This is a genomic window from Streptomyces sp. NPDC092296 (assembly GCF_044755465.1).
Lineage (GTDB): Bacteria > Actinomycetota > Actinomycetes > Streptomycetales > Streptomycetaceae > Peterkaempfera.
Genome location: NZ_JBIVRB010000004.1, coordinates 117551 through 172108, shown reverse-complemented (window position 1 = coordinate 172108; position 54558 = coordinate 117551). Strand labels below are relative to the sequence as shown.

The 54558-nt window shown below is 71.8% G+C and carries 61 protein-coding genes and 1 pseudogene (2 of these 62 only partly in view); 6 read left to right on the top strand and 56 right to left on the bottom strand.

All coding sequences use genetic code 11. The features are described from left to right. The 4 genes in view from ACIQGZ_RS13860 to tsaB are tightly spaced (at most 29 nt apart) and all read right to left on the bottom strand, a layout consistent with a single transcriptional unit that may run on beyond the window. Positions 1–186, bottom strand: partial view of a hypothetical protein gene (locus ACIQGZ_RS13860; protein ID WP_402601686.1) — the 5' portion only. Its footprint begins 114 nt before the window's first position; only the first 186 of its 300 coding nucleotides appear in the window; the start codon lies at positions 184–186; the stop codon falls past the left edge of the window. Beyond that, on the bottom strand, positions 183–1277 hold the full coding sequence (gene tsaD, locus ACIQGZ_RS13855) for a tRNA (adenosine(37)-N6)-threonylcarbamoyltransferase complex transferase subunit TsaD (protein WP_402601684.1): 1095 nt from the start codon (positions 1275–1277) through the stop codon (positions 183–185). The genes ACIQGZ_RS13860 and tsaD overlap by 4 nt, the downstream gene beginning before the upstream one ends. Next, complete coding sequence (gene rimI / locus ACIQGZ_RS13850; RefSeq protein ID WP_402601975.1) at positions 1270–1800, bottom strand: ribosomal protein S18-alanine N-acetyltransferase; 531 nt, start codon at positions 1798–1800, stop codon at positions 1270–1272. Before rimI ends, tsaD begins: the two co-directional genes overlap by 8 nt. 29 nt (positions 1801–1829) lie before the next feature. Next, positions 1830–2492, bottom strand: coding sequence for a tRNA (adenosine(37)-N6)-threonylcarbamoyltransferase complex dimerization subunit type 1 TsaB (gene tsaB / locus ACIQGZ_RS13845; protein WP_402601683.1), 663 nt, complete (start codon positions 2490–2492; stop codon positions 1830–1832). A 177-nt stretch (positions 2493–2669) separates the two neighbouring features. Here tsaB and ACIQGZ_RS13840 point away from each other — a divergent pair, with 177 nt between their 5' ends. Beyond that, complete coding sequence (locus ACIQGZ_RS13840; protein WP_402601682.1) at positions 2670–3239, top strand: hypothetical protein; 570 nt, start codon at positions 2670–2672, stop codon at positions 3237–3239. 604 nt (positions 3240–3843) lie between these two features. On the opposite strand, the gene tsaE is transcribed toward ACIQGZ_RS13840, so the two are convergent. The 7 genes from tsaE to glmS form a co-directional block, all read right to left on the bottom strand. Further along, entirely contained in the window at positions 3844–4347 is a 504-nt protein-coding gene (gene tsaE, locus ACIQGZ_RS13835; protein ID WP_402601681.1) for a tRNA (adenosine(37)-N6)-threonylcarbamoyltransferase complex ATPase subunit type 1 TsaE, read from the bottom strand. 54 nt (positions 4348–4401) lie between these two features. Beyond that, entirely contained in the window at positions 4402–5802 is a 1401-nt protein-coding gene (locus ACIQGZ_RS13830; protein WP_402601680.1) for an alpha/beta fold hydrolase, read from the bottom strand. A gap of 42 nt (positions 5803–5844) precedes the next feature. After that, positions 5845–7002, bottom strand: coding sequence for an alanine racemase (alr, locus tag ACIQGZ_RS13825; protein ID WP_402601679.1), 1158 nt, complete (start codon positions 7000–7002; stop codon positions 5845–5847). 136 nt (positions 7003–7138) lie between these two features. Then, a complete protein-coding gene (locus ACIQGZ_RS13820; RefSeq protein ID WP_402601677.1) occupies positions 7139–7858 on the bottom strand; it encodes a L,D-transpeptidase family protein in 720 nt (239 codons plus the stop codon). A gap of 308 nt (positions 7859–8166) precedes the next feature. Then, the gene (locus ACIQGZ_RS13815) at positions 8167–9792 is read right to left on the bottom strand and encodes an NAD(P)H-hydrate epimerase (protein ID WP_402601675.1); all 1626 of its coding nucleotides are present in this window, start codon (positions 9790–9792) and stop codon (positions 8167–8169) included. Between the two features lie 41 nt (positions 9793–9833). After that, a complete protein-coding gene (locus tag ACIQGZ_RS13810; RefSeq protein WP_402601674.1) occupies positions 9834–10202 on the bottom strand; it encodes a holo-ACP synthase in 369 nt (122 codons plus the stop codon). Positions 10203–10375: 173 nt separating this feature from the next. Next, the gene (glmS, locus tag ACIQGZ_RS13805) at positions 10376–12229 is read right to left on the bottom strand and encodes a glutamine--fructose-6-phosphate transaminase (isomerizing) (RefSeq protein ID WP_402601672.1); all 1854 of its coding nucleotides are present in this window, start codon (positions 12227–12229) and stop codon (positions 10376–10378) included. Between the two features lie 143 nt (positions 12230–12372). Between glmS and coaA the strand changes: the two genes are divergently transcribed. Continuing rightward, positions 12373–13356 (top strand): type I pantothenate kinase, encoded by a 984-nt coding sequence (gene coaA, locus ACIQGZ_RS13800; RefSeq protein WP_402601671.1) that lies wholly within the window; start codon positions 12373–12375, stop codon positions 13354–13356. Between the two features lie 55 nt (positions 13357–13411). Here the strand turns inward: coaA and glmM are convergent, their stop codons facing one another. From glmM to ACIQGZ_RS13780, 4 genes are all read right to left on the bottom strand, one after another. Then, complete coding sequence (glmM, locus tag ACIQGZ_RS13795; protein ID WP_402601669.1) at positions 13412–14773, bottom strand: phosphoglucosamine mutase; 1362 nt, start codon at positions 14771–14773, stop codon at positions 13412–13414. Positions 14774–15008: 235 nt separating this feature from the next. Beyond that, entirely contained in the window at positions 15009–15491 is a 483-nt protein-coding gene (gene rpsI / locus ACIQGZ_RS13790; RefSeq protein WP_402601667.1) for a 30S ribosomal protein S9, read from the bottom strand. Positions 15492–15537: 46 nt separating this feature from the next. Continuing rightward, the gene (gene rplM, locus ACIQGZ_RS13785) at positions 15538–15981 is read right to left on the bottom strand and encodes a 50S ribosomal protein L13 (RefSeq protein WP_402601666.1); all 444 of its coding nucleotides are present in this window, start codon (positions 15979–15981) and stop codon (positions 15538–15540) included. A 233-nt stretch (positions 15982–16214) separates the two neighbouring features. Further along, a complete protein-coding gene (locus ACIQGZ_RS13780; RefSeq protein WP_402601665.1) occupies positions 16215–17882 on the bottom strand; it encodes an ABC-F family ATP-binding cassette domain-containing protein in 1668 nt (555 codons plus the stop codon). Positions 17883–18007: 125 nt separating this feature from the next. On the opposite strand from ACIQGZ_RS13780, the gene ACIQGZ_RS13775 reads away from it, so the two are divergent. Beyond that, positions 18008–19267: a hypothetical protein gene (locus ACIQGZ_RS13775; RefSeq protein WP_402601663.1), complete on the top strand. Its 1260-nt coding sequence runs from the start codon at positions 18008–18010 to the stop codon at positions 19265–19267. Here the strand turns inward: ACIQGZ_RS13775 and truA are convergent. From truA to ACIQGZ_RS13585, 38 genes are all read right to left on the bottom strand, one after another. Further along, entirely contained in the window at positions 19252–20163 is a 912-nt protein-coding gene (gene truA, locus ACIQGZ_RS13770; RefSeq protein WP_402601974.1) for a tRNA pseudouridine(38-40) synthase TruA, read from the bottom strand. The two genes, ACIQGZ_RS13775 and truA, sit on opposite strands and share 16 nt — an antisense overlap. 108 nt (positions 20164–20271) lie before the next feature. Next, positions 20272–20781, bottom strand: coding sequence for a 50S ribosomal protein L17 (gene rplQ, locus ACIQGZ_RS13765; RefSeq protein WP_402601661.1), 510 nt, complete (start codon positions 20779–20781; stop codon positions 20272–20274). A 109-nt stretch (positions 20782–20890) separates the two neighbouring features. Then, positions 20891–21913, bottom strand: coding sequence for a DNA-directed RNA polymerase subunit alpha (locus ACIQGZ_RS13760; RefSeq protein WP_402601659.1), 1023 nt, complete (start codon positions 21911–21913; stop codon positions 20891–20893). Between the two features lie 133 nt (positions 21914–22046). Next, a complete protein-coding gene (rpsK, locus tag ACIQGZ_RS13755; RefSeq protein ID WP_402601657.1) occupies positions 22047–22454 on the bottom strand; it encodes a 30S ribosomal protein S11 in 408 nt (135 codons plus the stop codon). A gap of 73 nt (positions 22455–22527) precedes the next feature. Further along, complete coding sequence (gene rpsM / locus ACIQGZ_RS13750; RefSeq protein ID WP_402601655.1) at positions 22528–22908, bottom strand: 30S ribosomal protein S13; 381 nt, start codon at positions 22906–22908, stop codon at positions 22528–22530. Between the two features lie 174 nt (positions 22909–23082). Beyond that, the gene (rpmJ, locus tag ACIQGZ_RS13745) at positions 23083–23196 is read right to left on the bottom strand and encodes a 50S ribosomal protein L36 (protein WP_009740505.1); all 114 of its coding nucleotides are present in this window, start codon (positions 23194–23196) and stop codon (positions 23083–23085) included. Positions 23197–23276: 80 nt separating this feature from the next. After that, a complete protein-coding gene (infA, locus tag ACIQGZ_RS13740; protein WP_014144336.1) occupies positions 23277–23498 on the bottom strand; it encodes a translation initiation factor IF-1 in 222 nt (73 codons plus the stop codon). A 151-nt stretch (positions 23499–23649) separates the two neighbouring features. Continuing rightward, complete coding sequence (gene map, locus ACIQGZ_RS13735) at positions 23650–24489, bottom strand: type I methionyl aminopeptidase (protein WP_402601653.1); 840 nt, start codon at positions 24487–24489, stop codon at positions 23650–23652. A 179-nt stretch (positions 24490–24668) separates the two neighbouring features. Beyond that, entirely contained in the window at positions 24669–25340 is a 672-nt protein-coding gene (locus ACIQGZ_RS13730) for an adenylate kinase (protein WP_402601651.1), read from the bottom strand. Next, positions 25340–26653, bottom strand: coding sequence for a preprotein translocase subunit SecY (gene secY / locus ACIQGZ_RS13725; RefSeq protein WP_402601650.1), 1314 nt, complete (start codon positions 26651–26653; stop codon positions 25340–25342). Before secY ends, ACIQGZ_RS13730 begins: the two co-directional genes overlap by 1 nt. A 231-nt stretch (positions 26654–26884) precedes the next feature. Continuing rightward, positions 26885–27337, bottom strand: a complete 453-nt coding sequence (rplO, locus tag ACIQGZ_RS13720) for a 50S ribosomal protein L15 (protein ID WP_402601648.1) — start codon at positions 27335–27337, stop codon at positions 26885–26887. Between the two features lies 1 nt (position 27338). Continuing rightward, a complete protein-coding gene (rpmD, locus tag ACIQGZ_RS13715) occupies positions 27339–27521 on the bottom strand; it encodes a 50S ribosomal protein L30 (RefSeq protein WP_030300409.1) in 183 nt (60 codons plus the stop codon). Beyond that, a complete protein-coding gene (rpsE, locus tag ACIQGZ_RS13710) occupies positions 27521–28132 on the bottom strand; it encodes a 30S ribosomal protein S5 (protein WP_402601646.1) in 612 nt (203 codons plus the stop codon). Before rpsE ends, rpmD begins: the two co-directional genes overlap by 1 nt. Before the next feature lie 73 nt (positions 28133–28205). Further along, entirely contained in the window at positions 28206–28589 is a 384-nt protein-coding gene (rplR, locus tag ACIQGZ_RS13705; RefSeq protein ID WP_402601645.1) for a 50S ribosomal protein L18, read from the bottom strand. 3 nt (positions 28590–28592) lie between these two features. Continuing rightward, positions 28593–29132 (bottom strand): 50S ribosomal protein L6, encoded by a 540-nt coding sequence (gene rplF / locus ACIQGZ_RS13700; RefSeq protein ID WP_402601643.1) that lies wholly within the window; start codon positions 29130–29132, stop codon positions 28593–28595. 22 nt (positions 29133–29154) lie between these two features. Further along, a complete protein-coding gene (rpsH, locus tag ACIQGZ_RS13695; RefSeq protein WP_055585128.1) occupies positions 29155–29562 on the bottom strand; it encodes a 30S ribosomal protein S8 in 408 nt (135 codons plus the stop codon). Positions 29563–29795: 233 nt separating this feature from the next. Continuing rightward, the gene (locus ACIQGZ_RS13690; RefSeq protein WP_104816571.1) at positions 29796–29981 is read right to left on the bottom strand and encodes a type Z 30S ribosomal protein S14; all 186 of its coding nucleotides are present in this window, start codon (positions 29979–29981) and stop codon (positions 29796–29798) included. 2 nt (positions 29982–29983) lie between these two features. Further along, positions 29984–30553: a 50S ribosomal protein L5 gene (gene rplE, locus ACIQGZ_RS13685; RefSeq protein WP_402601641.1), complete on the bottom strand. Its 570-nt coding sequence runs from the start codon at positions 30551–30553 to the stop codon at positions 29984–29986. After that, positions 30553–30876 carry a 50S ribosomal protein L24 gene (gene rplX, locus ACIQGZ_RS13680; protein ID WP_402601972.1) on the bottom strand — a complete coding sequence of 108 codons (324 nt, stop codon included), beginning with the start codon at positions 30874–30876 and terminating at the stop codon, positions 30553–30555. The genes rplE and rplX overlap by 1 nt, the downstream gene beginning before the upstream one ends. 12 nt (positions 30877–30888) lie before the next feature. Beyond that, positions 30889–31257, bottom strand: a complete 369-nt coding sequence (rplN, locus tag ACIQGZ_RS13675) for a 50S ribosomal protein L14 (RefSeq protein WP_055585131.1) — start codon at positions 31255–31257, stop codon at positions 30889–30891. Between the two features lie 115 nt (positions 31258–31372). Then, complete coding sequence (gene rpsQ, locus ACIQGZ_RS13670; RefSeq protein ID WP_402601639.1) at positions 31373–31666, bottom strand: 30S ribosomal protein S17; 294 nt, start codon at positions 31664–31666, stop codon at positions 31373–31375. Beyond that, a complete protein-coding gene (rpmC, locus tag ACIQGZ_RS13665) occupies positions 31666–31890 on the bottom strand; it encodes a 50S ribosomal protein L29 (RefSeq protein ID WP_402601638.1) in 225 nt (74 codons plus the stop codon). The genes rpsQ and rpmC overlap by 1 nt, the downstream gene beginning before the upstream one ends. Next, complete coding sequence (gene rplP, locus ACIQGZ_RS13660) at positions 31890–32309, bottom strand: 50S ribosomal protein L16 (RefSeq protein ID WP_033824227.1); 420 nt, start codon at positions 32307–32309, stop codon at positions 31890–31892. Before rplP ends, rpmC begins: the two co-directional genes overlap by 1 nt. Before the next feature lie 4 nt (positions 32310–32313). Further along, positions 32314–33153, bottom strand: coding sequence for a 30S ribosomal protein S3 (gene rpsC, locus ACIQGZ_RS13655; protein ID WP_402601636.1), 840 nt, complete (start codon positions 33151–33153; stop codon positions 32314–32316). Continuing rightward, positions 33153–33500 carry a 50S ribosomal protein L22 gene (gene rplV / locus ACIQGZ_RS13650; protein WP_111489808.1) on the bottom strand — a complete coding sequence of 116 codons (348 nt, stop codon included), beginning with the start codon at positions 33498–33500 and terminating at the stop codon, positions 33153–33155. The genes rpsC and rplV overlap by 1 nt, the downstream gene beginning before the upstream one ends. Before the next feature lie 52 nt (positions 33501–33552). Then, on the bottom strand, positions 33553–33834 hold the full coding sequence (gene rpsS / locus ACIQGZ_RS13645; protein ID WP_402601635.1) for a 30S ribosomal protein S19: 282 nt from the start codon (positions 33832–33834) through the stop codon (positions 33553–33555). Positions 33835–33845: 11 nt separating this feature from the next. Further along, a complete protein-coding gene (gene rplB, locus ACIQGZ_RS13640) occupies positions 33846–34682 on the bottom strand; it encodes a 50S ribosomal protein L2 (protein WP_402601633.1) in 837 nt (278 codons plus the stop codon). 42 nt (positions 34683–34724) lie between these two features. After that, complete coding sequence (gene rplW, locus ACIQGZ_RS13635) at positions 34725–35045, bottom strand: 50S ribosomal protein L23 (RefSeq protein WP_402601632.1); 321 nt, start codon at positions 35043–35045, stop codon at positions 34725–34727. Further along, positions 35045–35722 (bottom strand): 50S ribosomal protein L4, encoded by a 678-nt coding sequence (gene rplD, locus ACIQGZ_RS13630; RefSeq protein WP_402601631.1) that lies wholly within the window; start codon positions 35720–35722, stop codon positions 35045–35047. The genes rplW and rplD overlap by 1 nt, the downstream gene beginning before the upstream one ends. Before the next feature lie 5 nt (positions 35723–35727). Continuing rightward, a complete protein-coding gene (gene rplC / locus ACIQGZ_RS13625; RefSeq protein ID WP_402601630.1) occupies positions 35728–36372 on the bottom strand; it encodes a 50S ribosomal protein L3 in 645 nt (214 codons plus the stop codon). A 14-nt stretch (positions 36373–36386) separates the two neighbouring features. Continuing rightward, positions 36387–36695, bottom strand: a complete 309-nt coding sequence (gene rpsJ / locus ACIQGZ_RS13620; RefSeq protein WP_020549238.1) for a 30S ribosomal protein S10 — start codon at positions 36693–36695, stop codon at positions 36387–36389. A gap of 476 nt (positions 36696–37171) precedes the next feature. Beyond that, positions 37172–39283, bottom strand: coding sequence for a hypothetical protein (locus ACIQGZ_RS13615; protein ID WP_402601629.1), 2112 nt, complete (start codon positions 39281–39283; stop codon positions 37172–37174). Between the two features lie 185 nt (positions 39284–39468). Beyond that, entirely contained in the window at positions 39469–41607 is a 2139-nt protein-coding gene (locus ACIQGZ_RS13610; protein WP_402601628.1) for a glycosyltransferase family 4 protein, read from the bottom strand. A gap of 202 nt (positions 41608–41809) precedes the next feature. Further along, on the bottom strand, positions 41810–43003 hold the full coding sequence (gene tuf, locus ACIQGZ_RS13605; protein ID WP_402601627.1) for an elongation factor Tu: 1194 nt from the start codon (positions 43001–43003) through the stop codon (positions 41810–41812). Positions 43004–43234: 231 nt separating this feature from the next. Continuing rightward, positions 43235–45340 carry an elongation factor G gene (gene fusA, locus ACIQGZ_RS13600; RefSeq protein WP_402601626.1) on the bottom strand — a complete coding sequence of 702 codons (2106 nt, stop codon included), beginning with the start codon at positions 45338–45340 and terminating at the stop codon, positions 43235–43237. 42 nt (positions 45341–45382) lie between these two features. Beyond that, positions 45383–45853 (bottom strand): 30S ribosomal protein S7, encoded by a 471-nt coding sequence (gene rpsG, locus ACIQGZ_RS13595; RefSeq protein WP_402601625.1) that lies wholly within the window; start codon positions 45851–45853, stop codon positions 45383–45385. A 2-nt stretch (positions 45854–45855) separates the two neighbouring features. Continuing rightward, complete coding sequence (gene rpsL / locus ACIQGZ_RS13590; RefSeq protein WP_014144289.1) at positions 45856–46227, bottom strand: 30S ribosomal protein S12; 372 nt, start codon at positions 46225–46227, stop codon at positions 45856–45858. A gap of 437 nt (positions 46228–46664) precedes the next feature. Continuing rightward, positions 46665–47201, bottom strand: coding sequence for a DUF1707 and DUF4190 domain-containing protein (locus ACIQGZ_RS13585; protein WP_402601624.1), 537 nt, complete (start codon positions 47199–47201; stop codon positions 46665–46667). A 273-nt stretch (positions 47202–47474) separates the two neighbouring features. Between ACIQGZ_RS13585 and ACIQGZ_RS13580 the strand changes: the two genes are divergently transcribed. Continuing rightward, positions 47475–48275 (top strand): ABC transporter ATP-binding protein, encoded by an 801-nt coding sequence (locus tag ACIQGZ_RS13580; protein WP_402601623.1) that lies wholly within the window; start codon positions 47475–47477, stop codon positions 48273–48275. Beyond that, positions 48272–49924, top strand: a complete 1653-nt coding sequence (locus ACIQGZ_RS13575) for a transporter (protein ID WP_402601622.1) — start codon at positions 48272–48274, stop codon at positions 49922–49924. Before ACIQGZ_RS13580 ends, ACIQGZ_RS13575 begins: the two co-directional genes overlap by 4 nt. 13 nt (positions 49925–49937) lie before the next feature. Here the strand turns inward: ACIQGZ_RS13575 and ACIQGZ_RS13570 are convergent, their stop codons facing one another. Continuing rightward, the gene (locus ACIQGZ_RS13570; protein WP_402601621.1) at positions 49938–50588 is read right to left on the bottom strand and encodes a LuxR C-terminal-related transcriptional regulator; all 651 of its coding nucleotides are present in this window, start codon (positions 50586–50588) and stop codon (positions 49938–49940) included. After that, on the bottom strand, positions 50540–51961 hold the full coding sequence (locus ACIQGZ_RS13565) for a sensor histidine kinase (RefSeq protein ID WP_402601620.1): 1422 nt from the start codon (positions 51959–51961) through the stop codon (positions 50540–50542). Before ACIQGZ_RS13565 ends, ACIQGZ_RS13570 begins: the two co-directional genes overlap by 49 nt. 170 nt (positions 51962–52131) lie before the next feature. Here ACIQGZ_RS13565 and ACIQGZ_RS13560 point away from each other — a divergent pair, with 170 nt between their 5' ends. Then, a complete protein-coding gene (locus tag ACIQGZ_RS13560; RefSeq protein ID WP_402601618.1) occupies positions 52132–54492 on the top strand; it encodes a helicase-associated domain-containing protein in 2361 nt (786 codons plus the stop codon). Here ACIQGZ_RS13560 and ACIQGZ_RS13555 read toward each other — a convergent pair. Next, positions 54489–54558 (bottom strand): annotated as a pseudogene (locus ACIQGZ_RS13555) (type II toxin-antitoxin system death-on-curing family toxin); it runs 253 nt beyond the window's last position. The gene ACIQGZ_RS13560 and the pseudogene ACIQGZ_RS13555 sit on opposite strands and share 4 nt — an antisense overlap.

Here is a 54558-nt window from a genome sequence, read left to right as displayed (position 1 = left end):
CTCCGGAGCCGCCGACCACCAGGTGATCACCAGCACCCGGTCCTCGGCGGCGGTGAACACCTCGGCCCGCTCCAGACCGGCCGCCGACGCGGTGAGCGCGGGCAGGCCCCGCTCCAGCGCCCAGGCCAGCAGCGCGCCGCCGCGCCCCTCGGCCGCCCGTGCCTCCCACATCAGGGTGACGGTCACACCCCACCTCCCAGCGCCTGGTGGGCGTGCGCGTGCACGGCCCCGTGCGGGTCCGGTACGGAGACCTCGGTGACCGGCAGCGAGGAGTCGGCGGACAGGTCGAACGCCGAGGCGTCCCGGCCGCGCCAGACCATCTCGGCGCCGAGCGCGGCCACCATCGCACCATTGTCGGTGCACAACCCCGGCCTCGGCACCCGCAGCCGGATGCCGGCCCGCTCGCAGCGCTCCTCGGCCATCGCCCGCAGCCGCGAGTTGGCCGCCACACCGCCGCCGATCATCAGATGGTCGACGCCGCTGTCCCGGCACGCCCTGACCGCCTTGCGGGTGAGCACATCGGTGACCGCCTCCTGGAAGGACGCGGCGACGTCCGCCACCGGTACGTCCTCCCCGGCCCGCCGCCGCTGCTCGACCCAGCGGGCGACGGCGGTCTTCAGCCCGGAGAAGGAGAAGTCGTACTCCGGGTCGCGGGGGCCGGTGAGCCCGCGCGGGAAGCGGATGGCCTCCGGGTCGCCCTCGCGGGCCAGCCGGTCCACCACCGGGCCGCCGGGGAAGCCCAGGCCGAGCACCCGGGCCACCTTGTCGAACGCCTCGCCCGCCGCGTCGTCGATGGTGGCGCCCAGCGGCCGTACGTCCCGGGTGATGTCCTCGGTGAGCAGCAGCGAGGAGTGCCCGCCGGAGACCAGCAGCGCCATCGTCGGCTCCGGCAGCCGGCCGTGCTCCAGCTGGGAGACGCAGATGTGCGAGGCCAGGTGGTTCACCCCGTACAGCGGCTTGCCCAGCGCGTACGCGTACGCCTTGGCCGCCGACACCCCGACCAGCAGCGCACCGGCCAGCCCGGGGCCCGCGGTGACCGCGATGCCGTCCAGGTCGCTCGCGACGATGCCCGCCGTGTCCAGGGCGCGCTGCACGGTGGGGACCATCGCCTCCAGGTGGGCGCGGCTGGCGACCTCCGGGACGACGCCGCCGAACCGGGCGTGCTCGTCGACGCTGGAGGCCACCGCGTCGGCGAGCAGGGTGGTGCCCCGGACGATGCCGACGCCGGTCTCGTCGCAGGAGGTCTCGATGCCCAGTACGAGGGGCTCGTCAGCCATGAGTGGTCTTTCCTTGATCGGCCGAAGGTACAACTGGATGTCCGGCGGGATGGTCCGCAGCGGCGGGCAGCGGGGCGTGCGCGGGGTCCGCCAGGCGCATCACCAGGGCGTCCACCCCGGCGGGCTGGTAGTAGCCGCGTCGGACGCCGACCGGCTCGAAACCGAAGCGCTCGTACAGCCGCTGGGCGCGCAGATTGTCGACCCGCACCTCCAGCAGCAGATCGGCGCAGCCGCGCCGCCCCGCCTCCCGGACCAGGTCGGCCAGCAGCCGGGAGCCGAGCCCGGTGCCCCAGTGCTCGTGGGCCACCGCGATGGTCTGCACATCGCCCTCGCCGGCCACCGCCATCAGCCCGGCGTAGCCCGCGATCCGGCCCCCGGCGTCCTCGGCCACCGTGTAGTGGCGGCTAGCGCCGGGGTGCCGGGTGGCGGACAGCTCGGACCAGAACATGCCCACCGACCAGGCGTCCTCGGGGAAGAGCCGGTTCTCCAGCTCCACCACCGGCGCGATGTCCCACCAGCGCATGGGCCGCAGGGCGGCGCCGGGCCCGCCGCTCACGCCGGGAGCACCGCCTTGTAACCGGCGGGCACCTGGGCGTCCGGCCGCCGCAGATAGAGCGGGACCGGCGGCAGCAGCTGCTCCCCGGCGGCCAGCCGCTCGGCGGCGTGGGCCGCGAGGTGGGCCGCCGAGAGGTGCTCGGGGCCGCGCGCGCCGGTGAAGGCGTCCGGGTAGAGCAGCGCGCCGGCGCCCACGGCGGGCAGTCCGGCCACCCGGTCGGCGATCTCGGCGGGCCGGTCGACGTCCGGGCCGGAGACCCGGGCGCCCGCCGCGTCGTAGGCGGCCCAGTAGACCTCCTTGCGGCGGGCGTCGGTGGCCACCGCGAACGGCTCGGCCAGACCGCCCGCCCTGGCGGCGTGCGCGATGCCGTCCAGGGTGCAGACGCCGTGTACGGGGATGCCCAGCGCATGGCCGAGGGCGGCGGCGGTGGCCAGGCCGACGCGCAGCCCGGTGTACGGGCCGGGGCCGACGCCCACCGCGATACCGGTCAGCTCGCCCTTGTCCGCTCCGGCCTCGGTCAGCACCCGGTCGATCACGGGGAGCAGCAGCTCGCCGTGGCGTCGGGCGTCGATCCGGGTGCACTCGGCCAGCACCGCTTCGCCATCGTGCAGGGCGGCCGTGACGGCGGGGGTGGCGGTGTCGAACGCTAGGAGGAGCACGGGAACCTACAACCGTGGTGGGGGCTGCTGTCTCGGGCACCATGCTACGTTCCGCGCACCCCCGTCCGGAGCGGGTCGAACGGTCGTCCGGGCGGCCGAGGGGCGGACCGGCGGCGGGCGGGGTGGCCGACTGCTGGCACGATGGGTGGTGACAGCAACCGGATGGCAGGAGTGCGCGTGGCGAAGATCGGTTCGGGTGTGGTCGTCACCGGCCTCACCCTGGGGGCCCTGGCCGTGATCACCGCGCTCGCCGTACAGGCGAACGGCACCGAGGACCGCGCCACCGCCGCCCCCGCACCCTCGACCTCGCCGGTGCAGGCCGCCCCGACCGCCACCGCCCCGGCCAAGCCGAAGGTCCCGGCGGTGCCGGCCCACTCCGGCAGCGGGCGGCGGGTGGTCTACTCGCTGGGCCAGGACCGGGTGTGGCTGGTGGACCCGACGCACAAGCCGCAGGTGGTGCGTACCTTCACCGTGCAGCCCAGCACCGTCGACCCGGACCCGGGGACGTACCCGGTGCACAGCTTCACCCCGACGGCCACCGGCTCGGACGGCACCCCGATCGAGCATGTGGTGCTCTTCGCGTACTCCTCCGACCTCTGGGTCGGCTTCAGCGCGGCGGTGGACGGCTCCACCCCGAAGCCCGACCCGGCCAAGAAGACCGGCGGTGTCCGCGAGACCCGCGCCGACGGCAAGGCCCTCTGGGACTTCACCCATGTCACCCAGAGCAAGATCATCGTCGTCGACTGACCCCACCCCTGCCCAGAGCGCACCCCGGCGCCCGAAACCCAGCCCCCACCCCCAGGGGCGGCGAGGAACCGCGCGAGAACTCCCCACCCACCCGGGCCACCCAGGGGCGCGAGGAACTGCGCGAACAACCCCAACGCACCCCGAGCCCGAAAACCAGCCCCACCCCCCACCTGCCCAGGGGCGCGAGGAACCGCGCGAACAACCCCAACGCACCCCGAGCCGGACAACAAGCGCAGGCCCCCACCCACCCAAGGCGGTCAGCCGCTAAGCAGCCGGGCGCAGCCGCCCCTCGCCCGGCTCGTCAACCGGCGGCGGCGTGGAGACGGCGGCCGCCGCAGCACACGCCGCCAGCACATCCCGTATGCCCACGGCCGGAAGCCCGGACCCCACCGGGCCCGCAGTAACGTCCGGCGCGGGCAGCCCGCGCCGGGACTCTGCCGCCCCGTCGCGCGGAGTGGTGCTCGACATGACGCCTCCCGGAGTTAGGCAAACCTAACCAGCACCACCATGTCACCATGCCCGACCCCCAGGATGCAACCGCTTGCCGACAACGTGTCGGCAACAGCCCCGGCCCGGCCCCGCCCCGGCGGCAGCCGCCCCGGCGTCACCGAGCGAGCACCCCCAGGTCCACCCCGTCCCAGCGCGGCCCCACCCCGCCCAGCACCACCCGGCGCGGATCGCCGTCCTCCTCGGCCGGCGCGTCCCCGCCGAGCCCGCGCCCGATCCGTACCTCCAACCGGTCCTCGGACAGCTCCTCGACCCGCCCCTCACCCCACTCCACGACCACCACCGACTCCGGCAGCGAGACGTCCAGGTCGAGATCCTCCATCTCGTCCAGCCCGCCGCCCAGCCGGTAGGCGTCCACGTGCACCAGCGCCGGCCCCCCGCTCAGCGACGGATGCACCCGGGCGATCACAAAGGTGGGCGAGGTGACCGCGCCGCGCACGCCGAGCCCCTCCCCCAGGCCCCGGGTGAGCGTGGTCTTGCCGGCGCCGAGTTCGCCGGAGAGCAGCACCAGGTCGCCGGGGAGCAGCAGCGCGGCGAGGTCGCGGCCCAGGCGGTGCATGTCCTCGGGCGTGGGCACGGTGAGCGTGGCGTACGAGCCCATGGGGGTGTCGCTGTCCTTCCGGTGGTACGGGCGGGGGGCGGAGTGCCCCGGTGGTCAGGGTCGCATGCCCGCGCCGCCCGGCGGGGCGGCGGTGGCGCGGTCCAGCAGGGCGGCGAGGCGGCTGTTCACCAGCTCCGGGTGCTCCAGCATCACCAGGTGTCCGGCGTCGGGGACGAGCAGCAGTTCGGCGCCGGGCAGCGCGGCGGCTATCGCCTCGCTGTGTCCGGGCGGGGTGAGCAGATCGCGGGAGCCGGCCAGCACCAGGGCGGGGATGCCGGAGAGCGCGGCCAGCGCGGCGGTCTTGTCGTGCAGGTCGAAGGCCGGGTAGAACTCGGCGACCACGTCGATCGGGGTGGCCTCCAGCATCTGCTCCGCGAACCGGGCCACGGCCGGGTCCACCTCGTGGCTGCCGAAGGAGAACCGGCGGTACAGCGCCGCCGTCAGCTCGCTGCCCGCCCGCCGGGTGGCCTCGACCAGCTCCACCTGGCGGCCCAGCGCCCGGATCACCCCCGGCGCGACCCGGTGCCACACCTTGGCGCCGTACGCGGGCAGGCCGAGCGTGACCTCGCGCCAGTTGCCCGCCGTGGTGCCGAGCAGCGCCACCCCCACCACCCGGTCGCGGAACAGCTCCGGGTCCTGGTCGGCGAGCGCCATCACGGTCATGCCGCCCATGGAGTGGCCCACCAGCACCAGCGGGCCTTCGGGGGCCACCGCGTCGATGACCGCGCGCAGGTCGGCGCCCAGCTGGTCGATGGTGGCGGGTTCGCCGGACTGGTAGGACCGGCCGCGCTCGGAGCGGCCGTGGCTGCGCTGGTCCCACAGGACCAGCCGGGCGCTGTCCCGCAGCGCGGCGCGCTGGAAGTGCCAGCTGTCCAGGTTGAGGCAGTAGCCGTGGCAATACACCACGGTCAGCGGGGCGGTCCCGGGCTCCTCGGCGGGCGCGGCGGGGGCGATGGGCAGCGGCTGGGGGCGCGGCGGGCGGCGGCGGGTGAACCAGCTCCGGCGTACGACGCCCTCGTCCACGTCCACCTCCACGTCCTCCGCCTCCCCGTCCTCCGCCTCCCCGTCCTCCGCATCCCCGTCCTCCCCTTCCGGCGCGGCAGGCGCTTCCGGCAGGCCGAGCCCGTCCAGCTCCACGTACAGCCGGGTGCCGTCGTCCGCCGTGACCTGGCGGGAGACACCGCGCAGCGAGCCGAACGGCGCGGCGGCGTCCAGTTCGGCGCGGGCCCGCAGCCGCATGGTGCGGCTGACGGTGAGCCGGTCCATGGCCATCCCGGCGGCCGCGCCCGCCGCCACCACGCCCACCGACATGCCGACCAGGGCCGCCCGCCGCCCGGCGCGCAGCAGCCGGCCGTCCACGGCGGCTCCGGCGACGCCGCCGACCGCCTGCACGGCGCGCAGCGCGGGGCCCGCGCCGGGGGCCGCGTCCGCCGGCCCGCGCGCGTCGCCGCTCATGCCCGGGACTCGCTGCTCATGTCCGGGACTCGCTGCTCATGTTCAGGGGGTGCCCTCCTGCCCTTCGGCCTGCCCGCCCACATATCTGCGGGGGACTCTTACCCCGATCCGGGTGACGATCTCGTACGACAGCGTCCCGCAGGCCCGCGCCCAGTCCTCGGCGGTGGGCTCGCCCCGGTCACCCGGGCCGAACAGCACCGCCTCGTCGCCAGGCTCGGCGCGGTCGCCGCCGAGGTCCACCACGAACTGGTCCATCGCGACCCGGCCCGCCACGGTACGCCACTTTCCGGCCACCTGGACCGGGCCGCCGCCGCTGGCATGCCGGGGGACGCCGTCGGCGTAGCCGAGCGGGACCAGGGCGAGGGTGGTCTCGCCGGGGGTGACGTAGTGGTGGCCGTAGCTCACGCCGTGGCCGCCGGGCACCCGCTTGACCGAGGCCAGCCGGCCCGCCAGCGTCAGCACCGGGTGCAGCCCGAAGTCGGCCGGGGAGCCGACCTCCGGGACCGGTGACAGCCCGTACATCGCCAGACCCGGCCGGACCAGGTCGTATTGCGCCTCGGGCAGCAGCAGGGTGGCGGCCGAGTTGGCCAGGTGCCGTACCTCGGGCCGGACGCCCTGGGCCTCGGCGTAGTCGACGGCATCGCGGAAGGCGGCCAGCTGGAGCCGGATCGAGGGGTGTCCGGGCTCGTCGGCGGCGGCCAGGTGGGACCAGAGTCCGGCGATGCGCAGCTGCCCGGCGGCCTCGGCGCGGCGGGCGGTGGCGACCAGTGCGGGCCAGTCGTGCGGCTGGCAGCCGTTGCGGCCCAGGCCGGTGTCGGCCTTGAGGTGGACGGTGGCCGGTACGCCCGTCCGGTCGACGGCGGCGAGCAGTTCCCGCAGTGCCCAGCCGGCGCTGATCGAGATGTCCACCCCGGCCAGGATCGCTTCGGCCCACGGGCCGCCGGGCGTCCAGAGCCAGCAGAGCACCCGGGCCCGGTCGGGGCCGATCCCGGCGGCCCGCAGGGCCAGCGCCTCCTCGGGGGTGGCGGTGCCGAGCCAGGTCGCGCCCGCGTGCAGGGCCTCGCGGGCGCAGGGCACCATGCCGTGGCCGTAGGCGTCCGCCTTCACCACGGCCATCACCTGGGACCGGGGCGCCCGGCCGCGCAGGGCTTCGACATTGGCCCGAAGCGCCGCCAGGTCCACCGTGGCTTCGGCACGCATCGCTGTTCTCATCGCATGCCAGTCTCCCAGAACCTCAGGTCGGAGCCCTGCACGCCGGGGGCGGGGGTGCGGCGGGCGGACGCGAGCGCCCGCCCCGCGGACAGCTGCGGGGCGGGCGCCGGGGTGGGGGCGGCGATCAGGTGCCGGGCCGCTTGCCCCAGATGTACACATAGTCGTTCTGCTTGAGGACGCCCCACAGCCGCTTGGCGTCGCTGTTGGTCATGTTGACGCAGCCGTGTGAACCGGGCGGGGTGGAGATCGGGATGGACACCCCGTGGAACGCCTCGCCGCCGTCGAAGAACTGGCTGTACGGCATCGCCACGTTGTAGAGGGTCGACCAGTGGTCCTTGTGCCGCCAGTAGATCCGCTTGAGGCCGGTGCGGGTGACATAGCCCTTGCGGCCGGAGCGGATCTTGACCGGGCTGTAGATCACCTTCTTGCCGTTCTGCACCCACATCAGCTGGCGCTTGAGGTCCACGCAGGCGATCCGGCCCTTGTTGGTGGGGCACTTGCCGGCCGCGTTGGGGTTGGCCGCCGCCTTGAGCTGCTGCACCTTGGCCCAGGTGACCGGGCCGGCGTAGCCGATGTGCGGGTTGATCTTGTACTTGACCTGGAACTTCTGGATCGCCCGGCAGTCGGCGGCCGACTGCTTGCCGTCCACCTTCAGCTTGAGGTAGGACTCCAGCTGCCGCTGGTAGGGGCCGGCGGTCTTGGTGCAGGACGTGGCCGCCTGCGCCTCACCGCCGAGTACGAAGAGCGACACCGGCGCCACCAGGCCCACGGTGGCCAGCGCCACGCCGGCCCGCCGCCCGGCCGTGGCCGCGCGTGAGCGCCCGGATATCTGCCCGTTCCGCAATGATCTCGCCTCCTCAGCGCGCGCCCGCCGCCCGGCGGCGCGCCTCTTCCCCTGCGGGTCATGAGGGCCCTGAGGGTCGTGGGGGCGCGCACCGTGAAAGCGCACGGCGCGTCCTCCCGCACTCCCATCAAGACCACCCGAACGGCCCAACGGTTGCAGCTGCCGAGAGCCACGTCCCAGCTGTTACGGAGTCGAGACGCACCCGGGCGCAAGGGGCAGCGGAGCGGCGGTCAGCCGGTGGCGCGGCGGACGCCGACGGCGGCGGGCACCGGACGCACCCGCCGCCGCAGCGGAACCGCCAGTGCCGGTCAGCCGGCCGCCCGGACGCTGCGCCAGGCGGCACGGAGGGCGGCGGCCACCTCCAGGGCCGACACCGGGGCGCCGACCACCGGAGCGGCCGGGGTGAGCGGTGCGGTGCCCGAGCGGCCGACGGCGGCGGTACGGGCGGCCAGGCCGTGCAGATAGGCGGCGACGGAGGCGGCGTCGGCCGGGTCGAGACCGGCCGCCAGCAGCGAACCGGCCAGCCCCGACAGCACATCGCCGCTGCCCGCCGTGGCCAGCCACGCGGTACCGGTGGGATTCACCCGGACCGGCCGCCCGCCCGCCACCGGGAAGCCGGGCCACTCCCGGCCCTCGGCGGAGTGCACCTCGGCCGACTCCGCCGGGGCCGGCACCACCACCGTGGTCGACCCCTTGAGCAGCACCGCCGCCCCGTACGCCTCGGCCAGCCGCACGGCGTGCCGCAGCCGCGCCGCAGCCACCGCGTCGGCCGGCTCGCCCCGGTGCACGGCGGCCAGCAGCCGCGTCGCCTCGCCGGCGTGCGGGGTGAGCAGCACCGGGGCGCGGCGGCCCTCCAGCAGCACCGGGCCGCGCTGCGCCAGCAGGGTGAGCCCGTCCGCGTCCACCAGCACCGGCACATCGGCGGCCAGCGCCTCCTCCAGCGCCCGGTGCGCCTCCGGCCCATCCCCCAGCCCCGGACCGACCACCCAGGCCTGCACCCGCCCGGCGTCGGCCGGCCCGCCGCCGGTCACCAGCGTCTCCGGGAAGCGCCGCACCACCTCCTCGGCCGCACTGCCCGCGTACCGCACCGCGCCCGCCCCACCGTGCAGCGCCCCCGCCACCGCGAGCACCGCCGCCCCCGGATAGCGAGCCGACCCGGCCGCGATCCCCACCACGCCCCGCCGGTACTTGTCGCTCTCCCCACCGGGCAGCGGCAGCAGCCCCGCCACATCGGCGTGCTGCAACGCCTCGGCAGCGGCCGGACCGCCCGGCCGCCCCTCCCCCAGCTCCGGCCCCAGCCCGATGTCCACCAGCCGCACCACCCCCGCGTACTCGGCCCCCGGGTCCACCAGCAGCCCCGGCTTGTGCGTCCCGAACGTGACCGTCACATCGGCCCGGACGGCGGCCCCGTGCACCTCCCCCGTGTCCGCGTCCACCCCGCTCGGCAGGTCGACGGCCACCACCAGCGCCCCGCGCCGCTCCCGGGCCCGCTGCGCCGCCGCCGCGAACGGCACCGCCGCCGGCCGCAGACCGCCCGTACCGCCGATCCCCACGATCCCGTCCAGCACCAGATCGGCGTGCTCGACCCGCTCCTCCCCCTCCCCCCGGCCACCCGCCACCGAGCCGCCGGCCACCCGCAGCGCCGCCAGCCCGCCCCGATGCGCCCGCTCCGGTGCCAGCAGCACCGCCGTCACCCCGGCCCCGCGCCGGGCGAGGCGCGCCCCGGCGTAGAGCGCGTCACCCCCGTTGTCCCCGCTGCCCGCCAGCACCACCACCCTGCTGCCGTACACACTGCCACGCAGGTCCGACAACGCCCCCGCACAGGTGGCCGCCAGCCCCGCCGCCGCCCGCTGCATCAGCGTGCCCTCCGGCAGCCGCGCCATCAGCGCCGCCTCCGCCGCCCGCACCCGCTCGACCGTGTGCGCGTACCGCATCCGAGCCTCCCTCAGCGTCCTGCGCCGTACGCCGAACGGGTTCACCCCTCGGCGATCACCACCGCCGACGCTACGCCCGCGTCATGGCTGAGCGACACGTGCCACGACGTCACCCCCAGCTCCGCGGCCCGCGCCGCCACCGTGCCGGTCACCCGGAGCACCGGCCGCCCGGACGGCTCGGTGTGCACCTCCACGTCCAGCCAGTTCAGCCCGGCGGGCGCCCCCAGCGCCTTGGCCAGCGCCTCCTTGGCCGCGAACCGGGCCGCCAGCGAGGCGGTGCCGCGCCGCTCCCCGGACGCCAGATGCAGCTCGCCGTCGGTGAACAGCCGTTCGGCCATTCGGGGGGTCCGCTCCAGCGATTCGCCGAAGCGGTCGATCGCCGCGACGTCGATGCCCACGCCTATGATCATCGGCCTGCTCCTCTCCGCGACGGACCGCCGCGTGCTGCCCCCAGCATTCCGCACCGCCGCCCGCCCGGCGCGGGCACAGCGAAGCCGGGCCGCCCCACGAGGGGGGCGACCCGGCCGGTGCCGCACGGCGGACGGAGGGCGGCGGGCGGTGCCCGCCGGACGGGTGACGCCCGCTACTCCACCGTCACCGACTTGGCGAGGTTGCGCGGCTGGTCCACCTCATGGCCCTTGGCGGTGGCCAGCTCGCAGGCGAAAACCTGCAACGGCACCGTGGAGACCAGCGGCTGGAGCAGCGTCGGCGTCACCGGGATGCGGACCAGGTGGTCGGCGTACGGGGCCACCGTCTCGTCGCCCTCCTCCGCGATCACGATGGTCCGCGCACCACGGGCCCGGATCTCCTGGATGTTGGAGACGATCTTGTCGTGCAGCACCGAGCGGCCGCGCGGCGACGGCACCACCACGACCACCGGCAGCCCCGGCTCGATCAGCGCGATCGGACCGTGCTTCAGCTCGCCCGCCGCGAAGCCCTCGGCGTGCATGTACGCCAGCTCCTTGAGCTTGAGCGCGCCCTCCATCGCCACCGGGTAGCCCACATGGCGGCCCAGGAACAGCACCGAGGACGCCGAGGCCAGCGACCGGGCCAGCTCCCGCACCGGCTCCATGGTGGCCAGCACCTCCTGGACCTGCCGGGGGGCGTCGGCCAGCTGCCGGATCACGTCGGAGATCTCGTCGCCCCACTTGGTGCCGCGCACCTGGCCCAGGTAGAGGGCGACCAGGTAGCAGGCGACCAGCTGGGTGAGGAACGCCTTGGTGGAGGCCACCGCGACCTCCGGACCGGCGTGCGTGTACAGCACGGCGTCCGACTCGCGGGGGATGGTGGAGCCGTTGGTGTTGCAGATGGCCAGCACCTTGGCGCCCTGCTCACGGGCGTGCCGCAGCGCCATCAGGGTGTCCATGGTCTCGCCGGACTGCGAGATGGCGATGACCAGGGTCTGCTCGTCCAGGATCGGGTCCCGGTAGCGGAACTCGCTGGCCAGCTCGACCTCGCAGGGCACCCGGGTCCAGTGCTCGATCGCGTACTTGGCGATCATGCCCGCGTGGAAGGCGGTGCCGCACGCCACGATCACGACCTTGTCGACCGCGCGCAGCACCCGGCTCTCGATCCGCACCTCGTCCAGGGTGAGCCGGCCGTCGGAGCCGATCCGGCCCAGCAGGGTGTCCGCGACCGCCTTGGGCTGCTCGGCGATCTCCTTGAGCATGAAGTAGTCGTAACCGCCCTTCTCGGCGGCCGACGCGTCCCAGTCCACGTGGTACTCGCGGACCTCGGCGGGCGCACCGTCGAAGTCGGTGACCGTCACCGAACCGGCGCGCAGCTCCACGACCTGGTCCTGGCCGAGCTCGATCGCCTCCCGGGTGTGGGCGATGAACGCGGCCACGTCCGAGGCGAGGAAGTTCTCGCCCTCGCCGCGCCCGACCACCAGCGGCGAGTTGCGGCGGGCGCCGACCACCACGCCCGGCGCGTCCGCGTGCACCGCGACCAGGGTGAACGCCCCGTCCAGCATCCGGCAGACCCGCCGCATCGCCTCGGCCAGGTCGCCGCCGGCCGGACCGTACTCCTCCGCGAGGAGGTGCGAGACCACCTCGGTGTCGGTCTCCGAGCGCAGCTGGTGCCCGCGCTCCGCCAGCTCCGCCCGCAGCGTCGCGAAGTTCTCGATGATCCCGTTGTGGACGACCGCGACCCTGCTCGCGTCATCCAGGTGGGGGTGGGCGTTGGCATCGGTGGGACCGCCGTGGGTGGCCCACCGGGTGTGCCCGATTCCGGTGCCGCCGGACGGCAGCGGGCTCTCCGCGAGCGCCTTCTCCAGGTTGGCGAGCTTGCCCGCCCGCTTGTCGACGGCCAGCTCGCCGTCCTCGGTCTGCACGGCGACGCCCGCCGAGTCGTAGCCGCGATACTCCAGTCTCTTCAGGCCGGCGATCACTACATCGAGCGCGGGCTGCCCGCCCACGTAACCAACAATTCCGCACATGAGCGTCAGCATAAGCGGCGTACGCCCAACCGGTACGATTTGTCCGACCGCAGCACCCGGCCAGGCGCCTCCCGGGCCGGCCGTGACGGAGCCCACACGCCCCGGCCGGACCGACCGACGCCGCCCGGCCCACAATGGACCACGTGCTGATGAGCGAAGCCCGCGTGCAGTCCGCGACGGCGCCCTCCCCGACCCCGTACGTGGACCTCGACCGGGCGGAGTGGAGCGCGCTGCGCGACCGCACCCCCCTCCCGCTGACCGCCGCCGAGGTGGAGCGGCTGCGCGGGCTCGGCGACGCCATGGACCTGGACGAGGTGGTCGACGTCTACCTGCCGCTCTCCAGGCTGCTGAACCTCTACATCCACGCCACCCATGAGCTGCGCGGCGCGGTCGGCACCTTCCTGGGCAGCCGGGACGCCGAGCGGGTCCGCACCCCCTTCGTCATCGGGGTGGCCGGCTCCGTCGCGGTCGGCAAGTCCACCACCGCCCGGCTGCTCCAGGCACTGCTGGCCCGCTGGCCCGAACACCCGCAGGTGCAGCTGGTCACCACCGACGGCTTCCTGCTGCCCAACGCCGAGCTGCGCCGCCGCGGCCTGATGGCCCGCAAGGGGTTCCCCGAGTCGTACGACCGCCGGGCGCTCACCCGCTTCGTCGCGGATGTGAAGGCCGGCAAGGACCAGGTGACCGCGCCGGTCTACTCCCACCTGGTGTACGACATCGTGCCCGGCGAGAAGCTGACGGTCCGGCGGCCCGACATCCTGATCGTGGAGGGGCTGAACGTGCTCCAGCCGGCCCTTCCCGGCAAGGACGGCCGCACCCGGCTGGCGGTCTCCGACCACTTCGACTTCTCGATCTACGTGGACGCGCGCACCGACGACATCGAGAACTGGTACCTCTCCCGCTTCCGCGAACTGCGGGAGACCGCCTTCCAGGACCCCTCGTCGTACTTCCGCCGCTTCACCGACGTACCGGAGGAGGAGGCGCTGGAGTACGGGCGCACCGTCTGGCGCACCATCAACCGGCCCAATCTGCTGGAGAATGTGCTCCCCACCCGGGGCCGGGCCACCCTGGTCCTCCAGAAGGGCCCCGACCACAAGGTCCGCCGCGCCCGCCTCCGCAAACTCTGACCCCTCGCCCGCCCCGCCCCCGGTCACCGCACCGCCCCCGCAGAGCGCGAAGCCCTCAGCCCAGGTGCGTCCGCACCGCGCCCGCCAGCCGCTCCGCGACCGACTGCGCCTGCACCGCCTCAGCCGCCTCCACCATGACCCGCACCAGCGGCTCCGTCCCCGACGGCCGCAGCAGCACCCGCCCGGTGAGCCCCAGCTCCGCCTCGGCCTCGGCCACCGCGAGGGCGAGGTCGTCGCAGCTGTGCACCCGCGTCCGGTCCACCCCGGTGACGTTGATCAGCACCTGCGGCAGCCGGGTCATCACCGCCGCCAGGTCCGCGAGCGGCTGCTTGGTCGCGGCGACCCGGGCCGCCAGCATCAGGCCGGTGAGGGTGCCGTCGCCGGTGGTGGCGTGGTCCAGCAGGATGACGTGCCCGGACTGCTCGCCGCCCAGCGAGTAGCCGTGCTCCTTCATCGACTCCAGCACATAGCGGTCGCCCACGGCGGTCTGTACCAGCCCGATGCCCTCCCGCTCCATGGCCAGCTTGAAGCCCAGGTTGGACATCACGGTGCCGACCACGGTGTTCTTCCGCAGCGTCCCGGCCTCGCGCATCCCCACGGCCAGGATGGCGAGGATCTGGTCGCCGTCGACCTCGTTGCCGTTGGCGTCGACCGCCAGGCAGCGGTCGGCGTCGCCGTCATGGGCCAGGCCCAGGTCGGCGCGGTGCTCGACCACGGCGGTGCGCAGCCGGTCGATGTGGGTGGAGCCGACGCCGTCGTTGATGTTGAGGCCGTCCGGCTCCGCGCCCAGGGTGTGGACGACCTCGGCGCCGGCCCGAGCGAACGCCTCCGGGGAGATCCGGGCGGCCGCGCCGTGGGCGCCGTCGATGACGACCTTCAGCCCGTCCAGCCGGTTGGGCAGCACCGCGACCAGGTGGGCGACGTACTGGTCGAAGCCCTCGTCATAGCTGCGGACCCGGCCGACCGCCGCGCCGGTGGGCCGCTGCCAGGAGGCGTCGGCGGCGTGCCGCCGGTACTGCTCCTCGATGGCGTCCTCGATCTCGTCGGCGAGCTTGTGCCCGCCCCGGGCGAGGAACTTGATGCCGTTGTCCGGCATCGGGTTGTGGCTGGCGGAGAGCATCACGCCGAGGTCGGCGCCGAGCACACCGGTCAGGTACGCGACCGCGGGCGTCGGCAGCACGCCGACCAGCAGTACGTCCACGCCCGAGCCGGCCAGGCCGGCGACCACGGCCGCCTCCAGGAACTCGCCCGAGGCGCGGGGGTCGCGGCCGACCACCGCGACCGGCCGGTGGCCCTCGAAGGCGCCGGCGTCACCGAGTACGTGCGCTGCCGCCGCCGACAGCCCCAGCGCCAGTTCGGCGGTGAGGTCCACATTGGCGACGCCACGTACGCCGTCTGTTCCGAAGAGTCGTCCCACTGATCCATCCTCCGTGGCTCGTCGCCGCGCGGGAGCGCTCTCCCGGACCAGCGGCACACACCTGCTGCTGAGCGTGCCCACACCCGGGTTGTGCATACCGTACGACTACTCCATTGGCGCCATGCGGCACCCATGATGCCGGGTGCCGGGGAGCACGACGCCCCGGGGGCGGAGTGCTCCCGGGGCGTCGACGCGCGGAGTGGGAGCCCGAAGGCTCCCGCCCAGCGCTCGCTGCTTAGCGCTTGCTGTACTGCGGCGCCTTGCGCGCCTTCTTCAGACCGGCCTTCTTACGCTCGACCGCGCGGTCGTCACGGGTCAGGAAGCCGGCCTTCTTCAGCGGGGCGCGGTTGTTGTCCACGTCCGCCTCGTTCAGCGCGCGGGCCACGCCGAGGCGCAGCGCGCCGGCCTGGCCGGAGACGCCACCGCCGCTGATGCGGGCCACGACGTCGTAGCGGCCGTCGATCTCAAGCACCTTGAAGGGCTCGTTGACGATCTGCTGGTGCACCTTGTTGGGGAAGTACTCCTCCAGGGTGCGACCGTTGATCTTCCACACACCGGTGCCGGGGACGATGCGCACGCGGGCGATCGCCTCCTTGCGGCGGCCGAGGCCGACGCCCGGCAGGGCCTCGCCGAAGCGGGAGGCCAGCGACTCGGTGGTGTAGTTCTCCTCGACGGTCTCCTCGACCTCAAGGGGGGTCTCGATGGCAGTCTCGGCCACGGTGATCCTCAGCTCCTGCTACTCAGTTGGGGGTTGGTGGCCGGAATTACTGCGCGACCTGGGTGATCTCGAACGACACCGGCTGCTGGGCAGCGTGCGGGTGCTGGTCGCCCGAGTACACCTTCAGCTTCGAGAGCATCTGACGGCCGAGCGAGTTCTTCGGCAGCATGCCCTTGATGGCCTTCTCGACGGCCTTCTCCGGAGTCTTGTCCAGGAGGTCGCCGTAGCGCACCGAGCGGAGACCGCCCGGGTAGCCGGAGTGGCGGTAGGCGAGCTTCTGCTCCCGCTTGTTGCCGGAGAGGTGCACCTTGTCGGCGTTGATGATGATGACGAAGTCACCAGTGTCAACGTGCGGCGCGTACACCGGCTTGTGCTTGCCCCGGAGAAGGGATGCGGCCTGGGTGGCCAGGCGGCCCAGCACGACGTCGGTCGCGTCGATGACGAGCCACTGACGCTGGACGTCGCCGGGCTTAGGGCTGTACGTACGCACGGTCGTAGCCTTCGCTTTTCAGTGAGTGTGTCCTGACAGGGCCACCCGGACGATCACGATCAGCCACGACATGCCGCCTTGGACGCAACAAGGGGGATTCCGCTGGTCATCGGCCCGGTGGACCGGCGTACCGACCTCTCACGTGAGATGGAGCGAGCCAATACGCACAACAAGCTCGCAGAATACCGGGCTCGCCCCGGACGGGTCAAAACGACCCGTCCGGCGGATGGGTGTCACCGCTCGCGGTCGACCCGCTTCTCGTCCCAGACCGGCTCCGGCGCCTCATAGACCCGGCCGTCCTGCCCGAAGACCAGGAAGCGGTCGAACGAGCGGGCGAACCACCGGTCGTGGGTGACGCAGAGCACCGTCCCGTCGAAGGTGTCCAGCCCCTCCTGGAGCGCCTCGGCGCTCTCCAGGTCCAGGTTGTCGGTCGGCTCGTCCAGCAGCAGCGCGGTCACGCCGGACAGCTCCAGCCGCAGGATCATCAGCCGCGCCTGCTGCCCGCCCGACAGGCTCTCGAAGCGCTGGTCCGCCTGGCCGTGCAGCTCATAGCGGCGCAGCGCGCTCATCGCCTGGCCCCGGTCCCTGGCGTGCTCGGTCTCCAGGATCTGCTGCGGGGTGCGGCCCAGCAGCTCGGGGTGTGCGTGCGTCTGGACGAAGTGGCCGGGCACCACCCGGGCCCCCAGCCGCCACTCGCCGCCGTGCCGCACCGAGCCGTCCCCGGCCAGCAGCCGCAGGAAGTGCGACTTGCCGGAGCCGTTGGAGCCCAGCACCGCGACCCGCTCGCCGTAGAAGACCTCCAGGTCGAAGGGGGCCATCAGACCGGTGAGTTCGAGCCCCCGGCAGGTGACGGCGCGCACCCCGGTACGGCCGCCCTTCAGCCGCATGGAGATCTGCTGCTCGCGCGGCGGCAGCTCCGGCGGCCCGGCCTCCTCGAACTTGCGCAGCCTGGTCTGCGCCGCCTGGTAGCGGGAGGCCAGGCCGTCGTTGAAGGCCGCCTTGTTCTTGAGCGTGTTGACCAGCTGCTTCAGCTTGGCGTGCTCCTCGTCCCAGCGGCGGCGCAGCTCCTCCAGCCGCGCGAAGCGCTCCTTGCGGGCCTGGTGGTACGAGGCGAAGCCGTCACCGTGCACCCACACCCGGCTGCCCGCCGGGCCCGGCTCGACACTGATGATCTTGTCGGCGGTACGGGCCAGCAACTCCCGGTCGTGCGAGATGAACAGCACGGTCTTGGGCGTGGCCCGCAACTGCTCCTCCAGCCAGCGCTTGCCCGGTACGTCCAGGTAGTTGTCCGGCTCGTCCAGCAGCAGCACCTCGTCCGGGCCGCGCAGCAGCGCCTCCAGCACCAGCCGCTTCTGCTCGCCGCCGGAGAGGGTGTTCAGCCCGCGCCACTGGGCCCGCTCGAACGGCACGCCGAGCGCGGCGGTGGTGCACACGTCCCAGACGGTCTCGTACTCGTAGCCGCCCGCGTCCGCCCAGTCGGCCAGCGCCTGCGCATAGCCCAGCTGGGCCGGCTCGTCGTCCTGCGCCATCATCGCCAGCTCGGCCGCGTCCACCGCCCGAGCGGCCGCCGCGATCAGCGGCGGCGCCACCGAGACCAGCAGGTCCCGTACGCAGGCGTCCTCCGGCAGGCCGCCGACGGCGCCGTCCGGGTCGGCGGACCGGGTCCGGCCGGTGGTGCCGACGAACTGCCGCATCACGCCCAGGCCCCCGCTGACCGTGACCGTCCCGCCGTGCGGCTGGGCGTCACCCGCCACCAGGCGCAGCAGGGTGGTCTTGCCCGCGCCGTTGGCGCCGACCAGGGCGACCGACGCGCCCTCCCCCACCCGGAAGGACGCATCGTCGAACAGCACCCGCCCATCCGGCAGGTAGTACTCCAGGTGCGAGATCTCGACGTGTCCCATGGCATGGGATTGTCCGCTGCCCGGGGGCGGCGCCCAACCGCTTTTCCGGCGGCGCCCCGCCCCGGCCCGGGTCCCCCGACCGGCCCATGGGAAGGCGGTGGGGCGATGCCCTAGGATTCTGGGCCATGAGTGATGGGTGGGGAGCTGCTCCCGGACCGGGTGGACAGCAGCCGCAGGACGGGCGGCCGGAGCAGCAGGGCGGGCAGCAGCAAGGCGGCCCGCAGTGGCCCGGAGCCCAGCCCGGCGGCCCCCAGTCCTCGACCCCGGCCGGGACGACGCCGCAGGGCCTGCCGCAGCGCGCGGCGCCGGGCCAGCAGCCGCCGTACCCGCAGCAGTACGGCTACCCGCCGCAGCAGTACCCCCAGCAGCCCCAGCAGCAGTCGCCGTTCCCGCCGCACGCCACCGGCCAGCCCGCCGGCGGCTACGGCTACCCCCAGGGCGGCTACCCCCCGCAGCAGGGCGGGTACGGGCCCCCCGAGCCGCTGCCCCGCAACCCCAACGAGCCGGACTGGGCCGCGCTGGCCGAGCGGAACGACGCGGCCGCCCGCAAGCGCAAGCGGCGGCTGATGGTCGGCGGCGGCGTGCTGGCCCTGCTGCTGGTCGGCGGCGGCACGGCGGCCGGGCTGGGCGCCTTCAGCGGCGGTGACGGCACCCCTGCGGCCGCCCCCACCCCGCCGGCCGGCTCCGCGCCGCCCGCGTCGCCCTCCCCGACGCCGCCGCCCAAGCCGACCACTCCCCCGCCGCCGCCCCCGGACCCGATGGACATCATCAGCAGCCGGCGCAGCGACACCGCACCGCTGGCGGGGGCCACCCTCTACCAGCCCAAGCTGTCGGTGAACGGCCGCGAGTACACCCGGGACGGCGCCCCGCAGGCCACCACCGACTGTGCCAAGACCGGCGCCAACGGCCTGGGCGAGCTGCTGACCCAGAACAAGTGCCTGGCCGTCTACCGCGCCACCTACGTCTCCAAGGACATCGCGGTGACCGTCGGCATCGTGGCGTTCGACAACGCCGAGCAGGCGCGTGCCACCAAGAAGCACGCGCTCGGCAACCTCAACCCGATCCACCAGAAGATCGGCGCGTTCTGCCAGAACGTCTACTGCCGGTCGACCACCAATGCGATCGGCCGCTACACGTACATCACCATCGGCGGCTTCACCAACGGCAAGCGGGTGCCCAAGGACGACAAGGCCGTCCGGCAGGCCACCCTGGACATGGACGGCATGGCCCGCAACACCCTGCTACAGCGCGGCCGGGTGGCCGCCGACCGGGCGGCCGCACCGCCCGCCCAGACCACCGAGGCCACCCAGGCCCCGCCGCCCGCCCAGACCACCGGGGCCACCCAGACCACCGGGGCCACCCAGGCCGGTCAGCCCGCCGGCTGACCGGTCACCCCCGGCAGGGTGCGCAGCCGGCGGGCGGTCCGGTTCCGCTCCAGCAGCAGCGCGTCGGCCGGATAGCCGACCTCCTCCAGGGTCAGGCCGTGCGGCCGCACCACATTGACCGCCGAGTTGCGCACCCGCCCGGCCAGCACCTCGCCGGGGAAGCCGACCGGCCGCCGCCCGTCGCCCACCAGCAGCATCGCGCCGACCAGGGCGCGGACCATGTTGTGGCAGAAGGCATCGGCCCGCACCGTGGCCACCACCAGCCCGGTGGCGTCACCGCCGGCCAGCGGGTCGGCGACGGTGCGCTCCCAGTGCACGTCGAGCAGGGTGCGTACGGTCGTGGCGCCCTCCCGCTTCTTGCAGTAGGCGGCGAAGTCGTGCTCGCCCAGCAGCAGCGCGGCCGCCGCGTTCATCGCGGGGACGTCCAGCGGGCGGTCGTGCCAGAGCACATGGCCGCGCCGCAGCGGGTCCACGCCACCCGGGTGGTCGCTGACCCGGTAGGCGTACCGCCGCCAGATCGCCGCGAAGCGCGCATCGAAGCCGTACGGCGCCTCGCGCACCGACCAGACCCGGATGTCGGCGGGCAGCCGCCCGGCCAGTCGGCGCGGCAGCGGGTCGGCGTGGGCGGCCCACAGCTCGGCCGGCAGGTCGACATGGGCGACCTGGCCCCGGGCGTGCACCCCGGAGTCGGTGCGGCCCGCCACCGTCAGCTCGACCGGCTGCTCGGTCCGCAGCACCGTCCGCAGCGCCTCCTCCAGCTCCCCCTGCACCGTCCGCCGACCGGGCTGCCGCGCCCAGCCGGAGAAGGCGGCGCCGTCGTACGCCAGGTCCAGCCGGACCCGCACCAGGCCCTCGGCCGGGCCGTCCGGCGCGGGCGTCTCGGCGCACTCGTTCACCACTGCTCGAATCTCCCCTGGTACGGCGGAACGGGCCTGATACGGCGGAACGGGCCCGCTCCCCCCTTGCGGGTGGGAACGGGCCCGTCCGATGCGAACCCTGCGGGCTCAGGCGTCCTTGGCCTCGTCGGCCGGGGCCTCGGCGGCCTCGGTCTCCACAGCCTCGGTCTCCACAGCCTCGGTCTTGGGGGCCTCGTCGGCCTCCTTGACGGCGCGCTTGGTGGCGGCCTCGGCCTCGCCGACGGCGTTCTGCGCGACGGTGAGGGCCTCCACCAGCTCGATCACGGCCATCGGGGCGTTGTCGCCACGACGGGGACCGATCTTGGTGATGCGGGTGTAGCCGCCGGGGCGGTTCTCGTAGCGCGGCGCGATCTCGGTGAAGAGGGTGTGCAGCACCGACACGTCGGTGATGGTCTGACGCACCAGGCGACGGTTGTGCAGGTCGCCCTTCTTCGCCTTGGTGATCAGCCTCTCCGCCACCGGGCGCACCCGGCGGGCCTTGGCCTCGGTGGTGGTGATGCGGCCGTGCAGGAACAGCTCGCGGGCCAGACCGGCCAGCAGCAGACGCTCGTGCGCGGGACCGCCGCCGAGGCGGGCACCCTTGGTGGGACGCGGCATGGGGATCTATCTCCTCATATCTCCTGCTCCGGCCGTATCAGGTACCGGAGAGGGCCTGCGGGCACGGCGCCCGCAGGACTTGGCTCTCTGGGGTACTACTCGGTACTGCTCAGTACTGCTCGGTCTCCGCGTAGCCGGAGTCGTCCAGGTCGTCCGCGCCGAACGCGTCGGCGGCGGCGGTCGGGTCGAACCCGGGCGGGCTGTCCTTGAGGGCCAGGCCCATGCCGGCCAGCTTCGCCTTGACCTCGTCGATCGACTTCGCACCGAAGTTGCGGATGTCGAGCAGGTCGGCCTCGGAGCGGGCGACGAGCTCACCCACGGTGTGGATGCCCTCGCGCTTGAGGCAGTTGTAGGAGCGGACGGTCAGCTCCAGCTCCTCGATCGGCAGCGCCAGGTCGGCGGCCAGGGCGGCGTCCGTGGGGGACGGGCCCATGTCGATGCCCTCGGCGTCGACGTTCAGCTCGCGGGCGAGACCGAACAGCTCCACCAGGGTCTTGCCGGCCGAGGCCATGGCGTCGCGCGGGCGCATGGCGGGCTTGGTCTCGACGTCGACGATCAGCTTGTCGAAGTCGGTGCGCTGCTCGACACGGGTCGCCTCGACCTTGTACGTGACCTTGAGCACCGGCGAGTAGATCGAGTCGACCGGGATGCGGCCGATCTCCTGGCCGGACTGCTTGTTCTGCACGGCGGAGACATAGCCGCGACCGCGCTCGACGGTCAGCTCCATCTCCAGCTTGCCCTTGCCGTTCAGCGTGGCGAGGATCAGCTCGGGGTTGTGCACCTCGACACCGGCCGGGGGCGCGATGTCGGCGGCGGTGACCACACCCGGGCCCTGCTTGCGCAGGTACATCACGACCGGCTCGTCGTGCTCCGAGGAGACGACCAGCTGCTTGATGTTGAGGATGAGGTCGGTGACGTCCTCCTTGACGCCCGGCACGGTGGTGAACTCGTGCAGGACCCCGTCCACCCGGATGCTGGTGACAGCGGCACCGGGGATCGAGGAGAGGAGCGTACGGCGGAGCGAGTTGCCGAGGGTGTAGCCGAAGCCCGGCTCCAGCGGCTCGATCACGAACCGGGAGCGGAACTCGTCGACGACCTCTTCGGTCAACGAAGGGCGCTGAGCGATCAGCATGAGAGGTTTTCCTCCAGTTGTCTTCGGCACCCGCTATTTGATGCCGACGGACTCAAGCGTACGGGCTCCCGGGTGAGGGGGAGCCCGTACGCAGGGTCAAGCAGTTACCCGTGAAACCCCGGGCGCGACGGCCTCAGACGCGGCGGCGCTTGGGGGGACGGCAGCCGTTGTGCGGGGTGGGGGTGACGTCCTGGATCGAGCCCACCTCCAGGCCGGTGGCCTGGAGCGAGCGGATCGCGGTCTCACGGCCGGAGCCGGGGCCCTTGACGAACACGTCGACCTTGCGCATGCCGTGCTCCTGGGCACGGCGGCCGGCGGCCTCCGCAGCCATCTGCGCGGCGAACGGGGTGGACTTGCGGGAGCCCTTGAAGCCGACGTGGCCGGCCGACGCCCACGAGATCACATTGCCGCTCGGGTCGGTGATCGAAACGATGGTGTTGTTGAACGTGCTCTTGATGTGGGCGTGCCCGTGAGCGACGTTCTTCTTCTCCTTGCGGCGCACCTTCTTGGCGCCCGCAGCCTGACGGCCCTTCGGAGGCATAAGTCTGAATCTCCTGATGAGGTGGTCGGTCCGCTACCCGCGGGCCGGAGGGAAGTCCGGTTTGGGGGGCGGACTACTTCTTGCCCGGCTTCTTCTTGCCGGCGATGGCGCGACGCGGACCCTTGCGGGTACGGGCGTTGGTGTGGGTGCGCTGGCCGTGGACCGGCAGACCGCGGCGGTGGCGCAGGCCCTCGTAGCAGCCGATCTCGACCTTGCGGCGGATGTCGGCCTGGACCTCGCGGCGGAGGTCACCCTCGATCTTGTAGTTGGCCTCGATCCAGTCGCGGAGCTTGACCAGGTCGTCCTCGGCCATGTCACGGACGCGCACGTCCGGGCTCACGCCGGTCTCGGTCAGCGTCTGCTGCGCGCGAGTACGACCGATGCCGTAGATGTAGGTGAGGGCGATCTCGATCCGCTTCTCGCGGGGGAGGTCGACGCCGACAAGGCGTGCCATTGATGTGGCTCCTGTGGTTCTTCGGAGGTTTGGCGCGATACCGGTCTCCCCCGCTTGCGCAGGGCAGGCCCCGGCCTCCGCCGGGGGTGGCGTCCCCAGGAGGGACGGGTATCACGTGGGAAAAATTCGCGTCGCGCGAAGAATTGCAACCCGTGCAGACGGGAAGTGATCGGGTCAGCCCTGGCGCTGCTTGTGGCGCAGGTTCTCGCAGATCACCATGACCCGGCCGTGGCGGCGGATCACCTTGCACTTGTCGCAGATCTTCTTGACGCTCGGCTTGACCTTCATGGGATTCAGGTTCTCCGGGTCGTGCACCACGAGAGGGCCGCACCACTCGGGATACGGCCGTCACAGCGCGAGATCTGGTGTTACTTGTAGCGGTAGACGATGCGCCCGCGAGTGAGGTCGTACGGGCTGAGCTCGACGACAACGCGGTCGTCCGGGAGGATTCGGATGTAGTGCATCCGCATCTTGCCGCTGATGTGCGCGAGGACCTTGTGCCCGTTCTGGAGCTCCACCTTGAACATCGCGTTCGGCAGAGACTCGATGACGGTGCCCTCGATCTCGATGGCCCCTTGCTTCTTGGGCATAAGGTTCGCTGATCGCCTTCCGGGCTCGACTACCTTGATCGCCCCAAACCGGTCCCCGGACACGCCGAAGCCAGGAATGAGCCGACGCGTCAGTCTACTTCAGCGGGCAATCAAACGCGAAACCGGGACCCGGCACCCTACCCCGACCGGCTCAGGCCAGCGGGTCCGGCGCCACGGTGATCCCCAGCTCCGCGAGCTTGGCCCGGCCGCCGTCGAAGGCGGTGAGGACCAGCGGCCCCTCCTCGGTCAGCGCCACCGAGTGCTCCCAGTGCGAGGCCCAGGTGCCGTCATTGGTCTTCACCGTCCACTCGTCCTCCAGCACATGGGTGTGCGGGGTGCCCAGGCTGACCATCGGCTCGATCGCCAGGCACATCCCGGTCACCAGCTTGGGGCCGGGCCGGCGGCCGCGCTCGACGTAGTTGAGGACGTGCGGCTCCATGTGCATGGCCGAGCCGATGCCATGGCCGCCGTAGCCCTCGATGATCCCGTACTTGCCCTTGGGCGGCAGCGGCTGCCGGCGGATGTACGACTCCACGCCCCGGCTGATGTCCTGGAGCCGGTTGCCGCGCTTCACCGCCGCGATGCCGGCCCACATCGAGCCCTCGGTGACCCGGCTCAGCTGGAGCAGTTCCGGGGCGACCTCGCCCACCGGCACCGTGATGGCCGCGTCGCCGTGCCAGCCGTCGACGATGGCGCCGCAGTCGATCGAGATGAAGTCGCCCTCGGCCAGCACCCGGCCGCCGGGGATGCCGTGCACCACCTCGTCGTTCACCGAGGCGCAGATCACGCCGGGGAACCAGAGGCCGCCGTGGTCGGCCCGGAAGTTGGAGGTGGCGCCGTGGTCGGCGATCACCTTGGCGGCGATCTCGTCCAGCTCACCGGTGGTCACCCCGGGGGCGACGGCCTCCCGGCACGCCTTGAGCGCCTCGGCGACGACCAACCCGGCCGCGCGCATCTTCGCGATCTGCTCGGGGGTCTTGATCTCTACCATGCGCCCTTGCCTTCCCAGCACCACTGCGTGATCTCCATACCTGGTCCCACTTGTCCGGTCCCACCGCTCCGTGTCGAAGCCGATCCCTCCACGGTACGGCCTGGCGGGCCCGGTACACACGAGGGCCGCGGCAGCCCCTCCCGGCGCTGCCGCGGCCCTGTGCGTAACTGCCTACTGCCTCACTCGCCCGACTTGCGAAGCGCCTCGATGGCGCGCTCCGTCACCTCGGACACCTTGCCCAGCGCCGGGATGGTCACCAGCAGACCCTGGTCCGCGTAGTAGCCGATGATGGGCTCGGTCTTGGTGTGGTACTCCTCCAGCCGGACCCGGACGGCCTCTTCGGTGTCGTCCGAACGCTGGTAGAGCTCGCCGCCGCACTCGTCGCACACGCCCTCGACGGCCGGCGGGTTGTAGTTCACGTGGAACACGTGGCTGCCGTCCTTGCGGCACAGCCGGCGACCGGCGATCCGCTTGACGACCTCGTCCTCGGGGACCTCCAGGTCCAGCACGCCGTCCAGTCCGCGCGAGCCGCCCTCGGGGGCGTCCTCGGCCAGGATCTCGTCCAGGGCCTTGGCCTGGCCGAGGTTGCGCGGAAAGCCGTCGAGCAGGAAGCCCTTGGCCGCATCGGGCTGGGCCATGCGGTCCCTGGCCATCCCGATGGTGATCTCGTCGGGTACCAGCTTGCCCGCGTCCATGTACGCCTTGGCCTCGAGCCCCAGCGGGGTGCTCTGGCTGATGTTGGCGCGGAACAGGTCGCCGGTGGAGATGTGCGGGATGGAGAGGGTCTTGGCCAGGAGGTGCGCCTGGGTCCCCTTTCCGGCCCCGGGCGGTCCGACGAGGACGATTCGCATCAGCGGAGGAACCCTTCGTAGTTACGCTGCTGGAGCTGGCTCTCGATCTGCTTGACAGTTTCGAGGCCGACACCCACGACGATGAGGATGCTGGTGCCGCCGAACGGGAAGTTCTGGTTGGCCCCGAACGCCACCAGAGCGATCATCGGGATCAGCGCGATGACGCCCAGATAGAGGGAACCGGGCCAGGTGATCCTGGTAAGGACGTAGTTCAGGTACTCCGCCGTGGGGCGGCCGGCCCGGATACCCGGGATGAAGCCACCATACTTCTTCATGTTGTCGGCGACTTCCTCGGGGTTGAAGGAGATCGCGACGTAGAAGAAGGCGAAGAAGACGATCAGCAGGAAGTAGATCGCCATGTAGATCGGGTGGTCGCCCTTGGTGAAGTTGTCCTTGATCCAGACCGCCCAGCCGGAGGTGCTGTTGGTCATCTGGACGATCAGCGACGGGATGTACAGCAGCGACGAGGCGAAGATAACCGGGATGACACCGGCCTGGTTCACCTTGAGCGGGATGTAGGTGGACGTGCCGCCGAAGGCCCGGCGGCCGATCATGCGCTTGGCGTACTGGACCGGAATCCGGCGCTGAGCCTGCTCCACAAAGATGACCAGCGCGATCACGACCATGCCGATGGCGATGACGCTGAAGAACTCGACCCAGCCGCCGCCGATCTTGCCCTGCATCTTGATCGCCCACAGCGAGGTCGGGAACTGCGCCGCGATCGAGGTGAAGATCAGGATCGACATGCCGTTGCCGATGCCCCGGTCGGTGATGAGCTCGCCCAGCCACATGACCACGGTGGTGCCCGCGGTCATGGTGATCACCATCGTGGCGATCCGGAAGACCGAGTCGTCCGGCACGATCTGGTTGCCGACCGAGCAGCCGCTGAAGAGCGCACCGCTGGACGCGGTCGCGACGATGCCGGTGCCCTGGAGCACGGCGAGCGCGATGGTCAGGTACCGGGTGTACTGCGTGATCTTCGCCGTACCGGCCTGGCCCTCCTTCTTCAGCGCCTCAAGCCGCGGGATGACCACGGTGAGCAGCTGGAGGATGATGCTGGCGGTGATGTACGGCATGATGCCGAGGGCGAAGATCGTCAGCTGGAGCAGCGCACCGCCACTGAACAGGTTCACCAGACCGAAGAGGCCCTGGCTGCCCTTGCTCTCGTCGATGCAGGTGTGGACGTTCTGGAAGCTGATCCCCGGGATGGGGATGTGTGCGCCGAGCCGGAACAGCACCATGATGCCCAGCGTGAACAGCAGCTTCTTGCGCAGGTCGGGCGTCTTGAACGCCCGCGCGAACGCACTGAGCACGGTGCCTCCTGCGCCTCCCGCACGTCGTCGGCGGAAGGGTCGGTGTGATGGGGACCGTCGGCCTTCAGGCAGAGTCTGCGGCCAACCTACAAGTGGACTCCAGGACTCTAACAGTGCGTGGCCACTCGAATGAAGCGCGTGGCGCCCTGGAACACTGATCACGAAGGTTAAAAAAGTGCGGGGCCGCCCCTCCGAAGAGGGACGGCCCCGCACTCACGCTGTCGACCGGACTCAGATGAGCTCGGTGACGGTGCCGCCGGCAGCGGCGATCTTCTCCTTGGCGGAGCCGGAGACGGCGTCCACCGTCACCTGCAGCGCCACCGAGATCTCGCCGGTGCCGAGCACCTTGACGAGCTGGTTCTTGCGAACCGCGCCCTTGGCCACCAGGTCGGCCACGGTGACCTCGCCACCCTCGGGGTAGAGAGCCGTGAGCTTGTCCAGGTTCACCACCTGGAACTCGACCTTGAAGGGGTTCTTGAAGCCCTTCAGCTTCGGCAGGCGCATGTGGAGGGGCATCTGGCCACCCTCGAAGCGCTGCGGAACCTGGTAGCGGGCCTTGGTGCCCTTGGTACCACGACCAGCGGTCTTGCCCTTGGAGCCCTCACCACGACCCACACGGATCTTGGCGGTCTTGGCGCCCGGGGCGGGCCGCAGGTTGTGGATCTTGATCGGGTTGTCGCCCATGTCAGTCCACCTCCTCGACCGTGACGAGGTGACGCACGGTCTGGGCCATCCCGCGGATCTCGGGACGGTCCTCCTTCACGACCACATCGTGCATGCGCTTCAGACCCAGCGAGCGCAGCGTCTCACGGTGGTTCTGCTTGCTGCCGATGTAGGACTTGGTCTGCGTGATCTTCAGGCGAGCCATCAGGCACTCGCCCCCGCAGCGCGCGCCCGCAGCAGTGCGGCGGGGGCCACGTCCTCGAGCGGCAGTCCACGGCGGGCAGCGATCTCCTCGGGGCGCACAAGGCCCTTCAGAGCCGCCACCGTGGCGTGCACGATGTTGATGGCGTTGTCGGAGCCGAGGGACTTCGACAGGATGTCGTGAACGCCGGCGCACTCCAGGACGGCGCGCACCGGGCCACCGGCGATGACGCCGGTACCGGGGGAGGCCGGCTTCAGCAGCACGACGCCCGCGGCCTTCTCACCCTGGATCGGGTGCGGGATGGTGCCCTGGATACGGGGGACCTTGAAGAAGTGCTTCTTGGCCTCCTCAACGCCCTTGGCGATGGCGGCCGGCACCTCCTTCGCCTTGCCGTAACCGACACCCACGGTGCCGTCACCGTCGCCCACCACGACCAGCGCGGTGAAGCTGAAGCGACGTCCACCCTTGACTACCTTGGCGACACGGTTGATGGCGACGACACGCTCGACGTAGGCGGTCTTCTCGACGGCCTGACCGCCGTCCCGACCGTCCCGCTTACGGTCACGCCGCTCGCCGCCACCGGCGCCGCCACCGCGGCGCTGGGGTCCAGCCATTGGAATTACCTCTCTCGTTTGCGTCCGCTGACGGTCCACCCCCGCCTGGGCGGGGATGGTGGCGACGAACGGGTCAGAAGTCGAGCCCGGCCTCGCGGGCCGCGTCGGCCAGGGCCGCGATGCGGCCGGCGTAGCGGTTGCCAGCGCGGTCGAAAACGACCTGCTCGATGCCGGCGGCCTTGGCGCGCTCGGCGACCAGGGCGCCGACCTTCTTGGCCTGCTCGGTCTTGTCGCCCTCGTTGCCGCGGATCGACACGTCGAGGGTCGACGCCGACACCAGGGTGTGCCCCTGGGCGTCGTCGATCACCTGGGCGACCATGTGGCGGTTCGAGCGGGTCACGACGAGGCGCGGACGCACCTCGCTGCCGACGACGCGCTTGCGCACGCGAATGGCACGGCGCTTGCGGGCGGCACCCTTGTAGGCGTTGCCCTTGCCGATCTTCACACCGACTGCCATGGCTTACTTACCAGCCTTTCCGACCTTGCGGCGGATGACCTCGCCCGCGTACTTAACGCCCTTGGCCTTGTACGGGTCGGGCTTACGCAGCTTGCGGATCTTCGCGGCGACCTCGCCGACCTTCTGCTTGTCGATGCCGTCCACGTGGAACTTGGTGGGCGACTCGACCTGGAAGGAGATGCCCTCAGGGGCCTCGACCAGGATCGGGTGGCTGTAGCCCAGAGAGAACTCCATGGCGGAGCCCTTCGCGGCCACGCGGTAACCGACACCGCTGATTTCGAGCGACTTGCGGTAGCCCGCGGTCACGCCGGTGATCATGTTCGCCACCAGCGTGCGAGTCAGGCCGTGCAGGGCCTTCGACTGACGCTCGTCGTTCGGACGCGAGACGAGCAGATTGCCGTCCTCGCCCTTGCCGATCTCGATCGGCGCAGCGACGGAGTGGGAGAGGGAACCCTTGGGGCCCTTCACCGAGACCGTCCGGCCATCGATGGTGACGTCCACGCCGGCGGGAACCGGGATGGGCAGCCGTCCAATACGCGACATGGCTATACCTCCGTTTCCCGAGTTACCAGACGTAGGCGAGGACTTCCCCGCCCACACCCTTCTTGGCGGCCTGCTGGCCGGTCAGGAGGCCCTGGGACGTCGAGATGATCGCGACACCCAGGCCACCGAGGACCTTCGGCAGGTTGGTGGACTTTGCGTAGACCCGCAGGCCCGGCTTGCTGATGCGCTTGATACCGGCGATCGAGCGCTCACGGTTGGGGCCGAACTTGAGCTCGATGGTCAGCTTCTTGCCGACCTCGCCCTCCTGCGGCTCCTCGACCTTCCACCCGGAGATGTAGCCCTCCTGCTGGAGGATCTCCGCGATGTGAGACTTGATCTTGCTCGCCGGCATCGCCACGGAGTCGTGGTATGCCGAGTTCGCGTTACGCAGACGCGTCAGCATGTCTGCGATCGGGTCGGTCATGGTCATGATGGCCTTAGGCCTCTCTCACCGCGGTTTCCGACAGCGCGCAGCCCGCTCGTGAACGAGCGCGATAGGCGCGGCAGGGACCTGCGGTGTAGTTCAATCAGCACAGAGCCGAACGAGAACTGCGTTCGCTCAACCCGCGCAGGACGAGACTCCGGGCAACAGGGGCCCGACCCCACTACCTTACGGGACTCGCATGCGAGTACCCAAAACGCGTGGGGTCGGGACCCTGACTGCTACCAGGAGCTCTTGGTCACGCCCGGCAGCTCGCCGCGGTGGGCCATCTCACGGAGGCACACACGGCAGAGGCCGAACTTGCGGTAGACGGAGTGCGGGCGTCCGCAGCGCTGGCAGCGGGTGTAACCGCGGACAGCGAACTTCGGCTTGCGCTCCGACTTCGCGATGAGGGACTTCTTCGCCACGGTCAGTTCTCCTTGAACGGGAAGCCGAGGGCGCGCAGCAGCGCCCGGCCCTCGTCGTCAGTCTGGGCGGTGGTAACCACGGTGATGTCCATGCCCCGCTGACGGTCGACCTTGTCCTGGTCGATCTCGTGGAACATGACCTGCTCGGTCAGACCGAACGTGTAGTTGCCCCGGCCGTCGAACTGCTTCGGCGACAGACCGCGGAAGTCGCGGATACGCGGCAGCGCCAGCGACACCAGACGGTCCACGAACTCCCACATGCGGTCACCGCGGAGGGTGACGTGGGTGCCGATCGGCTGGCCCTCACGCAGCTTGAACTGCGCGATGGACTTGCGGGCCTTCGTCACGGCCGGCTTCTGGCCGGTGATCGCGGTGAGGTCGCGGATGGCGCCCTCGATCAGCTTGCTGTCACGGGCGGCCTCGCCGACACCCATGTTGACCACGACCTTGACCAGGCCGGGGATCAGCATGACGTTGTCGTACGAGAACTGCTCCTGCAGCTGACCCTTGATCTCAGCGCGGTACCGCTCCTTGAGGCGCGGCTGCACCTTCTCGACAGTGGTCTCGCTCATCAGATGTCCTCACCGGTCCGCTTGGCAACGCGGATCTTGTTGCCCTCGTCGTCGAAGCGGTAGCCGACGCGGGTGACGACCTTCTTGCCGTCCTTCTCCACGACCAGCTGAACGTTGCTGACGTGGACAGGGGCCTCGGTGGTCACGATGCCGCCGGTCTGGGCACCACGGGCGGTCTGGCCGACCTTGGTGTGCTTCTTGACCCGGTTGACACCCTCGACCAGGACGCGCTGCTCGGCGGGGTAGGCCTGAATGACCTTGCCCTGCTTGCCCTTGTCCTTGCCGGTGATGACCTGGACCAGGTCACCCTTCTTGATCTTCATGCCTGCCATCGGTTAGAGCACCTCCGGCGCGAGCGAGATGATCTTCATGAACTTCTTCTCGCGCAGCTCACGGCCCACCGGGCCGAAGATGCGGGTGCCACGGGGGTCACCGTCGTTCTTGAGGATGACGGCGGCGTTCTCGTCGAAGCGGATGTAGGAACCGTCGGGACGACGGCGCTCCTTCACGGTCCGCACGACGACAGCCTTGATGACGTCGCCCTTCTTCACATTGCCACCGGGGATCGCGTCCTTGACGGTAGCCACGATGACGTCCCCGATGCCCGCGTAGCGCCGGCCGGAGCCACCGAGAACGCGGATGCAGAGAATCTCCTTGGCACCCGTGTTGTCGGCGACTCGCAGTCGCGACTCCTGCTGGATCACGTCTTTCTCCTGATCGTCAACGTCACGCTGACCGGGCCGGCCTGCTGCTCACACGGACTCGCCCACTCACGCGAGCGATCCCTGCACATACAGGCCGCGGCCCAATCTGCGGTCGTTACTTGGCCTTCTCGAGGATCTCGACGACGCGCCAGCGCTTCGTCGCGGACAGCGGCCGGGTCTCCATGAGGAGGACACGGTCACCGACGCCGCAAGCGTTCTGCTCGTCGTGCGCCTTCAGCTTGTTCGTACGGCGGATGACCTTGCCGTAGAGCGCGTGCTTGACACGGTCCTCGACGGCGACGACGACGGTCTTGTCCATCTTGTCGCTGACGACCAGACCCTCGCGGGTCTTGCGGAAGCCGCGTTCCGGCGCGCCGGTGTTCGCAGTCTCGTTCACAGTCTCACTCATCAGGCGCTCTCCACCGTCTCGATGCCCAGCTCGCGCTCGCGCATCAGGGTGTAGATCCGCGCGATGTCCTTCCGGACGAGCTTGAGCCGTCCGTGGTTGTCGAGCTGCCCGGTCGCCGCCTGGAAGCGGAGGTTGAACAGCTCCTCCTTGGCCTCGCGCAGCTTGCCGACGAGCTCGTCGTCGGCCAGACCGCGCAGCTCAGCAGCCTTGGTGCCGGCCGACATCAGCTCTCACCTGCCTCGCGCCGGACAATCCGGCACTTCATCGGAAGCTTGTGGGCGGCGCGGGTCAGCGCCTCCCGGGCAACCTTCTCGTTCGGGTAGGACAGCTCGAACATCACCCGTCCCGGGTGGACGTTCGCGATCCACCACTCCGGCGAACCCTTACCGGAACCCATGCGGGTCTCGGCCGGCTTCTTGGTGAGCGGACGGTCCGGGTAGATGTTGATCCAGACCTTGCCGCCACGGCGGATGTGGCGGGTGATGGCGATACGAGCGGACTCGATCTGCCGGTTGGTCACGTAGGCCGGGGTGACGGCCTGGATACCGTACTCGCCGAATGCGAGCTCGGTGCCACCCTTGGCAGCACCCCGACGCTTGGGGTGGTGCTGCTTGCGGTGCTTGACCCTGCGCGGGATCAGCATTGGGTCAGGCCTCCGTTCCAGCGCTGTTGGATGTGGGTGCCTCGGCAGCCGGAGCCTCGGTGGCCGGAGCCGCCTGGGCCTCGCCCTGCGGACGACGGCCGCCACGGCCGCCGCGCTCGCCACCGCGACCGCCGCCGCGAGCCGGGCGGTCACTGCCGCCGCCACGGGCCGGGCGGTTGCCGGCGCGGGCCGCGGCGTTCTCGGCACGGACCTCGGCGATGTTCTTGACGTCGCCCTTGTAGATCCAGACCTTCACGCCGATGCGGCCGAAGGTGGTCTTGGCCTCGAAGAAGCCGTACTCGACGTTCGCGCGAAGGGTGTGCAGCGGCACCCGGCCCTCGCGGTAGAACTCCGAGCGGGACATCTCGGCACCGCCGAGACGGCCCGAGCACTGGATCTTGATGCCCTTGGCACCCGACTTCATGGTGCCCTGCATCGCCTTGCGCATGGCACGGCGGAAGGACACCCGGGAGGAGAGCTGCTCGGCAACGCCCTGGGCGACCAGCTGCGCGTCGATCTCGGGGTTCTTGACCTCGAGGATGTTCAGCTGGACCTGCTTGCCGGTCAGCTTCTCCAGGTCGCCGCGGATGCGGTCGGCCTCCGCGCCGCGACGGCCGATGACGATGCCCGGCCGGGCGGTGTGGATGTCGACGCGGACGCGGTCGCGGGTGCGCTCGATCTCCACCTTGGAGATGCCGGCCCGCTCCATGCCCTGCGTCATCATCCGGCGGATGGCGACGTCTTCCTTGACGTAGTCCTTGTACAGCTTGTCGGCGTACCACCGGGACTTGAAGTCCGTGGTGATGCCGAGCCGGAACCCGTGCGGGTTAACCTTCTGGCCCATTACCGGGTCCCTTCCTTGCTGCTGACGACCACGGTGATGTGGCTGGTCCGCTTGCGGATCCGGTAGGCGCGGCCCTGGGCGCGCGGCCGGAACCGCTTCAGGGTCGGGCCCTCGTCGACGTAGGCCTCGGAGATGAAGAGGTCGTCCACGTTGTTGTGGTTGTAGTTGTGCACGGCGTTGGCGATGGCGCTGTCAAGCACCTTGCCGACCGGCACGGTCGCGGCCTGCGGAGCGAAACGCAGGACCGCCTGGGCCTCCGTGGCACTCATGCCACGGATGAGGTCCACCACGCGGCGGGCCTTCATGGGCGTGACGCGGATGTACCGCGCCTGGGCCCTGGCTTCCATGGTTGTCCCCTTGTTGATGGTGTCAGTCATCGGTCTTCGCTAGTTCCGCAGATCAGCGACGACGCGACTTGCGGTCGTCCTTCTCGTGGCCGCGGAAGGTGCGGGTCGGCGCGAACTCACCGAGCTTGTGGCCGACCATCGACTCGGTGACGAACACCGGGACGTGCTTGCGGCCGTCGTGCACCGCGATCGTGTGCCCGAGCATGGACGGCACGATCATCGAGCGACGGGACCAGGTCTTGATGACGTTCTGGGTGCCCGCTTCGTTCTGGGCGTCCACCTTCTTGGCGAGGTGGCCGTCGATGAAGGGGCCCTTCTTGAGGCTGCGCGGCATCGAACCTGCTCCTAGCGCTTCTTGTTGGTCTTGCGGCGGCGCACGATGAGCTTGTCCGACGCCTTGTTCGGGCGCCGGGTACGGCCCTCGGGCTTGCCCCACGGCGAGACCGGGTGGCGACCACCGGAGGTCTTACCCTCACCACCACCGTGCGGGTGGTCGATCGGGTTCATGGCCACACCACGCACGGTCGGGCGGACGCCCTTCCAGCGCATACGACCGGCCTTGCCCCAGTTGATGTTCGACTGCTCGGCGTTGCCGACCTCGCCGACGGTGGCGCGGCAGCGCACGTCGACCAGGCGGATCTCGCCGGAGGGCATACGGAGGTGCGCCATGCGCCCCTCCTTGGCCAGCAGCTGGATGCTCGCGCCGGCGGAGCGGGCCATCTTGGCCCCGCCGCCGGGACGCAGCTCGACTGCGTGGATGACGGTACCCACCGGGATGTTGCGAAGCGGCAGGTTGTTGCCCGGCTTGATGTCGGCGCCGGCGCCGTTCTCGACCCGGTCGCCCTGCGCCAGCTTGGCCGGGGCCAGGATGTAGCGCTTCTCGCCGTCCGCGTAGTGGAGCAGCGCGATGCGAGCGGTGCGGTTGGGGTCGTACTCGATGTGCGCGACCTTGGCCGGCACGCCGTCCTTGTCGTGCCGACGGAAGTCGATCACGCGGAAGGCGCGCTTGTGGCCGCCACCCTGGTGGCGAGCGGTGACACGACCGGCGTTGTTACGGCCGCCCTTGCTGTGCAGGGGGCGAACCAGCGACTTCTCCGGCGTGGACCGCGTGATCTCGACAAAGTCGGCGACGCTGGCGCCACGACGGCCCGGGGTCGTCGGCTTGTACTTGCGGATGCCCATGGCTTCTTTCGTCCTCGTCCGTATCGACGATCCGATGCTCCGTTAGGAGACCGGACCACCGAAGATGTCGATGCGGCTGCCCTCGGCCAGGGTCACGACGGCGCGCTTGGTGTCCTTGCGCTTGCCGAAACCGGTCTTGGTGCGCTTGCGCTTGCCCTGCCGGTTGATCGTGTTGACCGCGGTGACCTTGACCGAGAAGACAGCTTCGACCGCCTGCTTGATCTGGGTCTTGTTGGCGCCCGGCGACACGATGAACGTGTACTTGTTCTCGTCGAGAAGGCTGTAGCTCTTCTCCGAGATGACCGGCTTCACCAGCACGTCACGGGGGTCCGTGAACGTCTTCGACGTAACCTGCTCGCTCATCAGGCGGCGCTCCCTTCGAGCTCGCCCTCGGACGCGACGGCCTTGGCGGACGCGGCCGGACCGGCCACGAAGCGCTCGAAGGCGGCCTGGGTGAAGACCACATCGTCGGAGACGAGCACGTCGTACGTGTTCAGCTGACCGGCGTCCAGGATGTGAACGCTCGGCAGGTTGCGCGCCGACTTGATCGCCAGCTCGTCGTCGCGCTCGACGACCAGCAGGACGTTCTTGCGCTCGCTGATCTTGCCGAACAGCTGGCGGACGGCCTTGGTGGACGGCGCCTCGGCCGCGATCACGCCGGTGACGACGTGGATGCGGTTGTGGCGGGCCCGGTCGGTGAGGGCACCGCGCAGGGCGGCGGCCTTCATCTTCTTCGGGGTCCGCTGCGAGTAGTCACGCGGCACGGGACCGTGCACGACGCCACCACCGGCGAACTGCGGGGCGCGGGTCGAGCCCTGGCGGGCGCGGCCGGTGCCCTTCTGGCGGTACGGCTTCTTGCCGCCGCCGCGGACCTCGCCACGGGTCTTCACCTTGTGGGTGCCCTGACGGGCAGCGGCCAGCTGGGCGACGACCACCTGGTGGATCAGCGGAATGCTGACCTTGGCGTCGAAGATCTCGGCGGGCAGCTCGATGGAGCCGGCCTTCTCGCCCGCGGGCGAGAGGATGTCAATGGTGCTCATCTGCTTCAGGCCCCCTTGGCCGCGGTGCGGACCAGGACGAGGCCGCCGTTCGGACCAGGGATTGCGCCCTTGATGAGCAGCAGGCCCTTCTCCGCGTCAACGGCGTGAACGGTCAGGTTCTGGGTGGTCACACGCTCGTGGCCCATGCGGCCCGCCATGCGGAGGCCCTTGAACACGCGACCCGGGGTGGCGCAGCCACCGATCGAGCCGGGCGAGCGGTGCTTGCGCTGCGTGCCGTGTCCGGCGCCCAGGCCCTTGAAGCCGTGGCGCTTCATGACACCGGCGGTGCCCTTGCCCTTGCTGGTGCCGGTCACGTCGACCTTGACACCGGCGTCGAACACCTCAGCGGTGATCTCCTGGCCCAGGGTGTACTCGGACGCGTCCACGGTGCGCAGCTCGACCAGGTGGCGGCGGGGAGTGACGCCGGCCTTGGCGAAGTGGCCCTGAAGGGGCTTGTTCACCTTGCGCGGGTCGATCTCGCCGAAGCCGATCTGCACCGAGTCGTAGCCGGTGGTGTCAGCGGTGTGGACCTGGGTCACGACATTGGGCCCAGCCTTGACGACGGTCACCGGAACGATCCGGTTGTTCTCGTCCCAGACCTGGGTCATGCCGAGCTTCTCGCCCAGGATGCCCTTAATCTGCTTAGCCATCTTCGGTGCGCCTCTCAGAGCTTGATCTCGATGTCGACACCGGCCGGCAGGTCGAGACGCATCAGCGAGTCAACCGTCTTCGGGGTGGGGTCGAGGATGTCGATCAGGCGCTTGTGCGTGCGCATCTCGAAGTGCTCGCGCGAGTCCTTGTACTTGTGCGGCGAGCGGATGACGCAGTACACGTTCTTCTCAGTGGGCAGCGGCACCGGGCCCGCGACCTGCGCACCAGTCCGGGTGACCGTTTCGACGATCTTCTTCGCCGAGGAGTCGATCACCTCGTGGTCGTAGGCCTTGAGCCGGATGCGGATCTTCTGTCCCGCCATGGCTACTTCGTAGTCCTTGTCTGTCGTTTTGCCACTACGGCATCCCATTGGCCGTTCGTCCGACCCACGCGGTCGGGCGTGTCGCACTCCCGCTTGCAGTAAGCCCTTGGATCGAACTCCAGGAGGCTTCCGCTCCGGGCCGTGTGCGGCCACCAGGTGCCGGATCGAGGCCCCGCCCACGCTTCCCGGAAGATTCCCGTACGTCCGCCCTCGCAGCTACTGCAAAGCAGGCATCGCGGGGACGACGAGTACTGTGGGACTCGCTTCCGGTCCTCCCGGCGGGAGGCGCGCAGCATCGGCACTCAACCGAGCAACTTGGACAGTGTGCCATACCGGGCACACCGGAAGCCAATCGGAGCCGATGACACTACCCAGGCGGGGCCGGTTGTCAAACCTGGGCCGCGACGGCACGCCGGAGGGGAGGGCGGCCGGGCCGCCCTCCCCTCCGGTTCATGAGGTGCCGTCAGACAGCCGGCTCAGCGCTCGGCCAGCTCGGCGGTGACCGCCAGCGCGGCCTCCGTCTCGGCGGCCTCCGCCTCCTCCTCCGCGTCCAGCCCGGTCGCGGCGGTGGTGCGCTGGGCCGGCATCGGCACCGCCGACTGGCGGGCCGCCCAGCGGCTGCGCCGCGCCTCCGCCTCGCCGGCCAGCGCCAGGGCGGCGGCGTTGAAGCGGACGATGGACGGCGGGTCGGACGGGCCGAGCAACTGCTCCTTGAGCTCGGCGCGGGCCGCCACGAAGACGTCCTTCTCCGGGTGGCGCACGGCCTCCAGCAGACCGGGCACGCCCCTCGCGTCCGCGGTGAGGATGGTCGCGGCGCTGACCGTCGGGAAGTCCGTCCGGAAGGCGGCCTCGGTCAGCCCGCTGGTGTTCACCACCGCGTATGGCTTCTCGCTGGTCAGCCAGTCGGAGACCACGCTGGACACATCGCTGATCAGCAGGTCCGCCTGGTTGAAGCAGGTGAACAGGGCCGGCCGCGAGCCGGTGATGACCTGGTGCTCCCAGTCGGGGAGCGCGGCCCAGTAGGCCCGCTCCCAGGCCAGGGTGGCCGCCGCCAGGGTCGCGGCGCGGCCCGGCGCGGGGACGCCCTGGCGCAGATTGCGCTCCAGCTCGTCGGCGCTCTTGCGGAAGGTGGTGGAGGCCAGCCGGTCCAGGTCCTTGGCACGCCGGGCCAGCTCGGCCAGCGCCTCGGCGCTCGGGCGGGCGCCGGTCCGGCGGCGGCCGGCCTCGAAGATCATCGCCCGGATGCGGTCGTCGGCGGACTTCGCCCGGGGGTCCACCGAGCCGGTCATCGGGTGCGGCTTGTACAGCAACCGCACCTCGGGGTCGGCCAGCAGCGCCCGGACCACGTTCTCACCGGCCTCGATGACCGAGGTGTTGCCGGGCTGTCCGTCCCAGCCCTCCCAGGTCGGCGCGTACAGCACGGTGGTCAGCCGGTCGCGCGGCGGACCGGCGTACGGGGTGATCGGCGCCAGCTGGGGCCGCCCGACCTCCACCACGTCCTTGTCCTCGACGCCGATGTCCGCCATCCGGTAGCGCTCCCGGGCGGCGGGCCCGGCCACCCACACCTCGTCGTACGCCTTGGCGTACGGGTTGCAGCTGGAGAGCTTGTCGCTCTCGCCGTGGTTGATGAACGCGTGCTTGATCGAGGGTATTCGCAGGATCTGCGAGGTCTTGCCGGAGTTCGCCGGGTGCAGCAGCAGCCGCAGCGAGGAGTGCTCCAGCCGCATCAGGTGCGCGACCTTGGGGATGCAGACGATCGGGATGTCGGTGGAGTCGATCTTCTGCACCATGAACCGCTCGCGCAGCACGATGATCGGCTTGCCGTCGAGCTCGGACAGGGTGCGCAGCCACATATTGGCCTGGTACGCGGAGCTGGTGCCGCCGGAGAAGTACATGCCGACGGTCGGCTGGTACGCGGCCAGCCAGGCGTCCAGCCACTCCAGCGCCTGATCCTCCGTCACCGGGCGGCGCCTGCGCAGCAGCCAGCTGCCGAGGTAGACCATGCCCAGCACGGTCAGCAGCACCGCGGCGCCCAGCCCGGCGACGCCCCAGACCACGTCATCGGTGACCGCCGTGGCCAGCAGGCCGGCGGTGGCCGGGACGGAGAAGCGCAGCAGTCGCCGCCCCGCCTGGCGGATCAGCAGCTGCGGCGGGGCGGCGGACAGCCGCAGCGCCGTGGTGTCGATGTTCCGGGTGACGACCGGCAGCCGGCGGGTGCGGCGCACCGAGACCGCCACCCCCTGGCAGAGGAAGTGCAGCAGGTAGAAGACCAGCAGTCCGGCGACCAGCGGCAGGCGGTCGTCCAGGCCACGGTCACCGTCCAGGCGCAGCAGCCCCAACATCAGTAGCATGTCGCGCAGCAGCTGGGTGACGGTCGCGTCGACCCGCATCCGGCCGAGGGCTGCGACCATCCCGGGCTGACGCTCCTGCAAGTACAGATCGAGCCCGAGGCAGACCGCGGTCGCGGCGACAAGCGTCGGCAGGCTCGGCAAGAGCACTCCCACGAACTGAGCGGCAAAGGCCGCTGTCAGCAGAGTCATCGCTGACAGCTGCGCCACACGTCGACGGGCGAGACGCACAGCAGGCACAGGCTTTACTCCTGGCAGGGAATGAACGGATGGTGAAGGGCAGAGGAGTAGCCACTTTCGGAGATATGACCATCGCAGTATCGGCCATGGTGGTCAACCTCAGCCCAGCAGGGTGACCGCCCACCGGACCGCAGATCCGCGCTGCCCCCATCCGCGCTGCTCAGACCCCCGCTGCTCGGGCCGGGCTACCCCGCAGGCTCGACCGGGGCCGGGGGCGGCACATCCCGCAGACTCAGCGCCAGGTCGTTGGAGACGGTGAAGAACGGCCGGACCCGGGTCGCCCCGCGCCCGGGGTGGTCGCGCAGCACGGCCGGCAGGGTGTCGGTCCTCTTGCGGTCCGGCACGTCACCGGTGATCCGCCCGATCCGCACCACCGTGCCGTCCACCACCAGCCGCAGGTCCCACAGGTCCTGCTCGACGCTGCGCCGGGCCAGCGCGTCCGCGTACGGCAGGGTGAACTCGAAGCGGTCGCCGCCCAGCGGCACGACGGGCGCGGCGAAGCCGTACGCCTCGCCCTCCCGGGAGACGGCCGTCACCACCGCCCCGGCGGCGGGGAGCGCCAGGGTGCCGAGCAGCCGTGCGGTCACCGCCGCGCCCGTCTCGCCGACCCGGACGCGCTCCACCTCGGCGTGCGCCGGACGCAGCCAGGCCCGCACCGCCAGATATCCGTCGGTGGTGGCGTACGGAATCCAGCAGGACAGGCCGTCGGGGCCGACCACCGGGGGCAGCGAGAGCAGCCGCGCCTGCTCCACCAGCTGGGCCACGATCCGGCGCCGCCGGTCGCTGCCGGTCGGGGCGACGTAGCAGTCCCAGCGGCCCTCGGCCAGGGTGTGCCCGGCGCGCGGCAGGGTGGCCTCGATCCGCTGCCCCTCGGCGGGCGCGCCGACCGGGAGCGGCACCCGGACCTCGCGGCCCTCGGGGTCCTTGCGCAGCCGGACGACCAGGTCCCAGGGGCCGTGGCCGGGCAGGGTGGCGGGGTCCAGCCGTACGGTCAGCCCGCCGTCGGCGGTGGCGGCCGCGTACGCGAGCGGCTTGATCGGCGGCGCGCTGTCGTCGGCCGCGCCCCAGGCCGTGCCCCAGGCCCCGGGGCGGCGCAGGGCGGCGTGCAGCGAGGCCCGCAGCCGGGTGCTCAGCGGCAGCCTGAACCGGTTGCCGCCCTGGCTGGGGCGCGGCCGCCGCCGGAGGTCCTCGATCAGCTGCTCGTAGCGCGACGCGATGGCGGCCGGTGCGTAGGTCGCCGCCTTCTCCCGGGCGGCGCGGCCGAGCCGCAGCCGCAGCTCCCGGTCGTCGATCAGCTTCAGCAGCGCGTCGGCGTAGGCGTCCGTGCCGCCGTCCAGCGGCACCAGCAGGCCGTCCGCGCCATGGGTGATGATCTCCCCCGGCCCGTGCGGGCAGTCGGTGGCCACCACCGGGACGCCGCAGTGCATGGCCTCCACGATGGTCATGCCGAACGACTCGATGTCCGAGGTGACCGCCGCGATGGCGCCCTTGGCCCATTCGGTCTCGATCGGGGACACCGCGCCCATCAGCCGCGCCCGGTCGTCGAGCCCCAGCTCGCTGATCCGGCGGCCCAGGGCGCCGCTCTTGGGGCCGCGGCCGTAGATCCGCAGCGACCAGTCCGGGCGCTGGGCGGCGACCTTGGCGAACGCCTCGACCAGCCGGTCGTACCGCTTCACCCGGACCAGCCGACCGGCCGCGACGATCAGCTGGGAACCGCCGTCGGAGGGCTCCACCAGCGGTGTCGGCACCGCGTTGGGCACGCACACGATCCGGTCGGCCAGCTCGGGCAGCGCCGCGCGGTAGACGGCGGCGTCGGCCTCGGAGACGGGGACGAAGGCGTCCAGACCCGCCAGGGCGGCGTTCTGGTCGGTGCGCAGCTGATCGCCGTGGGTGTCGTGGGTGAGGTGCTCCTGGCCGATCCGGAGGTAGCGGTCCTGCCCGTAGCGGGCCAGGTAGCCGATGAGGATCGGCCGGGTGGCGATCACCACGTCCGCGTCCGTCCGGGCGAGGTGGACGGCGATCCGCTCGTCGTGCAGCCCGGTGTAGCGCAGCCGGCCGAAGTCCACCCCGGGATCGGGGAACATCGTGTTCGGCGCCTTGGTGAGCCTGCGGCCGCCCTCGTACGACGGGCTGTCCTTGCGCATGTCGATCAGCGACACCAGCGACACCCGGGGATCGAGGTGCAGGGCCGGCTGGTCCGCCACCCGGTGGACGCTGACGATCTCCACCTCGTGACGCTCCGCCAGCGCGCTGGAGAGGTTCACGGTGGAGCGTATGGTGCCGCCGATCCCATAAGCGTTGTGAATCAGGAACGAAATCTTCACCGTGCTCCCGCAGTCGCCCGCGGCACCCGGGCGGTCCCCCCACCGTAGCGCCTGATGTCATCAGATCTCCGGACAACACTACCCGCACCCCCGCTTGCCCCCGCAGCAATCCGGACATGCGCGAGGGCCCCGTGCCCGTCCGGCTGGACGGGCACGGGGCCCTCGTACTGCTGCCTGTCGAAGAGGCAGGTCAGTCAGATCATTACTTGATGATCTTGGTGACCTGGCCGGCGCCGACGGTCCGGCCACCCTCACGGATGGCGAACTTCAGGCCCTCCTCCATGGCGATCGGCTGGATCAGCGCGACCGTCATGCCGGTGTTGTCGCCCGGCATGACCATCTCGGTGCCCTCGGGGAGGGTCACCACGCCGGTCACGTCCGTGGTACGGAAGTAGAACTGCGGGCGGTAGTTGTTGAAGAACGGGGTGTGGCGGCCACCCTCGTCCTTCGACAGGATGTAGGCCTGGGCCTCGAAGTCGGTGTGCGGCGTGACCGAACCCGGCTTGATGACGACCTGGCCGCGCTCGACGTCCTCGCGCTTGATGCCACGGAGCAGCAGACCGACGTTCTCACCGGCCTGGCCCTCGTCGAGCAGCTTGCGGAACATCTCGATGCCGGTGACCGTGGTGGTGGTCTTGGTGTCCTTGATGCCGACGATGTCGACGGTCTCGTTCACCTTGAGCACGCCACGCTCGATACGACCGGTGACGACGGTGCCACGACCGGTGATCGTGAAGACGTCCTCGATCGGCATCAGGAACGGCTTGTCGACGTCGCGCTCGGGGGTGGGGATGCTCTCGTCCACCGCGGCCATCAGGCCGAGCAGCTTCTCGCCCCACTCCTTGTCGCCCTCAAGGGCCTTGAGCGCCGAGACGCGGACGACCGGAACGTCGTCGCCCGGGAACTCGTACTCGGAGAGCAGCTCGCGGACCTCGAGCTCGACGAGCTCCAGGATCTCCTCGTCGTCCACCATGTCGGCCTTGTTCAGGGCGACCACGATGTACGGCACGCCGACCTGGCGGGCCAGGAGCACGTGCTCCTTGGTCTGCGGCATCGGGCCGTCGGTGGCGGCGACCACGAGGATGGCGCCGTCCATCTGAGCGGCACCGGTGATCATGTTCTTGATGTAGTCCGCGTGACCGGGGCAGTCGACGTGGGCGTAGTGACGCGCCTCGGTCTGGTACTCGACGTGCGCGATCGAGATGGTGATACCGCGCTGCCGCTCCTCAGGCGCCTTGTCGATCTGGTCGAACGGCGTGAAGGGGTTCAGGTCCGGGTACGCGTCGTGCAGCACCTTGGTGATCGCCGCGGTAAGAGTGGTCTTACCGTGGTCGATGTGACCGATGGTGCCGATGTTGACGTGCGGCTTAGTCCGCTCGAACTTCGCCTTCGCCACTGGGGTCCTCCTGTGGGACTGATTCTGTACGCCGTACGACGTCAGTTGGTCTTGTCGGGACGGTTCCGAACGCTGGTGTGCGCCCGGCCCCGGCCCGCGGGTGGGGGCCGGAGGTCCCCGGCACCCCTTGGGGGGTGCCGGGAATGCCTCCTTACAGCCTAAGGCTTCGCAAAGGTCCGGAAACTCCGGATCGCTTGCCCCTGGGGGCAGCCGGTCCGGCTTCGCCGGTCCTTACTCGCCCTTGGCCTTGGCGATGATGTCGTCCGCCACGTTCCGCGGAACCTCGGCGTACGAGTCGAACTGCATCGAGTAGCTCGCGCGACCAGAGGTCTTGCTGCGCAGGTCACCGACGTAGCCGAACATCTCGGACAGCGGGACGAGGGCCTTGACGACCCGGGCACCGCTGCGCTCCTCCATGGCCTGGATCTGGCCACGGCGGGAGTTGATGTCGCCGATCACATCGCCCATGTAGTCCTCGGGCGTGGTGACCTCGACGGCCATCATGGGCTCGAGCAGAGCCGGGCTGGCCTTGCGGGCACCCTCCTTGAACGCCATGGAACCGGCGATCTTGAAGGCGAGCTCGGAGGAGTCCACGTCGTGCGACGCACCGTCGAGCAGGATGACCCGCACGCCCACCATCGGGTAGCCGGCGAGCACACCGAACTCCATGGCCTCCTGGGCGCCGGCGTCGACCGAAGGGATGTACTCCTTCGGCACGCGGCCACCCGTGACCTTGTTCACGAACTCGTAGCCCTCGCCGCCCTCGATGGGCTCGATGGCAATCTGGATCTTCGCGAACTGGCCGGAGCCACCGGTCTGCTTCTTGTGCGTGTAGTCGACGCGCTCGACCGCCTTGCGGATGGTCTCGCGGTACGCGACCTGCGGCTTGCCGACGTTGGCCTCGACCCGGAACTCACGGCGCATCCGGTCGACCAGCACCTCGAGGTGCAGCTCGCCCATACCCGCGATGATGGTCTGGCCGGTCTCCTCGTCGGTGTGGACCTGGAAGGACGGGTCCTCCTCGGCGAGGCGCTGGATGGCCACGCCCAGCTTCTCCTGGTCGCCCTTGGACTTCGGCTCGATGGCGACCTGGATCACCGGGGCCGGGAAGTTCATGGACTCGAGGATCACCGGGTTGGCGGAGTCGCACAGGGTCTCACCGGTGGTGGTGTCCTTCAGGCCCATGACGGCGATGATGTCGCCGGCACCGACGCTGGAGATCTCCTCACGCTTGTTCGCGTGCATCCGGTAGATCTTGCCGATCCGCTCCTTGCGGCCCTTCACCGAGTTCAGCACCTGGGTGCCGGACTCCAGACGGCCGGAGTAGACCCGGACGAAGGTGAGCTTGCCGAGGTGCGGGTCGCTCATGATCTTGAACGCCAGCGCCGACAGCGGCTCGTCGTCGGAGGCCTTGCGGAAGAGCTCGGTCTCCTCGTCGCCCACCTTGTGGCCGGTGACGCCCTCGACGTCGGCCGGCGACGGCAGGTACTCCACGATCGCGTCGAGCAGGGGCTGGACGCCCTTGTTCTTGAACGCGGTGCCGCAGAAGACCGGGGTGAGGTTGCCGGCGATGGTGGCGCGGCGGATGCCGGCCTTCAGCTGCTCCGGGCTGGGCTCGACGCCCTCCAGGTACAGCTCCATCAGCTGGTCGTCGCCCTCGGCGGCGGTTTCGAGCAGCTTGTCGCGCCACTCCTGGGCCGCGTCCGTGTGGGTGTCCGGGATGTCGACGATGTCGTACATCTCGCCCTTGGTCGCGTCCTCGGACCAGACCAGCGCCTTCATGCGGACCAGGTCGATGACGCCGCGGAAGTCCGCCTCGGCACCGATCGGGAGCTGCATGACCAGCGGGGTCGCACCGAGGCGGTCGACGATCATGTCGACGCAGCGGTGGAACTCCGCGCCCACGCGGTCCAGCTTGTTGACGAAGCAGATGCGCGGGACGTTGTAGCGGTCGGCCTGGCGCCACACGGTCTCGGACTGGGGCTCCACACCGGCGACACCGTCGAACACCGTCACGGCACCGTCGAGCACGCGCAGGCAGCGCTCCACCTCGACGGTGAAGTCGACGTGGCCCGGGGTGTCGATGATGTTGATGGTGTGGTCGCTGTCGCCAACGGTCCAGTGACAGGTCGTCGCGGCGGACGTGATGGTGATGCCGCGCTCCTGCTCCTGCTCCATCCAGTCCATGGTGGCGGCGCCGTCGTGGACCTCACCGATCTTGTAGCTCACACCGGTGTAGAACAGGATCCGCTCAGTGGTGGTGGTCTTGCCCGCGTCGATGTGGGCCATGATCCCAATGTTGCGGACCTTGGCCAGGTCAAGGGAGGTTGCAGCCATGGTGGCTCGTCTCTCTCTCGGTTCTCGTCGTGACGGGTTCGACTACCAGCGGTAGTGGGCGAAGGCCTTGTTGGACTCGGCCATCTTGTGCGTGTCCTCACGGCGCTTCACGGAGGCACCGAGGCCGTTGGAGGCGTCGAGGATCTCGTTCAGCAGCCGCTCGGTCATGGTCTTCTCGCGACGGGCGCGGGAGTAGCCGACCAGCCAGCGCAGCGCCAGGGTGGTGGAGCGGCCCGGACGGACCTCGACCGGCACCTGGTAGGTGGCGCCACCGACGCGGCGGGAGCGGACCTCAAGGGTCGGCTTCACGTTCTCCAGGGCGCGCTTGAGGGCGACGACCGGGTCGTTGCCGCTCTTCTCGCGGATGCCCTCAAGGGCGCCGTACACGATGCGCTCGGCGGTGGAGCGCTTGCCGTGCAGCAGGACCTTGTTGACGAGCGACGTCACCAGGGGGGAGTTGTAGACCGGGTCGATGATGACCGGGCGCTTCGGGGCAGGGCCCTTACGAGGCATTCTTACTTCTCCTTCTTGGCGCCGTAGCGGCTGCGGGCCTGCTTGCGGTTCTTGACACCCTGGGTGTCGAGCGAGCCGCGGATGATCTTGTAGCGCACACCCGGCAGGTCCTTCACACGACCGCCGCGCACGAGCACGATCGAGTGCTCCTGCAGGTTGTGGCCCTCGCCCGGGATGTAGGCGGTGACCTCGATCCCGCTGGTGAGGCGCACACGGGCGACCTTGCGCAAAGCCGAGTTCGGCTTCTTCGGGGTGGTCGTGTAGACACGCGTGCAGACGCCGCGGCGCTGGGGCGAACCCTTCAGTGCGGGCGTCTTGTTCTTCTCGACCTTGTCCTGCCGGCCCTTTCGGACCAGCTGCTGGATCGTAGGCACCGTTTCTCCGTTTTCTGTGTGCCAAGTCTTGGTGGAACTACCCTGGTGTGCACCCCGCCCCACCCGACCCACGCGGTCGGGCGTGTCGAGCCTCTTCCGCTCCCGTCGCCCACCGACTACGGGCTCAGGGACGAGGAATCGCGAATCCCAAGATGCGATGTGCAGCCACCGTGCTCGACACCGCTCGTACGAACGGGCCCGCGGGGCGGTGCCGGTCGGCGCTGCGACCGGTGTGCATGCACGCACAAGAGACCCGGGGACACCCCAGGCACAAGGTCAGAGCGTACCTACCGCATCGGCGCGGGTCAAAACAAATGCGCAGCCGCAGGTCGCGGCTGCCTTCGGCCCCGGTACGGCCGGCATCGGGCCCTTTAGCACAAGGCCCGGGACTCCGCTCACCGTAGCCCGCCGCGGCGCGGCGCGAAACCCCGGGGCGGTCAGCCGAAGAGGACCGCCGCCATGATCAGCGCCCAGAAGCCGATCCCCAGCCAGCCCAGCACCAGCCCGGCGGTCGCCATCCCGTCACCCTGCTCGCCGGACTGCCGGATCTGCGACTTGGCGACATGCCCGATGATCGTGGCCGGCACCGAGGCGATGCCGAACGGCAGGAACCCGGCCAGGCCCAGCACCAGCGAGGCCACCGCCATGCCGTTGGTCCGCGTGGTGACCCGGGGCGGCGGCAGGAAGGTCGGCGGCACCACCGGCACCGCCGCGCCCAGCGGCATCACCATCGGGCCGCTGGGCAGATCCACCACCAGCCGCGCCAGCTCACCGTAGGTCAGCGCCCGGTACGTCGCCTCCACCCGCGCGCCGTACTCGTCCGGCGTGAGCCGGCCCTCCGCGTACGCGGCCTTGAGCACGTCCACGGTGCGCTCGCGGTCCGAGTTGGCGGCGCGCATCGCCGCCTGCGGCGACTGCGCGGGCTGCCACGGCTCCCACGGCTGCGGCGCTCCCCGCCAGGGCTGAACCGCCATCGGCCACCTCCCGTGCTCTCCCCGCGGCCGTCGGCCTCCGCGCGCGGCGATGTCCTGCCGTCCCCAACAGGCTGTCGTCTCCCAGACTGTCAGACGATCCAGCGGCGCGGGCGGTTGCCTCCGTACCGAGAAAGCCGTTCCCCCGCCGCCGATCCCGCGCAGTCGGACCCCCGCAACCGATCCCCGGCCCGGCCGCATCACCGGGCCGCGTACGGGAGAGGATGGGCGGCAGCGCGGGTGCACGCGGCGCCCGGCCGGTACCGAGGGGGAACGGTGGACACGACTCCGCCCGCAGCAGTGGACATCCGAGACCTGTGGAAGCGCTTCGGGCAGCAGATCGCCGTCGCCGGGCTCTCGCTCCAGCTGCCCGCCGGCAGCTTCATCGGCCTGGTCGGCCCCAACGGCGCGGGCAAGACCACCACCCTGTCGATGGCCACCGGGCTGCTCCGCCCCGACCACGGCACCGTGCTGGTGCACGGCGCCGACGTCTGGCGGGACCCGGTCGCGGTCAAGAGCAGGATCGGCATCCTGCCGGAGGGCCTGCGGATGTTCGAGCGGCTCAGCGGCCGGGAGCTGCTCCAGTACAACGGACGGCTGCGCGGGCTGCCCGGCGCCGAGGTGGACCGGCGGGCCGACGAGCTGCTGCGGGTCCTGGACCTGGACGGCGCCGGCGGCAAGCTGGTCGCCGACTACTCCACTGGCATGCGGAAGAAGATCGGGCTGGCCGCCGCGCTGCTGCACAACCCGGAGGTGCTCTTCCTGGACGAGCCCTTCGAGGGGGTGGACCCGGTCTCCGCGCAGACCATCCGGGGCGTGCTCAAGCGCTACGCGGCCACCGGCAGCACGGTGGTCTTCTCCAGCCACGTCATGGAGCTGGTGGAGCAGCTCTGCGACTGGGTCGCGGTGATGACGGCCGGTCAGGTCGTCGCGCAGGGCCCGCTGGACTCCGTACGCGGCGACCGCAGCCTGCACGAGGCGTTCCTGGACCTGGTCGGCGGGCCGCAGCAGACCGGCGAGGCGCTGGAGTGGCTCGGCGCCCACCCCGTGGCGGCGGACGGCGGTGCGGAGCAGTGACCGCGCAGCTCACCGCCCAGGACCGGGGCAGCACCCGGCGGGCCGACCGGGAGACCGCCCGGGTGCTGGTCTCGCTCAAGCTGCGGCTGCTGCGCAACGGGCTGCGCCGGGGCGGGCGGGGCGCCGCCTACGTACTGGGCTCGCTGGTCGGGCTGCTGGTGGCGGCCGGTCTCGCGGCCGGCCTGGTCGGGCTGCGCGGCCACGCCGGGGCGGCGGACGCGGGGCTGGTGCTGGCCGGGGCGCTGGCGCTGGGCTGGGCCGCGCAGCCGCTCTACCTGTTCACCAGCGACGAGAGCTCCGATCCGACCCGGCTGACGATGCTGCCGCTGCGGCCCTCGCCGCTGCTGCGCGGCATGCTGCTGGCGGCGCTGATCGGACCCGGCCCGGTGCTCAGCCTGCTGATGCTGGGCGGCGCGGCGGCGGCCGGGGCCGACGGGGTGGCCTCGGTGGTGGTGGCGGTGGTGGCGGTGCCGCTGGCGACGCTGGCCCTGGTGGTGCTGTCCCGGGCGGTGGCGGTGGGCAACGCCCGGCTGCTCTCCAGCCGGCGCGGCCGGGACTTCGCGGTCTTCGGCGGGCTGCTGTTCGCGCTGCTGGGCCAGGGGGCCAATATCGCGTTCCAGAGCGTCTTCGGCGCGCATGGCCACGACGGCGGGATCGATCTGTCCCCGCTGGCGCCGGTCGCCTCGGTGCTCCGCTGGATTCCGCCGATGAGCGCGGTGGGCGCCGTGCACTCGGTGGCCGAGGGCTCGTACGCGGCGGCGGCGGTGCAGCTGCTGGCCGCCGCCGCGCTGCTGGCGCTGCTGCTGCGCTGGTGGCTGACCTGCCTGCGGCGGCTGATGGTGATCGCGGACTCCTCGACGCTGGCCGCCGCGCCGGCCGCCGGGCGGGGCACCCGGCGCGGCGCGGCGCTGTCCCGGCTGCTGCCGCCGGGGCGGACCGGGGCCGCGATGCAGCGGCAGCTGCGCTACGCGTGGCGGGAGCCGAGGGCCAAGGCGGCGGTGTCCAGCGGGATCGGCATGACGCTGGTGCTCTGTGTGCTCTCCGTCGTGCAGGGGTGGGCCAGTGCCTATGTGGTGCTGGTCGGCGGGCTGCTGCTGGGGTTGCAGACGCTCAACGTCTTCGGCTTGGACGGCTCGGCGTTCTGGCTGGTGGCGGTGACGCTGGCCGACCGGGCCGACGCCCGTGCCGAGCTGCGCGGCCGGGCACTGGCGGTGGCCTCGTACGCGCTGCCGTTCACCGCCCTGCTCGGCGTGGTCGCGGCGGCGGTCGGCGGCGACTGGGCCCAGCTGCCGGAGGCGCTGGGGCTGACCTGGGCGCTGCTGGGCGCCGGGGCCGGGGTCGGGGCGCTGCTGAGCGTGCTGGCCCCGTACGCGCTGCCGGCCGACGGCAATCCGATGCGCAACGCGGCACCGGGACAGTCCGGGCTGGTGCTGGCAAACGCCATGGGGTCGATGCTCGGGACGCTGGTGCTGACGCTGCCGCTGGGTGTGCTGGCGCTGGCCCTGCATCTGACGCACGGGCCCGGCTGGGTGCTGCTGCCCGCCGGGCTGCTGTACGGCCTGGGGATGGCCGCGCTCGGGATCAGGATCGCCGCCGGGCGGCTGCTCGGGCGGCTGCCGGAGATCCTGGCGACGGTGGTCGAGCGCTGACCGCCGCCGACGCTCAGCGCACGCCGTTGAGGTGGGCCAGCACCGCCTGGACCCGGCGGTTGGCGTCGTCGGTGGGGGCCAGCTCCAGCTTGGCGAAGATGTTGGCGATGTGCTTGGCCACCGCCCCGTCGCTCACCGTCAGCCGGGTGGCGATGGCCGAGTTGGAACAGCCCTCCGCCATCAGCTCCAGCACCTCCCGCTCACGGGGGGTCAGCCGACCCAGCGGCTGGGAGCGGACGCCGCGCTCCAGCAGCTTGGCGATGACGTCGGGGTCCATCGCGGTGCCGCCCGCCGCGACCCGGCGGACGGCGTCGATGAACTGCTCGGCGTTGAAGACCCGGTCCTTGAGCAGGTAGCCCACGCCGCCGGTGCCGTCCGCCAGCAGCTCTCGGGCGTAGAGCTGCTGGACGTGCTGGGAGAGCACCAGCACCGGCAGCCCGGGGATCTCCCGGCGGGCGGCCAGCGCCGCCTGGAGGCCCTCGTCGGTGAGCGTGGGCGGCAGCCGGACGTCGACCACCGCGATGTCCGGCCGCTCGGCCAGCAGCGCCGCCAGCAGGTCGGGGCCGGTCTCCACGGCGGCGGCGATGGTGAAGCCGTGGGCTTCCAGCAGCCGGGTCAGCCCTTCTCGAAGGAGGTACAGGTCCTCGGCGAGGACGACGCGCACGGCAGCTCCATGGTCACGGTGGTCGGTCCGCCCGGGGCACTGCTCAGGGCGAGGACACCGTCGAAGGTACCCAGTCGGCGTTCGATGCCGCGCAGCCCGCTGCCGCGCGCGGGGTCGGCGCCGCCGCGGCCGTCGTCGGTGACGGTGATCCGCAGGCTGCCGGCCCGGTGCAGGATGTCCACCCAGACCTGGTCGGCGCCGGAGTGCTTGGCGGCGTTGGTGAGCAGCTCGCAGACGCTGAAGTACGCGGCGGCCTCCACCGGCGCCGGCGGCCGGTCCGGCAGGTCCACGAAGACCTCCACCGGCAGCGGACTGTCCAGCGCCAGCGCCCGGACCGCGTCACCGAGGCCGCGCTCGGCCAGCACCGGCGGGTGGATGCCGCGCACCAGGTCGCGCAGCTCCTGGAGGGCCTTGTGCGAGGCCTGCCGGGCCTCGGCCAGCAGGACCCGGGCGGCGGGCGCGTCGGTGTCCATCAGGTGCTCGATGGTGCCGAGCGTCATCCCGATGGCCACCAGCCTGGCCTGGGCGCCGTCGTGCAGGTCGCGCTCGATCCGGCGCAGCTCGGCGGCCTGCTCCCCGACCGCGTCGGCCCGGGTGGCGGTGAGGTGCTGGACGCGCTGGGCGAGCCGGGCCCGGGTGGCGCCGCCGTCCGGGTCCAGCAGCTGCCGCAGCCAGCCGGTGTGCACGCGCAGCGCGTACGGCGCCAGGGCCAGCCCGACCAGGGCGGCGAGCAGGCTCAGCGCGAGGGCCTGCGCGTGCCCGGGGACCTCGGAGGGGTAGCCGGCGGTCAGGCGCAGGAACAGGCGCAGGAAGACGACCGCCGCCGAGGTCGTGCCGCCGATGAAGAGGCCGACGGCCGGCAGCGCCGTGATCGCCGCCGCCGACGGGTTGAGGAGCAGCCAGAGCTGATCGCGCCAGGTCTCGGGGTCGCGGACGGCCCAGTTGACGTACCGGGCCACCTCGGCGGTCGAGCGGCGCCGGTGGTAGCCGTGGCCGGTCCACCAGTGGCCTCGGTCGTTCTGCTCCAGGCTCCGGATCGGGCGGTACCGCACCGGGAGGCGGATGCCGAACCAGCTCTCGGCCTGCCGCCGGGACCAGGCGGCGTTCCACCGGCCGAACCGGAAGGCGAGCACCGCGAAGATCCCGACCCCGACGGCCAGCAGCGGCAGGATGAGGGCGCTGCGGACCAGACTCGCGCCGATCAGGCCCAGGACGACCATGCCCACCACCAGCAGCACGGCCGGCCCCAGCCAGGCCCGTACGCCCAGCACCAGGCACCGCCGCTGAGCGGTCAACCGCTCCAGCAGCCAGACCCGGACCCGCTCCGCCTCGGCTCTCGCCCCTGCTCCGGACACCGCCCCGCCGACACTCATGCACGCACCCCTTCGCCCTGCGGACCATCCGATCCCGACCGTGCCAGTCTGACCCAGCCACCCGGAGGCGATCACTGGCCTTGGGACCCGAACCCGGGGTGGTGCCAGGTCCACCCCGCCGCCGTCAAACCGCGCCGGACCACGCCCCGCGGCCTTCTAGGCTGCTCCCCATGCACAGCTCCTCCGCGCTTCGGGCCTGGCTCGCCGGCCGTACCCCCGAACAGCTCACCGAACTGCTCCGGCAGCGCGGCCTGCCCGCCGCCGCCGCGTACGACGGGCGGGCCCTCGGCTCACTCGCCGGGCTCGCCGGGCACCTGCTGGGCGACCACTCCACGGCACGGGCGCTCAGGCAGCTCGACCAGGCCGAGCTCCAGGTGCTCGCGGCGGTGGCGCAGCTGGCCGACCGCCGCCACGGGCCGTGCGCCGACCCCGGGGTGGACCCGGCCGAGCGGGCGGTGCGCCGCGCGGAGCTGCTGGACGAGCTCGGCGGCGGCGGCCCGGACGCGCGGCGGGCCGCCGTACGGTGCCTGGAGCGGCTGGCGGAGCGGGCGCTGCTGCTGCCGCCGCACGGCTCCGCGCTGGCGGTGCCGGCGCTGGTGCACCGGCGGGCCGCCGAGCTGCGCGGGCTGGGGCGGCCGGTCGACCGGCTGCTGTCCGACGCCTTCAACGCGGCCGAGGTGCACCGGATCGCCGCCGAGCTGGGGCTGCCCCGGGTCAGCACCCGGGACGCGGCGCAGCGGGCCGTCACCGCGCTGCTCGGCGACCCGGCCGAGGTGCGGGCGCTGGTGGCGGGGGCTCCGCCGGCGGCGCTGGAGCTGCTGGCGCGGCTGGTCCCCGGGCCGCCGGTGCTGGCCGCCCGCTGCTTCGCGGCCCAGTACGGCTACTACACGCAGGGGAGTACCAGGTTCCTGTTCCGGGCCGCCGGGTCGGGCGATCCGGGCGCCGACTGGCTGGCGGCGCGGGGGCTGCTGCTGCCTGCCGGTACGGACCTGGTGGAGCTGCCCCGGGAGGTGGCCGAGGCGCTGCGCACCGAGCGGACGGGGGTGGCGTTCGACCCCGCGCCGCCGCCGGTGGCCGGGCTGCTGCCGCTGCCGCCGGGCGCGGCGGGCGAGGCGCAGGCGGCGGCCGGGGCGGCGGCGTCTCGGGTGGAGCTGCTGCTGCGGGCGGTGGCGGAGCAGCCGCCGGCGGTGCGCAAGGCGGGCGGCATCGCGGTGCGGGACACCCGGCGGCTGGCGAAGGCGGCCGGCGTACCGGAGGCGCAGACCCGGCTCTGGCTGGACCTGGCGGCCAACGCCGATCTGCTGGCGCCGGTGCGCGACGAGCCGCCGAAGACGCGGGGGCGGCGGCCCGCTCCGCCGCCGCCGGCCCGGATCGTGCCGACGGAGCGGTACGACGGCTGGCTGGCGGCGGCGCCCGCCGACCGGCTGCTGCCGCTGCTGGCCACCTGGGCGGTGGTTCCGGAGGTGTTCAGCCACTGGCCGGACGAGGAGCAGACCCCGGTGGCGCTGGTCGCCCCGCAGGACCCGCTCGCGGTGCCGCTGCGGCTGGCGCTGCTGGCGGCGCTGGACGGGCTGCCGCCGGGGCAGGGGCCGGCGACAGGGCCGGAGGCGGGGTCAGCAGCGTTGGACGGGCTGCTGGCCCGCGCCGCGTGGTTCCGGCCGATCGACCTGGCGCCGGGGCTGGACCTGGCCGGGCGGGCCCGGGACACCCTGGCGGAGGCGGCGCTGCTCGGCGTGGTCGCGCACGGGGCGCTCACGCCGGTCGGGCGCGCCGTGCTGGCTCTGCTGCGCACCGGCGCGTACCGCTACTTCCCCGCCGTACCGGGCGCGGGACCCCGGCTGCACGCCCACCCGGCCGTGGCGGAGGCGGTCCGGGGGCTGGCGGCGGCCCTCACCGAGCTGCTGCCCCCGCCGCAGACCACGGTGCGCTTCCAGGCCGATCTGACGGCGGTGGTGGCGGGTGCGGCCTCGCCGGAGCTGACCGAGCTGCTCTCCGGCTGCGCGACCCGTGAGTCGGAGGGGCACGCGGTGGTCTGGCGGATCACCGCCGCCTCGGTGCGCCGGGCGCTGGACGGCGGGCTGGACGCGGCCGACCTGCTCCAGCGGCTGACCGAGGTGTCGGCGGACGGGCTGCCGCTCCCCCAGCCGCTGGAGTACCTGGTCAAGGACACCGCCCGCACCCACGGCCGGATGCGGGTGGTGCGCTCCGCGTGCTGCGTACGCTCGGACGACGAGGCGCTGATCCTGGAGCTCTCCCGGACCCGGGCGCTGGCCCGGCTGGGGCTGCGCCGGATCGCCCCCACCGTCCTGGTCAGCGCCGCCGACCCGGACGCCACGCTGGCCGCGCTGCGGGCTGCGGGCTACGCCCCGGTGCTGGAGGCGGCCTCCGGGACCACGGTGGTGGAGCGGGCCGCCACCGAGCGCGCCCCGGCCACCATGCCGTCCCTCACCCAGGCCGAGCAGCACGGCGGCCCCACCCGTGGCAGCGCCGCCACCCTGGCCGCCAAACTCCTCGCCCCGGACGCCGGCTAGGTGGCCGACCAGAGGGCGAACGACTTGGCGATCTCGGGTACGTCCGACTCGCCCCGGGCCGCAGCG

Excerpts from the sequence above, each read along its gene's own strand:
- tsaD (WP_402601684.1), bottom strand. The coding sequence starts at position 1,277 with ATGGCTGACGAGCCCCTCGTACTGGGCATCGAGACCTCCTGCGACGAG.
- rimI (WP_402601975.1), bottom strand. The coding sequence starts at position 1,800 with ATGCGCTGGTGGGACATCGCGCCGGTGGTGGAGCTGGAGAACCGGCTC.
- tsaE (WP_402601681.1), bottom strand. The coding sequence starts at position 4,347 with ATGGGCTCGTACGCCACGCTCACCGTGCCCACGCCCGAGGACATGCAC.
- ACIQGZ_RS13830 (WP_402601680.1), bottom strand. The coding sequence starts at position 5,802 with ATGAGCGGCGACGCGCGCGGGCCGGCGGACGCGGCCCCCGGCGCGGGC.
- alr (WP_402601679.1), bottom strand. The coding sequence starts at position 7,002 with ATGCGTGCCGAAGCCACGGTGGACCTGGCGGCGCTTCGGGCCAATGTC.
- ACIQGZ_RS13815 (WP_402601675.1), bottom strand. The coding sequence starts at position 9,792 with ATGCGGTACGCGCACACGGTCGAGCGGGTGCGGGCGGCGGAGGCGGCG.
- ACIQGZ_RS13810 (WP_402601674.1), bottom strand. The coding sequence starts at position 10,202 with ATGATCATAGGCGTGGGCATCGACGTCGCGGCGATCGACCGCTTCGGC.
- glmS (WP_402601672.1), bottom strand. The coding sequence starts at position 12,229 with ATGTGCGGAATTGTTGGTTACGTGGGCGGGCAGCCCGCGCTCGATGTA.
- ACIQGZ_RS13780 (WP_402601665.1), bottom strand. The coding sequence starts at position 17,882 with ATGGGACACGTCGAGATCTCGCACCTGGAGTACTACCTGCCGGATGGG.
- ACIQGZ_RS13775 (WP_402601663.1), top strand. The coding sequence starts at position 18,008 with ATGAGTGATGGGTGGGGAGCTGCTCCCGGACCGGGTGGACAGCAGCCG.
- rplQ (WP_402601661.1), bottom strand. The coding sequence starts at position 20,781 with ATGCCGCGTCCCACCAAGGGTGCCCGCCTCGGCGGCGGTCCCGCGCAC.
- ACIQGZ_RS13760 (WP_402601659.1), bottom strand. The coding sequence starts at position 21,913 with ATGCTGATCGCTCAGCGCCCTTCGTTGACCGAAGAGGTCGTCGACGAG.
- rpsK (WP_402601657.1), bottom strand. The coding sequence starts at position 22,454 with ATGCCTCCGAAGGGCCGTCAGGCTGCGGGCGCCAAGAAGGTGCGCCGC.
- rpsM (WP_402601655.1), bottom strand. The coding sequence starts at position 22,908 with ATGGCACGCCTTGTCGGCGTCGACCTCCCCCGCGAGAAGCGGATCGAG.
- rpmJ (WP_009740505.1), bottom strand. The coding sequence starts at position 23,196 with ATGAAGGTCAAGCCGAGCGTCAAGAAGATCTGCGACAAGTGCAAGGTG.
- infA (WP_014144336.1), bottom strand. The coding sequence starts at position 23,498 with ATGCCCAAGAAGCAAGGGGCCATCGAGATCGAGGGCACCGTCATCGAG.
- map (WP_402601653.1), bottom strand. The coding sequence starts at position 24,489 with ATGGTAGAGATCAAGACCCCCGAGCAGATCGCGAAGATGCGCGCGGCC.
- ACIQGZ_RS13730 (WP_402601651.1), bottom strand. The coding sequence starts at position 25,340 with ATGCGAATCGTCCTCGTCGGACCGCCCGGGGCCGGAAAGGGGACCCAG.
- rplO (WP_402601648.1), bottom strand. The coding sequence starts at position 27,337 with ATGGGCGACAACCCGATCAAGATCCACAACCTGCGGCCCGCCCCGGGC.
- rpmD (WP_030300409.1), bottom strand. The coding sequence starts at position 27,521 with ATGGCTCGCCTGAAGATCACGCAGACCAAGTCCTACATCGGCAGCAAG.
- rpsE (WP_402601646.1), bottom strand. The coding sequence starts at position 28,132 with ATGGCTGGACCCCAGCGCCGCGGTGGCGGCGCCGGTGGCGGCGAGCGG.
- rplR (WP_402601645.1), bottom strand. The coding sequence starts at position 28,589 with ATGGCAGTCGGTGTGAAGATCGGCAAGGGCAACGCCTACAAGGGTGCC.
- rplF (WP_402601643.1), bottom strand. The coding sequence starts at position 29,132 with ATGTCGCGTATTGGACGGCTGCCCATCCCGGTTCCCGCCGGCGTGGAC.
- rpsH (WP_055585128.1), bottom strand. The coding sequence starts at position 29,562 with ATGACCATGACCGACCCGATCGCAGACATGCTGACGCGTCTGCGTAAC.
- rplE (WP_402601641.1), bottom strand. The coding sequence starts at position 30,553 with ATGAGCGAGACCACTGTCGAGAAGGTGCAGCCGCGCCTCAAGGAGCGG.
- rplX (WP_402601972.1), bottom strand. The coding sequence starts at position 30,876 with ATGAAGATCAAGAAGGGTGACCTGGTCCAGGTCATCACCGGCAAGGAC.
- rpsQ (WP_402601639.1), bottom strand. The coding sequence starts at position 31,666 with ATGAGTGAGACTGTGAACGAGACTGCGAACACCGGCGCGCCGGAACGC.
- rpmC (WP_402601638.1), bottom strand. The coding sequence starts at position 31,890 with ATGTCGGCCGGCACCAAGGCTGCTGAGCTGCGCGGTCTGGCCGACGAC.
- rplP (WP_033824227.1), bottom strand. The coding sequence starts at position 32,309 with ATGCTGATCCCGCGCAGGGTCAAGCACCGCAAGCAGCACCACCCCAAG.
- rpsC (WP_402601636.1), bottom strand. The coding sequence starts at position 33,153 with ATGGGCCAGAAGGTTAACCCGCACGGGTTCCGGCTCGGCATCACCACG.
- rplV (WP_111489808.1), bottom strand. The coding sequence starts at position 33,500 with ATGGAAGCCAGGGCCCAGGCGCGGTACATCCGCGTCACGCCCATGAAG.
- rpsS (WP_402601635.1), bottom strand. The coding sequence starts at position 33,834 with ATGCCGCGCAGCCTCAAGAAGGGCCCCTTCATCGACGGCCACCTCGCC.
- rplB (WP_402601633.1), bottom strand. The coding sequence starts at position 34,682 with ATGGGCATCCGCAAGTACAAGCCGACGACCCCGGGCCGTCGTGGCGCC.
- rplW (WP_402601632.1), bottom strand. The coding sequence starts at position 35,045 with ATGAGCGAGCAGGTTACGTCGAAGACGTTCACGGACCCCCGTGACGTG.
- rplD (WP_402601631.1), bottom strand. The coding sequence starts at position 35,722 with ATGAGCACCATTGACATCCTCTCGCCCGCGGGCGAGAAGGCCGGCTCC.
- rplC (WP_402601630.1), bottom strand. The coding sequence starts at position 36,372 with ATGGCTAAGCAGATTAAGGGCATCCTGGGCGAGAAGCTCGGCATGACC.
- rpsJ (WP_020549238.1), bottom strand. The coding sequence starts at position 36,695 with ATGGCGGGACAGAAGATCCGCATCCGGCTCAAGGCCTACGACCACGAG.
- fusA (WP_402601626.1), bottom strand. The coding sequence starts at position 45,340 with ATGGCTGCAACCTCCCTTGACCTGGCCAAGGTCCGCAACATTGGGATC.
- rpsG (WP_402601625.1), bottom strand. The coding sequence starts at position 45,853 with ATGCCTCGTAAGGGCCCTGCCCCGAAGCGCCCGGTCATCATCGACCCG.
- ACIQGZ_RS13585 (WP_402601624.1), bottom strand. The coding sequence starts at position 47,201 with ATGGCGGTTCAGCCCTGGCGGGGAGCGCCGCAGCCGTGGGAGCCGTGG.
- ACIQGZ_RS13565 (WP_402601620.1), bottom strand. The coding sequence starts at position 51,961 with ATGAGTGTCGGCGGGGCGGTGTCCGGAGCAGGGGCGAGAGCCGAGGCG.
- ACIQGZ_RS13560 (WP_402601618.1), top strand. The coding sequence starts at position 52,132 with ATGCACAGCTCCTCCGCGCTTCGGGCCTGGCTCGCCGGCCGTACCCCC.